We start from the raw sequence: 57,671 nt of genomic DNA, 5'->3' as shown, positions 1-57,671 counted from the left end.
CTCAAAATTCCGGTTATTGCGAACGGAGATATAGTAGATTTTGAGTCGGCGAAAAAAGCGTATGAAGTAACAAGAGCTGATAGTATCATGATAGGAAGAGCGGCGCTTGGGAACCCTTGGGTGTTTCTTCAGATCAAAGAAGGGTTTGAAAAGGGGTATGTTGAAACTAAGGTTTTACCTCATATGAAGATAAGGGTTGCGATTGAGTTTTTCACGCAGCTTTGCAGTGAAAAAGGCGATAAGATGGCAGTCTTGGAAGCAAGAAAGCACCTTAGTTTTTTTGTAAAAGGAATTGAGAATGCCGCTAAGATAAGAGATAAAATTAACAGAATAAATAATGCTACAGAGCTTTTAGAGTTTCTTAAAGAGCTTGCATCTTCTCTTGAGAAAAAAGAAAGCTTTGTCGATAATATCTTATAGGACAAAATTTTTGAGCGAAAATAAAGCGGGGGATTTTTAGCATGATAAAAAATAAGATGAAAATAATAACCTTATATAGATTAATAAGCTGGGTAGTTTTGATTTTGTTTTTTTTGATGTTAATTTCCGCAAATATCCAAGCTGCTCAGGAGTATGTAGCAAGCAGCAGCTACAGCAAGACGGCAAAAAATACTCAAATTGTGAACTTGCCTCAAAATGCCTTGTCGAGAGAAGCGTTTTTGTTTTTGTCAGCTTTTGGCTTTTTCAATACAGTTGAAAAAGCAAAGATAAATCCTTCTGATATTCTGTCAAAGGAAGAGGCGCTGTCTGTAATTTTAAACAGCGTTGGCAAACAGCAGGATGCTTTTGTGAGGGCTGAAAAGCTGGAACTAAAAAGACCATCAGGTCAGAAGCTTGTAAAGCCATACAACTATCTTTATCTTGGATATATTCAGCTTGCATATGATATGAAAATTTTGTCCAAAAAAGAGTATCAGGATGCGATATCTCAAGTGCAGCCAAGTGAAAAAGAACATGAGAAGATGACCCAGCAGCTGATAAAGAAAAATGATGATACCATTGCAAAAGCTGTGTATGAAGGAAGACCATATTCGTATGACGATTTGATATTTGTAAGGTCTGCTCCTGCTACCCGTCAGGAAGTTTGCTTATGGGTGGTAAAGGCATTCAAAATACCTTTTATTTATGAGAATTTGGCTAAAACTTACCCTGATTATGACAGGATTGACAGTAAGTTTTTAAGTTCAATTAATACTCTTTTGAAAAATGGTGCTCTTGTTGGAAGATCTGATGGATATCTTCATCCAGACGACTACATAACATATGAAGAGCTGGCATTTATCCTCGGGAGTCTCAAACCAAATATCCTGAGCGCAAATGGGTTAAAAGAGGTAAAGCTTGAGGTAAAAGATATCCAGAAGTTCAGCAGTGGCAAAACCATTTTGGTGTGTGAGGATGAAAGTGGCAATAGCATAAATATTACAGTCAACCCTGGCAAACAGGATTTTGGAGTAATAGCAAATGGTAATTTTTTGAGCTCTTCCTATCTTCAGAAAGGGGACTATGTAGCCTTTTATGTAAATGGCAAAAACGAGGTTGTGCTGGCCAGCATTTTGCAAAGGCCTGGTCAGGAAAATATAAAGGGTGTAATCTCCAGAATTGATGCTAAAAAGATGATATTTTCGGTAAAGCTTCCAGATGGCAAAGTTTACAATTTGAGTTTAAGTCCAAAAGCTACAATTTATGATTCAAACTCTGGAAAGAATTTAAACTTTTCAGAATTGAATGTAGGAAATCTTGTACAGGTTAAAGTCCAAAAAGACAGAGCAGATGCCATAACATTGCTTTCGCTTGACAGTCCTGAAATTGAAAGAGTACAGGGGATAATCTCAAGAATAACAAAGGACAGAATTGTACTCAGTCAAAATGGACAGCTAACAGAGTATCTTCTTTCACCAGATACAGTCTACATTGATAAAGGTGATTTTTCAAGAGTTCTTATAAAGAATGATTTTTATGAGGGTATGAAAGTTTTGGCAGGTACGGCTTGCGGGTATGTACAGTATCTCAGCACCACATATGATGAGAAATCTGAAGATATAGTTTCCGGTATTTTGCACGAGGTAGATTCAAACTTGGGGTATCTTGAGATTTACAACCAACAAGGTGAAAAAAAGAGTTACAGATTTTCAAAAAAGCTTGGGCTAAAAGTGAAAAAGGATGGTCAAAATGCTTCTTTAGACAGCCTTTTACCAGGCGATGTTGTTTTCCTCTATTTTAGCGGCGATTTTGTGCGCACAGTCACAGCAAGTTCAAACCTGCAGCAGAAGGTTGCAAAGATTGAAAATGTTGTAAGAAGCCTTGCAAGCGGTCTTCCACAAAAAATAATTGTCAATATCGATGGGAGAATATATGGACCATATGAAATAAATGACAACGTTGATATTGTAAAAAATGGCATTTCTGCAGCTTTAAAGGATATTATGCCAGGTCAGTATGTGAAGCTCACAGGGAGCTTCTTTGGAAACTCAGCGTACATCCGCAGAATAGAGATATCAGGGAATGAATATGTAAAAAATATCTACATCGCAAAAGGAACGGTCAATGGAAATGCTTTATATCTTTCTGACATCCAGATTTTAAGAAACAACGCATTTGAACCGCTGTATACATGGCTTTCTTTCCAGATTCCATCTGATTTGAAATTCATTTTAGATGGCAGCTCTCTTGCACCACTTTCTAAGTTGCAAAACTTACCTGTTGTAGTTGTAACAAAGGAAAGATTTTCACAGGAGGTTTTGGACACCATTGTGGCAATATCAAGAGGTTCTTTTACCAAGATACAGGGCGAGGTGAGCATGACATCTTCAAATTCGGTGGTGATATCTGGAAATAGGTATTCAATAGGAAACAAAACGTACACCGTTGCAAACGGGCTTTTGATCCCTGCAAGTTTCAAAGTTGGGGATGAAATAATTGGTATTGCAAGCCAAGGAAGCCTTGTTTTAGCAAAGCAACAGGAAGGTATTTCAAAACCCATATTTGTTCGAGGGCAGGTACAAGACATTTCAGAGCTTGAATACATCACTGTGAAAGACTATGTCTATTTAGATGGTCAGAGAGGATGGCAATATGTTCCGAGCAAGCTAACTCTTTTTTATGATACACAGACAGTTATGTGTGATGTATATGGACTTGGCAGTCCGAAAGAGATATTGAATCTGAAAAACAAGAGTGTGTATATCATTCATAATGGCAAATACGCAAATGTTATAATTGATACAAGCTTTGGTGGATACATTGTCACAGGCGTGGTTGGCAAGGACATGAAGATTCTAAATGCCCAGTACAACGATATGATGACTCAGACATGGAACAGAATTGATAAAAGTTTTGTCCTTGATACCACCCAAGCAGTTTTGATAGACGCAGGAGGGAACTTAACAGCTCAGATGCCACAATTTGGCGACAGGGTTTTGTTACTTGTTCCTCAGAGCAGTTTTGACATCTCAAAATCGGTATTAACGCCATCGATTGTGCTTGTAAATTACTGAGAGCTTTTATTGCAAAAAAGGGGGAAGTTTAAAAATTGAACAAAAGATATCCAATAGCAGTAATTATGTTTTTGTGTGTACTTTTTATTTTTGGCTGGCAGGTTGCTTTTTGTGAAGAAGGATATTTGGGATACGAAGGTGGAATTTCAGCATACAAAGACCCTGACCCAAAAAAGACAAAGATTGAATACTATGAATATACATTTATAACAGGAAAACCTATTTTTCTTTTTGGTACTGTGGATGCAAAGATAAAAAGGGCAGCAAATAATGAGACTCTTTCTTACAATTATGACCTTAGAGATTCTTCTGGGAAAATCTCAGTAAAAAGAACTGTAAGTTTAAAAGGTACCTTGACAAAGCTTCAAAATGGGAGTATAACAAAGGAGTATACTGTTGGCGGTTATAAAGAAACCATTACTGTAGACAGTGCTACTTACAATCTTCAGAGCTATTCATTTTCAAAGTCTACTGCAGTTGATGCAAACCCGGCTGTGAGCTTTTTTCAGGGTCAGTGGACGCTTGAAAAGATTTATGATAAAGGACTGAAGATTACTATAGAAGGTAAAAACTACGGGTATGATGGGTACTGGGGATCTGGCGAGTTTCAAAAAATAACCCAGAGGATAGAAACATCTTCATGGTTTGCAAACATCAACTATAATATAGCTCTTGTACAGAAGACCATTTTGGAATTTCAACAGAATAATTTTCCATCAAGTATTCCGGGTACATACGTTCTAAAGTCTAAAGTGGAAGGTAATTTCATAGCTATGTATGACCTTCCGACATTTACAAAGACAGGTGAAGTTTTGACAATAAGACAGAGGGGTAAAGTGGAAAAAAATGTTGAGAAAAACCCGGTTATCAAGATGGCAATTGCACCTACTCTTCCAAAGGTGAAAGGGTATGAGTACGAGGATGCGGTGAACACTTGCTTTGCTTTTGGAGGGTTTGACAGTGCTTTAGATTTTAATCCCACAGAGTATATAACCCGTGCTCAGTTTGCCAAGCTTTTGATGGATTCGCTTAACATATATTCAAACTATTACAATCCAAGGACAGTGCAAAAAAAGTCAATATACAAGGATGTGCCGCTCAATCACAAGTATTATGGCTACATATACGCAGTTACAAAGGCAGGGCTTATGAGAGGCAAAAGTGCTGAGTATTTCAAGCCGGAAGACTATATAACAAGGGCAGAGGCAGCTGTTGTCATTTCAAAGGTGCTTGGTTTTGACAAAAAGGTAACCCAGCCAATCACCCAGACAGACTACCTTGATGATGAAAGCATTCCTGTTTGGGCAAAGGATGCTGTTAAAGTACTAAAAGATGAAAAGATAATGATTGGAACTGTGGATAACAACTTTTTGCCGCAGCAAAGGCTTACAAAAGGCAGTGCTGCCAACCTTATATATAATCTCATAAATTTTTTGAGAGATACACTCGCAAAAAGGTATCTTGACATGAGCCTCTTTAGTTCGGATTAATGGTTGAATTGGAAAAGGTATAAAGTAATAGATTTTGAACATACAAAAAATCATGATGTGGAGGCAGGAGAGAGATGAGAAGTAATAAGAAAATCTTGATAAAGATTTTAGCTGTAATGGTTGCGCTTTCAATATTTGTTGCAGTTCCTGTGTATTCCCAGTTTTTTATAATCTCAAATGATTTTCCTACAGACAAGCAGATGGATTATATCAAAAAGGTGCTGCAGGTTGCAAAGGTGTATCATATAGGCAAGTACAGTTATGATGAGCTTATTGATATGATGTTTACAGGGCTTTTCAAGAGCCTTGACAAATATTCAGAGTACATGAAACCACAGCAGGCTCAGGACTTTACCCAGAGCGTAAATGGCGAGTTTTCGGGAATAGGTATCCAGATAGAAAAACAGGAGGACTACATAGTTATTGTAGGAGTTTTTGATGGAACACCTGCAAAAGAAGCGGGTCTGAAAGTTGGTGATAAAATTATAGCAGCAGATGGAAAGTCTCTGGTTGGGAAAACAACAGATGATGCTGTTAAGCTCATTCGCGGGCAGGAAGGCACAACTGTTGTGATTGACATCTTAAGAGATGGTAAGACTTACAGATTTTCTATCGTAAGAAAAAAAATAAAGATACCTGTTGTTGAGTATAAGGTACTTGATAATAATATAGGATATATAAAACTTACACAGTTTACACAGGGCTGTTCCAATGATATCAAAAAAGCTCTTGATGAGTTTGATAAAAAAGGTATCAAAAATATTATTTTTGATATTCGAAACAACCCCGGCGGACTTTTGGATGAGGTTGTAAAGATATGTGAATATTTTGTGCCAGAAGGACCAATTGTAACAATTGAATATAATACTTATAAAGATGAGTATAAATCAAAAAACAAAGAAACAAAGTATAGGCTTGCAGTTTTGACTAACGAGTCGAGTGCTTCTGCTTCGGAGATTTTTGCCCAAGCTATAAAAGATAGAAAAGTTGGGGTTGTTATTGGTACAAAGACATATGGCAAAGGAACTGTTCAGACTCTAATTGGCCTTCCTGAGACAGGTACCAAGAAAGGATATGTTGCCAAAGTTACAGTTGCAAAGTACAAGTCACCGTCTGGCTATTATGTTGAAGGAAAAGGTGTTGTGCCAGACATAGAGGTTCAGGACGACTCACTCTCCCAGTTTGGACCTGATAAGATTTTGAGCCTGAGCGCAACCAAGAAGTTCAAAAAAGGTGATATGGACTTGGAGGTTTTGGCAGCTCAGCAAAGGCTTTTCTACCTTGGATATTTAAGCAACTGGACAGCCAAGATGGATGATAGCACAGTGGCTGCGGTTAAAAAGTTCCAGAAAGACAATAAGCTTTATCCTTCTGGAGTGCTTGATATAACAACGCAGAAAAAGCTAAATGAGAAGTTTTTAGAGTTTGTAAAATCCAAATATGTAGACAAACAGCTACAGCGAGCAATCCAGTATTTCAAAACTGGGAAGTAAGAAGATTACAGGGCTTTTGCGGCAGTTTAAAAGTGAGTGCGGCGAGAGCCTTTTTTGTTTTCTAAAAAATTGTATATAAAATTCATTGAAAATATGCAAATTAAAAATTAAAATATATTTAAGGTATATTTACAAAAAAGAAAAATAGAAAGGATAGGGCGGCTTATGGCGTTTGGAACAGATATAGGAATAGATTTGGGTACAGCAACAGTTTTGGTGTATGTGAAAGGAAAGGGTATAGTTTTAAGAGAACCATCAGTTGTTGCGATAGAGCAAACAAGAAAACAGATTTTGGCAGTTGGAGAAGAAGCAAGACGAATGATTGGAAGAACACCGGGTAATATCGTGGCGGTAAGACCTCTTCGCGACGGTGTCATTTCAGACTATGAGGTCACAGAGGCAATGCTGAAATATTTTTTGGGTAAGGTACTTGGCAAAAGGGTATTTTTCAAGCCGAGGGTTGTTGTATGTGTGCCATCAGGCGTTACTGAGGTTGAAAAAAGAGCAGTCTTAGATGCAACATACGAAGCAGGCGCAAAACAGACATTTTTAATAGAAGAGCCAATTGCAGCTGCGATTGGTGCAGGGCTTGACATCTCAAAGCCGGTAGGATGCATGGTGATTGACATCGGTGGTGGAACAACAGACATTGCGGTGATTTCTCTTGGTGGGGCGGTTGTCAGCGAATCCATTAAAGTTGCGGGGGATAAATTTGATGAAGCAATTATCCGATATATAAGAAAGAAACACAGTGTTGCTATAGGCGAAAGAACTGCAGAAGAGCTCAAAATAAACATTGGATGTGCATACAAAAAACCAAGGGTAGAATCTATGGAAGTGCGCGGAAGAAGCCTTCTGACAGGACTTCCAAAGACGATAACTGTTACATCTGACGAGATGCTTCTGGCTTTAGAAGAGCCTGTTTCGGCTATAATTGAAGCTGTGCACAGAGTCTTGGAAAATACACCACCTGAACTTGCAGCAGACATTACCTCAACTGGAATAGTGATGACAGGCGGAGGAAGCCTTTTGTGGGGGCTTGACAAGCTAATTTCTGAAAAGACAGGGATTCCTACAAGGATTGCAGATGACCCTGTGTCGTGCGTTGCCCTTGGAACAGGGAAGGCGTTAGAATCCTTAGATGTTTTGGAAGCAAGTCTTATAAAAGACCCAAGAGTCAGATAAAAAAAGGGGATTGCAGAAAAGATGATTAGAGGAATTTACACATCGGCATCTGGAATGATTTTGAATCAAAAACTAATGGACATAACAGCAAACAACGTGGCAAATGTGAGCACAACCGGATTTAAAAGGGATGTTGCGCAGGTTGAAAGTTTCAGAAACATGCTTGTCTATAGGATATACGACAAAGTTTCTTCGCCTGACAATGCAATAGGATATATGTCACTTGGCGCAGATGTGTCAAGGATTGTAAGCGACTTTTCACAGGGACTTTACATAAAAACAGATGAACCTCTGAACTTGGCAATAAAAGGAGATGGATTTTTTACCATTGAGGTGCCAGAAAATCAGGGTGCTCAGCAAATCTTTTATACCAGAAATGGTGCGTTTACTTTAAATTCGCGGGGAGAGCTTGTAACACTTAATGGTTTTTACGTCCTTGGACAGAACGGAAGGATTGTTCTTCAAAATGGCGGGCAAGTAAGAATTGATGAGCAGGGGAATGTCTATCAGAATGGAAGAATAGTTGACAGACTTAGGGTTGTTGATTTTCAGGATAAAAGCCTTCTTCGCAAAGTTGGCAATAACCTGTTTGAAGCAGATGCTGCGGTTCAACAGATACCATTTTCAGGCAAGGTGCTTCAAGGATATTTGGAAGGTTCTAACGTAAATTCTGTTCAAGAGATGGTCAACATGATAAGTGTACTGCGGGCGTATGAAGCTAACCAGAAGGCGTTTGTTATTCAGGATGAGACGTTGCAAAAAGCAGTAAATGAGATTGCGAGAAAGTAATCGGGGTGTATCTTGGCGAGAAGATTTAGAAATGTAAAGGAGGAATGAGGAAAAAATGATGAGAGCACTTTATTCTGCCGCTCTTGGTATGAAAGCGCAGCAGACAAATGTTGATATCATATCCAACAACCTTGCCAATGTTAATACAACAGCTTTCAAAAAAGACAAGGCTGAGTTCAAAGATCTTTTGTATGAGACCCTCTCAAGAGCAGATGTTGTTGCAGGTGATGGAAAGCCTGTAAGTCTCCAAATAGGTCATGGTGTCACAATCTCTGCTATAACAAAAAGCTTTGCAGAAGGAAACTTGGAGAGGACTGAAAACCCGCTTGATCTGGCAATTCAGGGGGAAGGATTTTTTGTTGTATCAACTCCCAACGGCCCAAGATATACAAGGGATGGGAGTTTTAAAGTTTCCAATGTTGAGGGGCAAATAAAACTTGTGACTTCAGATGGATATCCTGTTTTAGCAGAGGGCGACACTGAGATTGTTCTTCCAGAGACTGCAATCTCAAGTATCACAATAGATGAAACAGGAAGGATTACCTATAAGGATCAAGATGGCCAAATTCAGGATTCAGGTTTTAAAATCAAGATAGTAAGATTTATAAACCCTCAAGGACTTTTAGCAGAGGGAAAAAACCTGTATAATGTTTCTGCTGCATCTGGTGACCCTATGTCTGAAGAGGAGATGGAAGGTCAAAAAAGCAGGATTTTGCAGGGATTTTTGGAGATGTCGAATGTTCAAGTTGTTGATGAGATGGTAAAGTTAATTATTGCTCAAAGAGCGTATGAGATAAATTCCAAAGCTATCCAAACAGCTGATGATATGCTTTCCATGGCAAACAACCTGAAAAGATAAGTTTTATAAGGCAGGTAATTGTGAATGAGTGAGGTATCAAACATTAAAATTCAGGCAGATTATCAACGGGGAATTGGTAACTCTGTCATAGACAAGCTTGAAAAAGCATATTCTGAGAAAGATAAACAGAAACTCAAAGAAGCGTGTGAAGAATTTGAATCGATAATGCTTTCCACCATTTTTAAACAGATGCAAAAGTCGATACCCAAAGGTGGACTTTTTAAGGAAGGCATTGCAGATGATATCTTTAACGACATGTTTGTTGATGAGGTTTCAAAAAATGCTACAAAACAAGGTGGAATAGGTCTTTCCAAGCTTTTGTATGATTCTATGATAAAGAGAATTGAAAATGAATATAAATTCAAAGAGAAATAAAAAATGGCTGGCATAATTTTGCCAGCTTATTTTTTTTGGTTTTATTGTTGAAAATGAAAATCAATAGGTGTAAAATATATTTAAAAACACATAAAAACAAAAAATCTTTCTTAATCACAATTTTTATAGTTTTTTAAAGTTAACTTTTTGTTATGGAATTATGTCGAATGGAATTTGAACAAGGGGGTTTGATGAGATAATGTATAAATTTATATTCTCAGCATTTGGAGATGAGATATCAAGCAGTTTGGATGAACAAATAGAGGTTTTGAAAAAACATGGTATAGAGTATTTAGAATTTCGGTCTGCAAATGGGAAAAACATTGCAGATTATACTGAAAATGAAGCAAAAGAAATTATAGAAAAGTTGAAAGATAGTGGTATAAAGGTTTCAGCAATAGGGTCTCCAATCGGCAAGGTTGATGTAAACTGCGACTTTGAAAAGTATCTTGAACTTTTCAAGTACATCCTCCATCTTGCGCACATCCTTGAGACAAAATACGTACGCATCTTTTCATTTTATGTTCCAGATGGTGAAGAAGAAAAGTATACAGATGTTGTCATAGAAAGGCTTTTGAAGTTTACTGAAATTGCCAGAAAAGAAAATCTTGTTCTTCTTCACGAAAATGAAAAAGAGATTTATGGAAGCAATGCTGAAAGGTGTTTTAAAATCCTCTCTGAGATCAACTCACCTAATTTGAGAGCAACATTTGACCCGGCCAATTTTGTTCAGTGCAAAGTAGAGGTCTATCCTCATGCATTTGAGCTTTTAAAGGATTATATTGAGTATGTACACATAAAAGACGCAAAATTTTCAGATGGAAGTGTTACCGTTGCGGGCGAGGGTGACGGAAGAATAAAAGATGTGATAGAAGCACTAAAGATGATAGACTTTTGTGGTTTTTTGTCGATTGAACCTCATCTTAACAATAACCTTCCTGGTGGTGGACCTGAAAACTTTGCGAGGGCTTATAGAGCAATTAAAAAGATCATCGATGAGGAAGGAGAGATTTAAAAAATGTCAAAGCTTAAGTTTGCTATTGCGGGCTGTGGGGTTATATCAAAGACACATGCGATTGCTATTTCAGCTCTTTCAAGTGATGCGGAGCTTGTTGCTGTGTGCGATGTTATAGAAGACAGAGCAAGAAAACTTGCCCAAGATTTTGGTGTGAAAAAGATATATACTGATTATGAAAAAATGCTTCTTGATTCTGATATAGATGTTATTTCAATCTGCACACCATCTGGTATGCATGCTGATATGGCAGCTTTAGCAGCCGATAGCAAAAAACATGTCATTGTTGAAAAGCCCATGGATATAACATTGTCTAAAGCTGACAGAATAATAGAAGCTCAAAACAGGAACAATGTGGTGATTTCTATAATTTCACAGCACAGATACAGCGATTGTATGCAACTTTTAAAAAGGCTCATGAATGAAGGAAAGTTTGGCAACATAGTTTTAGCAACAAGCTACACTAAATGGTACAGGTCGCAAGAGTATTATGACAGTGGTGACTGGCGTGGGACATGGAACTTGGACGGTGGCGGTGCGCTCATGAACCAATCAATACATTACATAGACATGATCCAGTGGATTGTTGGAAAGGTTGTGGAGGTTTTTGCCTATTGCACAACAAGAGCACATAAGCGGATAGAAGTTGAAGATGGTGCTGTGGCTTGTGTCAAGTTTGAAAATGGTGCGATAGGCGAGATAGTTGGAACAACAAGTGCATATCCCGGTTTTGAAACGCGGCTTGAGATTTTTGGTGAACATGGTTCTGCAATAGCTGTTAACACCCAGCTTGAAAGTCTTTACTTCAAAGATGGGTCTGAGAAGGAGTATTTGGAGAGTTATAAAAAGGATGACAGAGGTCCTGTTGGTGCATCTTCTGCCGCCATCAAAGAAGAAGGACATGTAAGACAGTACAGAGATGTAATAAATGCTATAAAAACCGGAACAAAACCACTTATCCCCGCTGAGGAAGGTAGACATCCTGTTGAAATTATACTTGCCATTTACCTCTCAAGCTTGACAGGAAGACCTGTAAAACTTCCTCTTGAAAGTGATGAGGAGGTTTTAAAAGAGATTGAAAAGATAAAAGGCAAAGGATTTTGAGGTTAGAAATAAAATTGAAAAAATAGATTGTAAAAAGGGCTCCTTTAAAGCTTTATACCCCATTTAAAAACAAATGGCTTGAGAAGTTGTCATTCTCAAGCCATTATTTTATTTTTAAATAATTTCTCAGTCTGAATAATTTTTCACAAGGAAATCAAAGCTCATTTTAAGGCTTTCAAAAGGCAGACGCTGACACACATCCTGTTCAATTATATACCATTCAACTCCTGCCTCATTGCAAGAAGCTATTATTCCATCCCAGTCCAAATTTCCAAATCCTACTTCAAACATGCCTTGTCTGAAATCTTCAATCATTCCCATATCTTTAAGATGTATAAGAGGAATTCGACCTTCTAAACTTCTTATCCACTTTTCAGGGTTTGCTCCCGCAAACTGGATCCAATAAGTATCAATTTCTATCATGAGATATTCTGGATTTGAGCTTTCAATAAAAAGTTCAAACCATGTCTTGCCATCATATTTTTTAAATTCAAAACTGTGGTTGTGATAAGAAAGTGTAATTCCTTCATCTTTCAATTTTTTACCAATTTCATTGCACTCAGCAGCAAATGCTATAGCACCCTCTTGCGACCTGTATTCAGAAGGGGCAGAGGGTATTGCAATGTGCAGGCATTCGTAAATCTTATGTTCACTAATAACACTCTCAATCTCTTCTTTGAGTCTTTCAAAAGGTATATGTGTTGCACATATTTTCAAACCAAATTCATCGCATATCTCTTTTAATCTTTTTGGGTGAATTTTACCAATTCCTGATATCTGAATAGCTTTAAAGCCAATTTCGCTTATTTTCTTAAGGCTGTGGTATATTTCTTCTTCTGTTTTAAAAAATTCACGGACTGTATAAAGTTGTGCAGCTATTTTGTCTTTGTTCATATTGTATTTTCCCCGCTTTTCTTTTGTTTAAGTTTATTTTATTATACCACAAAATATTACTCTTTAATAGCCCCAATCATGACCCCTTTTACAAAATACTTTTGCAAAAATGGATATATACACAGGATTGGTACTGTCGATACGACAATCGCTGCATACTTTATAAGCTCTGTCACAGCAAACCTGTCAGATGCATCTGAAATTCCTGTTGTCATATTCTCTGTGCTGTTCATAATAAGTATCTCTCTTAAAACAAGCTGAAGTGGATAAAGTTCTCTTGAACGCAGGTATATAATCGCACTGAAAAACGCGTTCCAGTGACCTACAGCATAAAAGAGTATCATTACCGCTATCATTGGCATTGCAAGGGGTATCATGATTCTAAAAAGTATTGTCCAGTCCCCTGCTCCATCTATCCTTGCAGACTCTTCCAAGCTGTCCGGCACTGCGTGGAAACCAGTTCTCATTATAATCAGGTTTGTTGTTGAAATTGCACCTGGAATTATCATTGCCCAGATTGTGTCTATCATCCCAAGTGATTGGACAAGAAGGTAAGTTGGAATCATACCGCCACTAAAGTACATGGTAAATGCTATGAAAAACATTATTGGGTTTTTGAGCTTTAAGTTTTTTCTTGAAAGAACATACCCGCCCATTGTGGTAAGAAGAATGTTTATAGCTGTTCCTACAACAACGTAAACAAGTGTATTTCTGTAACCTATCCAAATCATGGGGTAGCTAAGTAAAAGCTTGTATGCCTCAACAGAAAAGTCAAGTGGTCGCAATAAAGGACCTCTATATGCCATAAGCTTAATAGGATTGCTAAATGAAGCAAATATAACATATAGCATTGGATACAGCATTGTAAAGCACAGCAGTCCTAAGAATATATAGTTGAAAGTATCAAATATTATTTCGCCTGCACTTTTTCTTATTTTCATCTTCAAAGTTCACCCCTTTTCTTACCAAAGCGATGTTTCTGTAAGTTTTTTAGCAATCTTATTTGAGAATATGACCAGTAAGAAGTTGATTACAGAGTTGAAAAGCCCAACCGCAGCACCATAGCTATAATCCATCTCCAAAAGACCTTTTCTGTATACATAGGTTGAAATAACATCTGCTGTTTCATATGTCAAAGGATTGTACATCAAAAATACCTTTTCAAACCCGACGTTCATCATGTGTCCAACTCTGAGAAGAAACATTATAACAATTGTTGGCAGTATTCCTGGTATTGTGACATAAAGTGTCTGTCTGAACCTTCCAGCACCATCAATCAGTGCTGCTTCGTAAAGTTGTGGGTCTATGTTTGAGATTGCAGCAAGGTACACAATCGAGCCCCAGCCAAGGTTTTGCCAAATACCCGAGCCAACGTAAAGTGGTCTGAACCAGCCAGGTTCTGTCATGAAGGAGATTGGTTCTGATAAAATACCGAGAGATTTTAAAATCTGATTTATAAGACCATCTCTTGCAAAAAAGTCCATAATCATACCAACAATAACGACTGTTGATATAAAGTGTGGCATGTAGCTTACTGTCTGAAGAGTCCTTTTGTATATGCTGTTTTTGATTTCATTTAAAAGCAGTGCAAATATTATCGGTGCAGGAAAGCCAAATATGAGGTCATAAACGTTTATGAGTATTGTATTTCTGATTATTCTCCAGACATAAAAGCTATCGTAAACAAAGAACTCTTTAAACTTTTCCAAACCAACCCATGGACTGCCCCAAATACCTTTTGCTGGTGTAAAGTCTTTAAAAGCTATTTGAAGACCGTACATAGGGATGTAATGGAATATAAAATAATAAGCCACAACGGGGATAATCATTAAATAGAGGCTTTTGTTGCGTATAAGGTCTTTTTTGAGTTCTTGCCATCTACTTGGCTGATAAGACTTAATTGTTGCTTTTTCCATAATCCTTTGAACCTCCTCAAAGAAGATTTATAAAAAGAGCCTTGCAATAAGGTTTTTTAAGAAAAGCGATAATTTTTGCCTTGTTGCAAGGCTCTTTTTTCTTATGCATATTTTATCTTATTTTCTCTTTTTCCATCTGTCATATGCAGCTTGATAAATCTTAATAGCCTCATCAATCTTCATTTGTTTAAGAGTTTTTACAAATGCATCAACATTTGTTGCTTTTCCAGTCATAAGTCTTAAGAACATTTCATCATAGTACGTGTTGACTGTATTCATAATATTTGCAAGTCTCTTGGATTCTTCGTCTGTAAACGAAAGTGGTGGCAAAATTCTGTCATTTTTGACATCAGACCATTTTTGCATGACAGCTTCTTTTTGTTGTGGATACATCATTTGAATCTGTAGATAATACTCATCAGCTTGAGCAAAAGGACCGCTGATTGATGCACGAGCATATTTTGCTAAAGCTTCTGCTGCAGAAAGTCCCTGTGGGTTTTTCAAGATTTCATCTGTATAGTAAACCTTGCCATCTTTCTTAATATAAGACTTTCCAAGTACACCATAGTTGAACGCTTCATATCCTTCTTTGCTGTAACCCCAGTCAAGCACCTTCATAGCAGTTGGTATGTCTTTACATGCAGTAGTTATAGCCGCGCTTGTTCGAGCGAACAAGAACTCAGCCTGTCCTAAAAGTGGCTGTTCACCTTTCTTGAGCACAGGGAACTTGGTAGCTATTATATCTTTCTTCAGGTTCAAGAAGAAGCCCATATCGCCAGAAAGAAGTCCTATCCACGCACCAATTACATCGTTTTGAACATTTGCTCTTATAACCTTCTGGTTCATTGTTAGGATATCCGGGTCTATGAGGCCCTCTTTCCACCACTTCTGAAGTGTTGCTATAAACTGTTTGTATTGTGGTTCTAACGGACCATATTTGACCTTTCCATTTATCTGGAAGAAATCTGTTTTTATTCCCCATGCACCAACTAAGAAGGAAGAATAATCAAATGCATATCTCGGGTTTGAAGCATTTCGCAGAATTGTAAATCCTCTTTCATCCTTTTTGCCATTGCCGTTTGGGTCTTTTGTTACAAATGCTTTCAAAACCTTGTACCAGTCATCAACTGTTTCTGGTTCTTTTAATCCGAGCTTTTTCAACCAATCATTTCGTATTTGAGGTCCATAGTATACGCATGCAATTTTTGGGTTTGTTCCACGAAGAGCTGGGAATCCGTAAATGTCACCATCGTCTGTAACAATAAGTTTTTTGATGTCAGGATGTTGCTGTAAGTATTTTGATAAATTTGGAGCATATTTTGGCATATAGTCATTGAGCCTTATGATTACCTTATCAAGCATTGCTTTTACAGGTCCACCAGGATAGTTATCAACCCAGTTCCACTCAATGATGTCTGTCAGCTGTCTTGATGCAACCATTAAGTTGAACTGGTCTGTCTCTCCGCCAACCGGTGGGTGCTTGAACACAATCTTTACCCCAAGTTTTTTCTGCAAAAGCTGGTAAGCAGCAATTGAAGAGTAGCTGTTGTAAGATGTTGCAACCTTGGGGTCAAGACGAACAAAATAGGTAAGTGTTGGTATTGTTTTTGCATAAGCTATTGAGGTTGATGAAATAAATGCTGGAATTACAAGCGATAAGGCAAATGCAATAACTACGATAATACTTAAAACCTTTTTAGAAGATTTGAACCAATCCATCTTTAAACCTCCTCGTTTTGAAAGTTTTTATTGATTTTTTCCAAATTACCCGCGACAAAAGTTTATTGTTTTTAGCAACTTGTCAGCGGGCTTTACAGCTTTTATTATAAAGGGGAGGTGAGGCTTTTTGAAAGAGGAAAATGTTAAGGTTTAAAGGACAATATTAAGCTTCTTAAAAATGTACTCATCATTTATATTTTCTTTGCAATTTGTTTCATTGCTTTTCAATATTGCTTGTATTATAATTGAAATTGCCCAAAAATGAGGGTTTAAATATATGATATTTGAGGAGGATTTTTTTAAGTATGTTCAAGAAAATATTGTGGCGATTTATCTTTTCATATCTTGTTATTTTTATCATTCCGCTTTTGATAGGTATTGGGTCTTATTTTAGTATAAAAGACATCATGATGAGTAGCCTATATAGATATAACAAAACTGCACTTACTCAGCTTGAGGACAAGGTTGAGAATGAGATTGTAAAGTCTGTTGAATCTCTTGCAGATTGGATAAATTTAAATCCATATTATTTTATTTTTCTACCTGAAGCCAAAGAAGCGCTTGACAGCAGTGACAGACTCCTTAATATCAGAAATCTTTGCAGAGAAATATATTCACAGACATATAAAAATTCATATATAATTGATGCTTTCATATACATTCCTTCTGAGAACCTCATTGTAGGTCCGTCATATACTACAACACCTTATAACTACTATACATATATAAACAGACCGCTTGATATGAGCTATGAAAAATGGCTTGAGTTTTTGAGCGGCGAATACAAAATGAAATATATACCTTCTTTTAAAATAAAAGCAGACTATAAAAATCTTTCTACAATTGTATTCGCAAATACTTTATCACGATGGATAATAGATGGTAAAAATGCAAATGTGTTTGTAATAATAGACCAAAGCAAGATTGTCAGTACAATGAAAGAAATTGTAAGCTACCCTAAAGGGATACTTTGGATTCTGGATAGAGACAACAATCAAGTTCTTAAAGTTTCTGCAGAAAAGCAGAATATATTATTGCCAAAACTTAACTTTTCAATATACAATGACTTTACAATCAAAGAGCTTACATTAAACGGTGAAAAATGGATAATATATTATGTTATATCACCTATTTATGGTTGGAAATATATATCCATGGTACCTGTTGACAGTTTTTTTGAAGAGATACGAAAAATACGTAATCTGAGCCTTTTTCTTCTTGGATTTATGAGTATTATTGGCAGTATACTTATATTTTTCTTCAGTATGCAAAACTACAGACCGCTGAGTGAGATAAAGAGATTGTTGCAAGCAGGTAGTGAAGTAAAGAGTTCTGAGCCTGAAAAGAACGAATTTGATTTTATAAGAGACCTCGTTGTTCAAACACTTTCTAAAGAAGAGGAACTGAAAAAGCAAATAATGAGATTTTCTCCAATTATAAAAAATAATTTATTGTATCAGTTGCTTCTTGGCAGTGCATTGCCTGAGAACATAGGTGAATTAGAACTAAAAACCCTTGAAATGCAAAAACAAGATGCAAAATTTTTGGTATGTTTGATAGAGATAGATGACTGCTCAGGGTTTATAAAAGAAGAAAGTGATAGTGAATATTCTCTTGTAACTCTTGTTGTTACAAACGTTATGGATGAGCTTTTAGAGACATATGGTTTCAAACACTGGGATGTTTTGTTTTCAAGGACAAGGTTGAGTGTTATTGTTGAAATTAATGATAATGTTAAGGATAGTATTAAAGAGCTTTCAGAAATATTTGAAAATATGATAGAGTTTTTAGAGAAAAACTTTTCAATTTATATGTCTGTAGGTATAAGCGGGATGGTTATGGGCATAATAAATTTAAAGTTTGCATATGAGCAGGCCGAAAAAGTTCTTTCATTGAAATTTGTAAAGCCTAATATGAAGATTTTCAAGTTTTCTGAGCTCTCTCAAGATATAACGTCCGAAAAGGAGTTTTTACCCAAAGACATTGAAAACAAAATTATAAATGTTGTTAAAGAAGGTAAGGTTGAAGGGGTTTATGAGGTATTTGAAAATATCAAAAATCATATAACAGCGGCAAACTCACCTCATATGGCCAAGATGATACTTATATATCTTTATGGGCTTTACTATCAACTTTTAAACAGTATTCCAAACAAAGTCGGGGAAAAACAAAAACCTGAACCAGAAAAGGTTATGAGGTTAATAATTGAAGAGAAGAATCCAAAAAAGGTCCTTCAAACAATACAGGAAGACTATAAAATACTTGCAGAGAATGTGATAGTTAACAAGCAGAAAATAGGCAATGACCTGATTTCAAATATTTTGGACTATATTCATCAGCAGTATTCAAGCTCAGAGATATCACTTTCTACAATCGCAGATAAGTTCAATATAACTCCGCAGTATCTTTCAGCAATCTTCAAAGAAAAGACAGGGCAGAATATAAGCGATTATATCCAGAACTTGAGAATGCACAGAGCAAAAGAACTTCTTCTATCAACCGACTATTCGGTGTCTCAGATTGCTAAGATGATAGGATACACAGAGGTAAGTGGGTTTACCAAGGCTTTCAAGAAGTTTGAGGGTGTATCTCCCAACAAATTCAGAGAGCTTAACAAATCACAGTAAAAAAAGAGCGGGAGGGAGAAGATTGAGATTTCTTCTCATCCCGCTAAAATTATCTTTAAATAGATTTGCTGGGGGATGCTATAAGATATTTTTCAACATTGCAATTCTTTTTTCTCTGTCCTTTACAAACCTTTCAATGCCGCTGTATATGCTGTCGCAATCAAGGTGCGCTTCTTTTAAAACCTCATCAACTGTTCCACCTGTTCGCCAACTATCATCCCAGTCGCTTGAAAGTGAGTATTCTTCAGACACTTTTGAAAATATCCAGTCATGCATGAGCTTTTTGCTCTCGTTTGTGATTACCATGGAGTCTATCCAGTCTTCAAGCGGCAGAACCTTATTTCTGTACTCATCTTCCTGCATCATGAAAAGTTCAAAGCTTGGTGCAGCAATTATCTTAAGGTTAAAATCTTTTCTAAGCTGAGGCAGAAGTTTTATTAAATTGTAGGTTGTGCTTGTGCCCCTGACAATTATCGTTCCGTCCTTTCTTCTATTTGGGTCAAAATCATTTATGATATACGCTCCTTTCGCGGCTTCAAAATGTGACGGAATACCAAGTGCGTTTCTGTCTGGTATTTCAATTGGTGGTCTTGTAAGATGCAGAGCTATGTTGTTTATGTCAGTTGCAAGTGCAGCGCCAAGTAAAACGGGTACTTCGTTGTGTTCCCAAGGGTAAAGATTTATAATCTTTCCTTTCGGTAAAAGCTGCAAAACTCCAGGTTCAAATATCCCAAAGTGTGTTCTTGAATCTTCAGCAGTCTCCGGGCCAGAATGACCTGCTACCCAAATGACCTTGCCAAACTTTATTGGTGAGTCTTGAGCCATTTGTGAAAATAGCCTTATTGCGCCATATTTGAGATACATAAATGACCCATATGTTGATGTTATAGCCCAAAAACCATTGAAATCTTCATATGGATTTTCACTCAAATTTACTGTTGCCAATCCTGCACACACACCAGCATTTAAAAACTCTGTTATTGCAGATGGTAAAACTGCTCCGTTTATATTTTTTTCTCTATCATACACTCCAAATCCACCAAAATCATCTTTCCCAAGACCAAAACCGTGAAGGTTTGTTGACTCTGTAAGGTCAGCAGATGTTGCAATCACAAGAGGTCTTCCGTACTTTCTGCCGACCACACCGTTTATATACATTCCCCATTTTGCTAAGGCTGCTCTGTTTGGAACGTTCTCACCTGGCTTTGCAAAAAGCCACTCAGGATAGTTTTTGTAATCATATATAGCCGGGTCTTTATATGGGTTCTGGTTTAAAACAAATGTTGAAGGTGCTTCTTTTGGCAAAGCTTCTGCAATCTCAATAAGTGTGTCTGTGATATACTTTAAAAGCTCTTCATCTTTTGTAAGTACCTTATTTATAATCTTGAGGTTTTCTTCCCATTGTTTTTTCTCTTCATCCGGATCAGATGGCGCAGGTTTTCCAAAACCCACAAATTCAACACTGTACTTTTCCATGAAAGGTTTTCTTGTCTCCCAGAAAATCTCTGAGTTTTTCTTGTGGGGCACACCGTGAGATTTGTTGTCATACACACCATACTCATATCCTTTTTTGGTCTTAAACCACATGAGATTAGGAATATTCTCATCTGCCTCTTCTACTCCTCTTTTGATTGTAAAGTAAACATCCTGCCAACTATGACCGTTCATTGTTCCATGAACCTTCCAACCATGAGCAGAAAACCACTCTTCAGGTGTGCCATATACAACAGATGAAAATGGTCTGTCATCTATTCCAAAATCGTTCCAGTCCAAAAGCCAGAAAAGATTACCAAGTCCATATGCCCATGCACCATTTTGAGATTCATGTGTGGCACCTGCTGTCAGTGCACCTTCACCTTCAACTAAAAAGACTTTTACGTTTTGAAGACCTGCTTTTTTGAGCGCCAAAGCTTGTCCAACAGATGCTGGAAGACCATGAGCAGAGGGTCCTGTGTTGAATTTCAATAGCAGTGTCTTTCTGCTTGACTCAGCATGCCCGGGAAGTCCGCCTCTGTGCCTGAAAGTGAGAAGGTCGTAGTATCGTACAAGTCTATCTTCAGCAATCAAATATTTTTCATCTTTGGTTTGTCTGTACATCTCATCAAAAGCATCACCAATAACTGCAAAAATAGAATAAATAATTGGTATTGTGTGTCCGGCTGAGAGAATTAGCCTGTCGTTGAATCTATATTCAGGCTTTCTAATGTCATATAACATCTTCTTTCCAAATAAAAGAGAGATAAGCATGTGAGCTTTTGAATGAGACCCACCAGGATGACCACTTTGCCTGTAGTTCAATGTAAAATCAAGATACTGATATGTTATGTCTTTGATCTTTTCCCAGAGCTGAAATTCTCTCTCCATTTTAAGCCTCCCACAAAATTATTCATGATTTCTAACACTTTGACCTTAATTATAACAGCAATCAATAGCATTTTAAAGTGGATTATTTTAAATCTGAAACGAAAATTTTAAGATAAATGTTTAACAAAACACATATTTATTGAATTTTCAAAAGCCAAAAGCCATAAAACATTTTATAAATTCCAAAATAAAAATATTGGAATTGTATTTAATTATGTTGACTTTTTGAATTAAAGAATTTACAATTTAATATTATCTACTTTTTAAAGGTTTAGTGTTATAATATTTTGAAAGCCATGCAAAAAATTTGACAAGAAAATTGTCAGGGGGGCTTTATATTGTTACATACATTTGTCAATGCTATACAGGGTGTACTGGTTATTTTATTTGTCCTGATGCTCGGATATTTTCTTGCAAAGTATAGGTGGTTTGACTCAAAAGTATCAGACCTTTTTGCAAAGGTTGTTGTAAATGTGTCGCTGCCACTTTATATGATAGTAAACCTTACTTCGACCTTTACAAAAAATGAGCTTGAACATTCGGCAAGAGGACTTTTGATTCCATTTTTATCAATCCTGCTTTCTTACAGTATGGCTGTGATAATTGCAAGAGTTGCAAATGTAAAAGTTCACAGAAGAGGTCTTTTTGCTGCAATATTTTCTCTTTCAAATTCGATATTTGTAGGACTTCCTATGTCTCTTGCGCTTTTTGGAGATGTCGCAACACCTTATACTTTGCTTTATTACATGGCTAACACAACAATCTGGTGGACACTTGGTGTATATGGAATTATTAAGGACAACAGAGAAGAAAAACAAAATGTTTTGAGCATAGATACCCTGAAACGTATATTTAACCCGCCTCTGATAGGATTTTTGATAGGAGTTGGTCTTGTACTTTTGCAGATAAAGCTTCCAAAATTTATATTTGATAGCTTTAAAATGGTAGGAGGGCTTACAACCCCCCTTTCCATCTTCTGTGTTGGAATAACAATGTACGAGATGGGATTTAAAAATTTCAGATTAGACAAAGATAGCATTTTAGTATTTGCAGGCAGATTCCTTATTACACCTTTTATCACTTGGCTTCTTTCACATTTTATTCCCGTTCCCAAACTCATGCGAGATGTGTTTATCATAATGTCTGCTATGCCTGTGATGGTAAATTCAGCTATAATCTCAAGAGTATATAATGGTGATTATGAATTCGCTACTGCTATGATTACATATTCTACTGTGTTTTCGGTTGTAATAATGCCATTTTTGATGGTATTAATTAAGATTATTTAGTTTTTTCAAGGTTCTTTTTCTTAAATGTGGTGATAAGAACCATTGTGGTCAAAGCTATTGTAGCAAGGCCAGGTATGTAAAATCCAGCCCATGGAGAGATTTTTTGTGAAATTGTTCCTGTAAATAGATTTCCAATTGGTGTTGTTCCAGCATTGCAAAGAAAGTAGATACTCAGAACCCTTGCTCTGAAGTCATCACTTGATGAAAGCTGCAAAAGTGCGTTTGCGCTTGTGTTAAAGCTTATTGCAAGAAGCCCTACAAACACAAATAGTACGCAAGCAACTGCATAGCTTTTGTTAAGACCAAGAAAAATGTAAACTATTGACACAGAGAGGATGAACTTAAAAAGGAGATTTAAATTAATCTTTTCCTTTCTTCTTGTAGCTGTCAAAAATGCGCCCATCAGTGAGCCAATGCCCATCGATGACATCAAAAAACCAAAACCTGTTTCATTTCTGCCCAGAGCAAGTTTTGCATACACAGGAATAAGAACATTAAAATTGAGAATAAATATGCCCATGATTAAAACAAGCGATATTGCTCTCAGAAGCACTTTGTTCATATATACATACTTGAGCCCTTCAACCACCTCTGAAAAAACGCTTTTACCATTTTCCTCTTTTTGAGGCTCTTTGGCGTCAATCAGAAATACACCTATAATAACTGGCACAAAACTTATAGCATTTGCCAAAAAACACATTTCAATTCCTGCTGTTGATATAACCAAGCTTGCGACAGCAGGGCCTATGATTCTTGCAAGATTAAAAATCATAGAGTTAAGACCAACAGCGTTCGGCAGGTCTTCTTTTCCAACGAGAGTTATCATATAAGACTGTCTTGCAGGGTTATCAAATGTTGTTACAAGACCTCTTAAAATAGCTAAAACTACTAAGTGCCAGTAGCGAACTGTGTGAGTATATGTAATCAAAAATAGAATGAAAGCAAAGAATAGAAGAAGGCTTTGAGTTAACAAAATAATCCTTCTTTTTTGCCTTTTATCAAGTATTGCCCCTGCAAAAAGCGAAATAAACATTACAGGTACTTGTTCACATGCAGTGACAATACTAAGAAGCAGTGCTGAATTTGTAATGCTTAAAGCCAGCCACTGCATTGCCATGTTCTGCATCCATGAGCCAATCACCGATATTGCCTGCCCAAACCAGTAGTATCTGTAATTTTTGTGCCGTAATGCTCTAAAAGGTCCTGAAAATAATACATATTGCATTAGTCAACACCTTCTTATGATATATTGAGGAATATGTTTGAATATTGTGGATATATTTATCATCACCTCTCAATATTAATTTTGAATATAATTAGCTTTAAAATTATTATAACATCTGAACTATTAACAATCAAATAACACCTATCAAAAATGGGCAGAAATCACAAATTTAATTATTCATTCTGCACAAATAATAAATTATTTGTAATTTTAAGAGGAGTTTAATAAGATTTAGTGTTGAAATAATGTGTATTTTTGTTGATTTATTTTGATGGAAAATGTAAAATATATATGAAATAAAGGTCAGACAAGGAGGGATTTATATGGAATTCAAATTCAATTTTGAACCCGTGATGAAAAGTGATTTTATAAATGTAAACAGAAGTAGTATTTACAAAAGTGACAAGAAATATGGTTTTGAGTCTTTCAGATTCAGAGTGGACTTGCCAAATAAGAATTATGATGTAAAGATTGTGTTTAAAAATCTCGAGGTTGATGTTGCAAAAGCTAATGTTATGGTTTTCCCAAGAAGAATAATGTTAAAGGATTTAAAAATAAAATATGGAGAAGTATTGCAAGAAGAATTTACTGTCAACGTAAAAGATGAAAGAATAGTATTTGAAATTGAAACTGATGGGGCTGAGGTTTGTAGTATAGAAGTTAAAGAGGCCCAAAAACCTATTGTTATTTATCTTGCTGGAGACTCTACTGTTTGCGACCAGGAAAATTTGCCTTATGCCGGCTGGGGTCAGGCGTTTGGCTGCTTTTTCAAAAAAGGAGTTTCTATTTCCAATCATGCTTACTCTGGGAGATCATCTAAAAGTTTTATCGAAGAGGGAAGGTTAGAACAAATTCTTCAGACCATAAAAGAGGGTGATTATCTTTTCATCCAGTTTGGTCACAACGACCAGAAGGATGATAAAAGATATACTGTGGCAAATACTACATATAAGATAATGTTAAAGGTTTATATAGATGAAGCACGAAAAAGAGGAGCTGTACCGGTTTTAGTGACACCTGTTGCACGAAGACATTTTGATGAAAATGGGAAAATTGCTGGTAGCGGACTTCATTTTGATTACCCTAAGGCTATGAGGGAGTTGGCAGAGGAAGAAAATGTTTTTCTGATTGATTTGCTTCAAATGAGTTCCCAGCTTTATGAAAAACTTGGGGTTGAAGAGTCAAAAAAGCTCTTTGTCTATGCAAAGCCGGGTGAATATCCTCAGTTTCCTGAAGGTGTAGAAGACAATACGCACTTTAATATGTATGGTGCTTATGAGATTGCAAGGCTTGTGGTTGAGGGGATAAAGAAAGTAGATTTAAAACTCAGAGAATACCTGAGGTAAAAAATTTTGTTCATGCTGCCTGAAAAAATTTCTCTGGCAGCTTTTTTTGTCTTTAAAATAAATGTTCACATTGTTATTTTTCAAACATAGGTATATAATAGATAAAGTAATAAATCACTTTCATATGAAAGGGGGACGAGAATGGGAAAACTTTTTGGGACAGATGGTGTGAGAGGCGTTGCAAATAAAGAACTTACATGCGAACTTGCGTTCGACTTAGGAAGAGCTGGGGCGTATGTACTCACTGAAATGCACAAAAAACCTAAAATCTTGATTGGCAAGGACACAAGAATCTCATGTGATATGCTGGAGGCAGCCCTCTGTGCAGGACTTACCTCGGTAGGAGCAGATGTGTACTTGGCAGGAGTTGTTACAACACCTGCAATAGCTTACTTGGTAAAATCACATGGGTTTGATGCAGGGATTATGATATCTGCATCACACAATCCTTATGAATTCAACGGTATTAAGTTTTTTAATTCTCAGGGCTTTAAGCTTTCTGACCAGATTGAAGAAAAAATTGAGGACATTATTTTAAACAAAAAATGGGATGAGGTTCCACACGCTCAATTTGATGCAATAGGAAGGGTAAATAGGGTTGATCTTAAAAAGGATTATCAAGAATACTTGAAATCGACATTAAATGGAGCAAGCTTCAAAGGGCTTAAAATTGTCATTGACTGTGCAAATGGTGCAGCATATAAGATAGCTCCAGAAGTTTTTGAAGAACTTGGTGCAGAGGTTGTGGTAATAAATAACCAGCCAGATGGTACAAATATCAACAAAGAGTGTGGCTCTACACATCTCAAAATGCTCCAGCAAGAAGTTGTTAAAAACAGAGCTGACTTTGGCATTGCATATGATGGTGATGCAGACAGGACGCTTTTTGTTGATGAAGAGGGCAATATTGTTGATGGCGATAAAATAATGCTTCTTTTGGCACAAAATTTAAAACAGCAGGGAAGACTAAGTCGCAACACCTTGATTGTGACAGTCATGAGCAACATGGGGCTTTTTGTCGCGGCAAAAGAGCTTGGAATAGAGCTTGAAGTTACAAAAGTTGGAGACAGGTATGTTTTAGAAAAGATGCTTGAAGGCGGATATTCGATTGGCGGTGAGCAGTCAGGTCACATAATACTTTTAGACTTTGCAACAACAGGCGATGGAATTTTAACCAGTCTTCAACTGACAAAGCTTATAAGAGAGAGTGGTAAGAAGCTTTCTGACCTTGCAAAGATCATGAAGGTATATCCTCAGGTGCTTGTAAACGCTAAGGTTGAAAATGGCAAGAAAGACCTTTATTCAAAAGATCCTGTAATTTTAGAGGCAATCAAGAAGGTTGAAGAAAAGCTAAACGGTAAAGGAAGGGTTTTGATAAGACCATCTGGCACAGAGCCTTTAATCAGGGTAATGATTGAAGGTGAAGACTATGAAGAGATTAAAAAAGATGCGGAAGCTCTTGCAAGCTTGATTGAATCAAGGCTTTCATAAAATAAAAGTTTCTGAGCCAAGTTAAAAAGGCCTTTTTAAAAAAGGCTTTTTAAAAGCGCCAGGACCTCTGGAAATTATAGCGCTATTGCCTTTGCGCATTTTTTCCAGAGGTTGACGAGGACTGGGGAGAATCGAGGTTTTCGGCGGGTGCCCCAGCGGGGTTTTGCCTTTTTCCCTCGTAACTTTCTGCTACAAACCCCGGAAGGCAACTTCTGGGACAAAGGCAGAAAGAAAAAAAGGCTTATATCCTTGTATTTGCTGGGACAAATTAGCAGCTTGGAAATTAAATATAAAGCTCAAGAGGAGGACAAAAACAATGTGCGGAATTGTTGGCTATGTTGGCACAAAAAACTGTGTTCCTATTTTGCTCTCTGGGCTTAAAAGACTTGAGTACAGAGGATACGACTCTGCCGGTGTGGCAGTTATCAATATAGATAAATCAAAGATTGACATAGTAAAGACAAAAGGAAGGCTTACCGTTTTGGAAGAGAAGCTAAATCAAAATCCCATTGAAGGTTTTGTTGGGATTGGTCATACAAGGTGGGCAACACACGGTGAGCCGTCTGATGAAAATTCTCACCCGCATGTGAGTCAAAACGGCAAGATTGCAATTGTTCACAACGGAATCATTGAGAACTATTTGAAGCTGAAAGAATTTCTAATAAAGAAAGGTTACACCTTTGCATCAGATACAGACACAGAGGTTGTTGCTCATCTTATAGAATATTACTATGACGGTGACATTTTAGATGCATTTATAAAGACCCTTGAAAAGATACAGGGGTCATATGCGCTTGGTGTTCTTTGTCTTGACAGACCGGATATGATACTTGCAGCAAGAAAAGACAGTCCATTAATTGTGGGACTGGGCCAGGATGAAAACTTCATAGCATCAGATATCCCAGCTATTCTGGAGTACACAAGAGATACCTATATTCTTGAGGAAAATGAAATTGCCATTGTGACAAGGGATAAGGTAGAGATTGTAAACACTGAAAAAGAGCCAGTTAAAAAAGAGGTATTTCATGTTACATGGGATGTATCAAGCGCAGAGAAGGGCGGCTATGAACATTTTATGATAAAAGAGATAATGGAGCAGCCCAAGGCTATCAGAGATACCTTGACAGGAAGGCTTCCAGACAGTGGTTTTGAAGTGAACCTTGATGGAATTAAGATTACCAAAGAGGATTTACAAAAGCTTAATAAAATATTTATTGTTGCATGTGGCACAGCATACCATGCGGGGATTGTCGGAAAACATGTCATTGAAAAGCTTACAAGAATTCCTGTCGAGGTTGACATTGCAAGCGAGTTCAGATACAGAGACCCAATCGTAGATGACAATACATTAACAATTGTGATTTCCCAGTCTGGTGAGACAATAGACACACTTGTTGCAATGAGAGAGGCAAAGGCAAGAGGTTCAAGAACGCTTGGTATTGTCAATGTTGTTGGATCGTCAATTGCAAGAGAGGTAGATGATTGTCTTTATACATGGGCAGGACCAGAGATTGCGGTTGCATCAACCAAGGCTTATACAACACAGCTAATATGCCTGTATCTTATTGCGCTTGACTTTGCGACAAAGCTTGGAACAATTTCCTATGAAGAGTTTGCAAATATCAGAGATGAAATAAAGAGACTTCCTGAAAAGGTTGAGTATGTTCTGACACACAAAGAGAACATTCAAAAATATGCATCAGAGCATTTCAATGCAAAAGACATCTTTTATTTGGGAAGAGGCTTGGACTTTGCGGTTGCAATGGAAGGATCTTTAAAACTCAAAGAGATTTCGTACATTCACTCAGAAGCATATGCAGCAGGTGAGCTAAAGCATGGAACAATAGCACTGATTGAAGACGGAACATTTGTAATTGCGCTTGCAACACAAGAGAAGCTTTTTGAAAAGATGGTGAGCAACATAAAAGAGGTAAAATCCCGTGGTGCTGTTGTGTTATCTGTTGCACAGGAAGGAAATACCGAGATAGAAAATGTGTCAGACCATGTTTTATATATTCCAAGAACGCTTGACATTTTAGCACCAGTTTTGACAGTTGTGCCTTTGCAGCTTTTTGCATACTACACAGCAGTCCAGAGAGGCTGCGATGTTGACAAGCCAAGGAATTTGGCAAAGAGTGTGACTGTAGAGTGATTTAAAAGGGGACTTTTATTTAACAGACTTTTCGCAAGAAGTCTTCATCTTCTATAAGACGGAGATGAATTGCAGTTGATAAATATTCAGTTTCGGTATATAATAAAACTGGTGATGATTATGAAATTTGACTCAAATAAACATTCAGTGTTTCTTCTCTACTACCATTTGATTTTAGTGACAAAATACAGAAGAGATGTGATAGATGAGAAAATTTCAAAAAGATTAAAAGAAATTTTTGAGTACATTCAACCCAATTACAACATAACCATAGTTGAGTGGAATCATGATAAAGACCACATTCATGTTTTGTTCAAGGCAACTTTTACAACACCACTTTCTAAGTTTATAAATGCTTATAAAAGTGCCTCTTCAAGACTCATAAAAAAAGAATTTCCTGAAATTAAGCAAAAACTATGGAAGGAATATTTTTGGCAAGAAGTTATTGTTTGCTGACAAGTGGTGGTGCTCCAGTTGAGTTAATTAGAAGATATATTGAGAGTCAAGGTGAAAAAAGAAAATGCTAAAAGCATATAGGTATCGGATATACCCTGATAAAGCACAGGAAGAATTTTTTGAAAAGACTTTTGGCTGTTGTAGATTTGTGTGGAACAAGATGTTAGAAGAAAAGTTAGAAGCACTGAGACAGGGTAGAAAGGTTCCAAGAATAACCCCAGCAAGATATAAAAAAGAATACCCTTTCCTGAGAGAAGTAGACAGTCTTGCTCTGGCAAATGTTCAACTTGAGCAGGAAAAGGCGTTCAGAGACCATTTCAAAAACCCGAAACATTTTAGAATGCCGAAGTTTAAGAAAAAGAAAGATAAGCAGTCATACACAACAAACAACCAGCAACCCAAAAATGGTAATGAGACAATTAGAGTAGATTTTGAAAAAGGGTTTACTTACTTGCCAAAGATAAAAGGTGGAATAAAAACAGTATTTCACAGAAAGTTTGAAGGGAAAATAAAATCTGCAACAGTTGCGAAAACAAAAGCAGGCAAGTACTATGTAAGTATACTTGTAGATGTACAGGACCCAAGAAATGATGTAAAAGAGCCAAAGAATATTGTTTGTGGGATAGATTTAGGTTTGAAAAGTTTTGTGACAATTATAGGTGATACAGGGATTTTGAAAATTGAATATCCGAAGTATCTAATTAAAGGCGAGGAGAGATTAAAGAGGTTACAGAGGCAGCTGCTGAGGAAGAAAGAGGGTTCTAAGAATTGGGAGAAGGCAAGAGAGAGACTTGCAAAAGAGCATGAGTATGTAAAAAATGCAAGGGAAGATTTTTTGCACAAGCTTTCTAAGGCCATCATAGACGAGAACCAAGTCGTGGTGGTCGAAAGTCTGAACGTAAAGGGACTATCAAAAACAAGATTATCGAAACACATTCTTGATAGTTCATGGTCAAAGTTTTTAGAATATCTTAGATACAAGGCAGATTGGTATGGCAGGAGAGTTATAGAGGTAGATAGGACATTTCCATCTTCGAAAATGTGTAGTAGATGTGGATATATCAACAATGAGTTAAAATTGAAGGATAGGGTATGGAAATGTCCTGAATGTAGAACAATCCATGATAGAGATGAAAATGCAGCGAAAAACTTGAGAAACTATGGGATTGTATATATAAGCGACAAGTAGGGAGGGAACCCCCCGAATTTACGCCTGTGGAGATTGGACCTCTACTACCGGGGATTTATCTTCCGGTAGCAAGTCTGGTCGATGAGACAGGAAGCCTCCACCTCTTCAGGTGGATGGTAGTTCACAGATGCATTGGGAATGGATATAAAGGCAATAATCGGGGCTAACAATCTTAATCCCATTGGTGCAGTGAATGAAAGAAAGGATGTACTTGAGAGGGCTTTTGAGGTGGGAAAAGAGATTGTGAAAGGGTAATAAAATTTAAAATTTGAAGATAGAAGTTAATAATTGCAGTAAATAATTACAGTAGGGATAAGTGCAATTGCTGAAAATTGAGAGCTCAAATTTGCACTTATCCCTAAATTTTTTCTTGTTGAAAATAGTTGATAAAAGAGTTATATTTATGATTTGAAAGAGGATTTTCCAAAAAGAAAGTTAAAAGAATTTAAATGAGATTGGGGTGGGGAGACAAAGTCTTGAAAATGCAAAAAGTTCAAGAATGTTGTTGACAATATAACTTATAAGTTATATAATTGAGGTGTTTAATTCAATGTTACATAAGCTTAATAAAATAGTTTATGTAGAGAATTACGAGAGCGATTATGTATATGCTCATCCTTCTTTAATTGATGATTTAGATGAAATTTTGAGTGAAAGTGGGAAAGAAACTGATTTTGGAAAACAATTTAGAAAGAAAATTATTTTTTTAGAGAACCTAAAGAAAAATTGTATTCAACAAAAAAGCTTTGAGAGATTAAGCAAGCACGGTTATTTATATTCATTAAGAGTGATGGGTGTTCATAATATTCGAATATTGTTTGCTTTTTTTGCTTTGCAAGGAAAAGAAATAGTAATATTACTTAATGCTTTTCCTGAAAAAAGTAAGAGCACAAAAAATAATCCAAAAAGTTATTCATATGCGATTGAAAAAGCAGAAGAGCGAATAGAAGAACTAAAATCTGTATATGAGGACTTACAACTAATTACAAGTTGAAAGATAGAGGTTATTGATTATAAATCACGTGCAAATGGATATAATATAATAAAAGTAGTTTGCCAAAAATAGTTTGCAGGGAGATGAGAAAAATGTTAGATAATAAGAGATTAATTTCAGCCTACAAAATAGTTGAAAAATATACAAATGAAGAAGATAAAAAGTATTTTGAACTGGACGACATTTTAGTAGACATTGCTGTAAAGATTATCCAATATAGAATCAAAAATAATCTTTCCCAAAAAGAATTAGCTCAAAAGCTTGGAATTAGTCAGGCTATGGTGTCAAAACTTGAAAGTGGGGATTATAATCCTACTGTAAAAATGTTATATGAAATTGCTAAAAAACTGGGGTTTGAACTTGAGATAGAGTTTAGAGAAAAGACTGAATATGAAGAAAATTGGGTGGAAAGTAGTGAAGAGTTATTGGATGAAGTTATAAACAATGAAGTAGGTGAGGCTGCTTGATAGAAATAGGAAATTTAAAGGCAGATTTTCAACTTGTAAGTACGCGTGTTGTAAAATTTGAACTTGAGACAAAAAAAGAAGAAAGTGACGAGATTGAAGTGGAACTTAAGTGTGATTACGATATTGAGGAAATTAAGGAAAATAATGAGATATATATAGGGGCTGTTCAATTTAAAGCGGCATTTGAAGGAAAAAAGAAGAATAAAAAGTTATTTAAAATTCATATAGTGTATGAGGGGTGTTTTGCTGGGAAAAAAGAAAAACTTGGATTGGAAGATTTTAAGAACATGCTGGAATTAAACGGTATAATTACCTTGACTCATCTTACACGTTCATATATTATGTCATGCACAGCTTTAGCAGGGTTTAACCCGCCTCTGAGACTACCGTTGATAAATGTACATAAGCTTAGAGAGATGAAACATAAAACTATGTAAATTCCACAAACCACCTATTCTCATCACAAAAAAGATACAGCATTTTTGAGCGGACAAGGATTTTATATCTTATGCCTTGTCCGCCTGCTTTTAAAGAGGCAGCAGGTCTTTTTTCTATGATTTTATCAATTTCGTATGTTTTTCCATCAAGCCAGACAAACGAAATGGGGGTTATTTCTCCTTCCTTTGAAAAATGAGCATAAACTTCTACAAATATTTTTCTCATTTTAAAAACCCTCACCCTCTCATGTTTATTTTGAAAAACAAAATTTTATTTGAAAAATGCAACAGGATGGATTTTGTTGTGCAGAGGAATCTCGCAAGGCAAGTCAGATTTAGTCAAAAGTATAGCTGGCAAAACTGCGCTCTGCCCAAACCTTCTTCGAATTTGGTCAACCGTCTTTTCAAGCTGTTCTAATTTGAATTTTTTCAAACTGTCAAACTCAAGCTGATAAAATGAGTTTGCACAGACGAGATCTAAAGCTCTTACGCCAAGCGACCTTATGCTATTTTTAAAGTTCCAGTGTTTTTTGAATATTTCAAAAGCTTTTTGAGAGATTTCTCTTGCCAAAAAAGTAGGATTTTTGAGTTTTTCCTGCCTTGTTATTGAAAAAAGGAAGCTATCTCTTATCCAAACTTGGACTGTATAACATTTTAAATACTGCTGACGAAGCCTCTGCGCAACAGACTCAGAAAGCATTCTAATAACATATTCTGCATCTTCATAACAAGTCAAATCTCTCGGCAGTGTTATGCTATTGCCAATTCCTTTGATGTTGTCTTCAAAAAGTGGGGGAGTAACTGGGGTGGTGTCAAGCCCATTTGCAAATATCCAGAGCACTTCACCCCATTTGCCAAGGATTCTTTTAAGATATTCAGGTGAGCTTTTGGCTATATCACCTATTGTGTAAATTGCCCTTGAACTGAGCTTCTTTTCTGTTGCGCTACCGACATACAAGAGGTCTTTTGCAGGCAGTGGCCAAACAATTTGTTTAAAGTTTTCTTTTGTGATAACTGTTACAGCATCGGGCTTTTTATAGTCGCTTCCAAGCTTTGCAAACACCTTGTTAAAGGATACTCCAACCGATACTGTCAGACCAAGTTCACTTTTTATTCTTTCTTTGATTTCATAAGCAATCTTTCTGCCACTTCTTAAAATACCTGTAGATTGACTTACATCAAGCCAACACTCATCAATCCCAAACGGTTCTATCAAATCGGTATACTCAGAATATATTCTTTGTACAAGTTTTGAAAAACGTATATAAAGAGGGAAATTGGGTTTCAAGATAACAAGGTTTGGGCATTTTTTAAGTGCTTGCCATATAACATCACCTGTTTGAATACCATATGACTTTGCGATCTGGTTTTTTGCAAGAACTATCCCATGCCGAAGTTCGCTTTCACCGCAAACAGCAACAGGCTTGTTTCTCAGCTCAGGCTGATAAAGACATTCAACAGATGCATAGAAGTTGTTAAGATCACAGTGTAAAATCACCCTGCCCACTTTTTCTCACCCATCGAACATGAGTTTGTATATATATTATATCACCGAAAATTTGTTTGGTAAATGGAAGTTTTAAACAACTAAAATGGAGAAAGATTTGAGTATTGGCTATAAGAATGGACATATTTTTATCAATAGACGATGAAAGGATTTTTATAATAAAATTGTAAATTTAAAGATTGTAATTCAGGATAATAATTTAAGAAATCATTAAGTCACATTCGCTTATTTTTGTGCTAAGCGTGTTTGTTATTTTCCATTTTACTCCAGAAGGAGCTATTCAATTTTATGTAAGTTTTGAGAGAGGTCCTTGGGTAGCAGAGAATATGACAATCAAGCGGGGAGACTTTTTGACAAAAGTTATGGTACACAGTACATTGTGGAAGGTTATAAAGATCTTCAAACGGGGATGAAAGTGCGCTTTTTCTATCTTCGCAAAAATAGTATTGGTCTGTGGGAAATAACCACTGTTGGCACGGGTCCATAAATAAGAAGAGTCAATGTTATTTTAAAGAGAAGATGGGTAAATAAAGTATAAAATAAAAATGTTTGATTCTGGCAGGTGATTTGATGGAGAAAAACTTTGTAAGCCAATATAATTTCTGGAGTGTAGGGCAGGGCTTATTTGTTACTATGAAGTTTAATGATATAAACGTTGTTTATGATTGCGGTTCAGTTCAGAAAAAATTAGTTGATAGGCAAGTTGAAAAATATGTAGAGACTTTGCCAGCAGATAAAAAAGTTAATATTATCTTCATCTCTCACTTTCATGAGGACCATATCAATGGAATTTTTAAACTTTTAGAATGCATAAATAAAGTAGATTATGTGTTTATCCCCTATATTCCTTTACCAAACAGAATATACATTCTTATGAATTTATTAAAGAATCTTAATTATTTGAGAGACAATCACGTAATAAGACTTGTCGAATTTATATTTGATCCACTAAGTTACATAGAAGAAAACTTTTCAAATAAAGTCGGAGAAAGAGTGGTAGTTGTTATAGAAGGAAAGGAAAAAAGAGATGATGAAGGAGGAGATAATATTTCTGAAAAGCGAGGGTTAAATATTAACAGAAGAGCATTTTTTGATGAAGGAAGTTTTGAAGCTGGATTGGCCAATAGAATTGAGGTTTTTGATACCGGTAAGAAATTATACAACTCTAATTATCCAATCTCTATTTCTGAAATTGAAAAAGGGAGACCGACAAAATTTATCGATATTCGGTGTTTTAACTACATAGGAATTGAAGACTTAAGAAAGATGGAAGAAGGGCTGGAAGAGTTTAAAAAGGAAATAATTAAAATTACACAAGGTAAGAAAGGAAAAGAACTTGTTAGACGGTTGTTAGAGGAAAGAAAGATGATAAAGAATCTATACGAACATTTAAATAAAAAAATTAAATGTGGAAATTTCAATCATACTTCTCTATGTGTGCTTATTAACGACAATATAAAAGAGTTGGCAAAAAAAGTCCAAATACATTCATTGGAAAAATGGAATTGGTGTTCGGGATGCTGTATCGAAAAGATAGAGAGTATCAATTTTTACAATAAAGAATTGTTTACTACTTTATTAACTGGTGATATTAATCTAAAAAATAAAAAAATTAGAAATAAACTTCTATCTCATTTTAAACTTCGTCAACTAAGTGCAATGAATTCAATTTCAGAGAAGGAAATAGACTTATTTGTCGTACCGCATCATGGCTCAAAAAGTAGCTGGTCTAATGAAATGCTGAAATATTGCGATGAGCTTTGTATTCTCTTGTTTCCAATTACTTGTAGATGTTTTGCAAGATTTGGTGAATTTCCATCGTCAGATGTAAGAAGCGAATTGAAAAAGAAATATTTTAGATTCAGTCTAATATAAGAAAAAACAAGGAGTGAAAAAGTATGAGCGATTTCTTCTATGTAATTATAAATGGTATACCTATTAAAAGTGAGTGTAATTCATATCTTCAAATAATTGACACTACATACAAAAAATTTTGAGAGGTCGACTTAGTAAAGAAGGAGATTTGGGAAGTTATTGGGAAATTGAGTGGTTGAAAGATCAGATGAATTCTGCAAATACGAAAAATAGAAATTTTTTATTTAATCTTGAAATATGTTTTGAAAATAAATTATATAAACCAACCAAAATTAGGTATCTGGTAAATAGCGCCAATTTTTTAATAGAAGCAAATCCTGTAAAGGATATAGTCAAAGTAAAACTGAATAACACAAAGAAAATCTACAATTATGAAAAATATGACTTAAGGAAGTTTGTTAATGTTTTAAAAAATGATTTCGATTTAAAAAAAGAGTTAAGTGAAAAGATAGAAAGAGACAAAACAGTAATTTTTACCAAAATCCTCAAAAGCAGAATTGAATCGCACGAAAGAGTTTTGGAAAGGGATTTATCACTTTAATGTAGAAAATATTATAAAAAATACATCAAGAGGTGATAAAGGTGTCGTTATCTTTGGCAGAGAGTGCTGCTATTGAAAAGATTTCAAAGTTGCTTTATAGTTTTTTACCCTGGAAGCCCCATCCGTACGCTAACCCGTACATTTCATATAAGGCAATTGCTTTGGAATTAGGATTGAAAGATTTTTATTATGCAGAAGGTAGTAAACACCAGGGAATAAAATTTTTATTAGAGAACACATATGAAAAGAAGAGAGATTTATTTTGCAAATTAATAACAGAAATAGTACGTAGAGGCATAACCTATAGAAACACTAAAAATGATCCCGTAAAAAGAGAAGAAATATTAGAATTAAATAATCTTATTCTTCAACTACAATTTAAAATACCCGAGTTATGGGATAAAAAATTTATTGATTCATTACCTACTAATAGTCCCGTCCATGTTAAACCTTCTTTGATCTCAGATGAAACTAAAGAAAAGAAAGATTTACAAATATTAGAGAATTTGAGTAGAAGATTAATTGATATATCAAAGTTAACACCTCAAGAACGAGGATATGAGTTTGAGAAATTTTTGAATGATATGTTCGATTTTTACAATTTAAATCCTAAATCGCCTTTTAGAGTAACAGGCGAACAAATTGATGGGAGTTTTGAATTCGACGGGGATATATATTTAGTAGAAGCTAAGTGGCAATCAAAACAAATTGGTTTTGAAGATTTGGCAGCATTTCAAAAAAAAGTAGAAGGTAAAGCTACATGGAATAGGGGAGTTTTTGTAAGTTTTAATGGTTTTTCACAAGATGGTATAAAAGCTTTTGAAAGAGCTGGTCCAACAAGTATAATTTGTATAGATGGACGTGATTTATACTGCGTATTAGAAGGTAAAGTGACATTGCCTCAATTAATTAAATTAAAAATTAGAAGAGCTGGTGAGACAGGAGAAGTATATGTGTCAGCTTATGAGTTGATATTGTAAGTTCTTGTTTTATGAACAGATTGATTCCTAAAACTCATAAAGAAAAAAAGAGCCATTTTTGTGGGGCTCTTTTTTGTTGTCTTTGTTCAACAAAATTTCGCACATTTTATACAAAATATGTATTGATTTCGTCAAAGTTAACTGCTATATTTTTATTTAAAGCCAAAATCGATTACGTACCAATATAAATCAAAGAAGAAAAGGATGAGGAAGATGAAGTACACAATAAAAGACATAGCAAAGATAACTGGCTATTCTGTTGCGACAATTTCAAGGGCGCTGAGCGGTAAAGAAGGAGTAAGCGAGGAAAAAAGAAAAGAAATCTTAAGAATTATAGACCAACTTGGATATATTCCAAACCAGAGTGCAAGGAGGCTAAGGAGCAAACAAACAAAAAATATTCTTGTGATGATACCAGACATAGAAAATTACTTTTTTAATAAGCTAATAAAAGGTATTGAAGCAGAGGCGCGTGAAAAAGGTTATAATATCATCCTTGGCGATTTTTCAGACTCTCAGGAAATTGAAGAAGAGTACTACAAGATGATGAAAGGGCAGATAGCAGATGGGATATTGATTGTTGGAAGTTTGAGTGGGCCTCAAAAGGTTATTGAAATGTCCAGACAGTTTCCAATGGTTGTAATTTCTGACTATTTTTCAGACGAGCTTGTGACGGTGTGTATTGACAATTTCAAAGCTGCATATGATGCTACCATGTTTTTGTACAAATGTGGATATCGAAGAATTGCTAAAATAACAGGGAAAATTGGATCGATACTATCTCAAGACAGATTGAAAGGATATAGGATGGCACTTGAGAACTTAGGGTTAGATAGAGATGAAAAATATATAAAATATGGTGATTTCAAGTACGAAAGTGGCTACAGGCTTGCAATAGAACTCTTAAATGCAAAACCTTGTCCGGATGCAATATTTTGCTCAAACGATGAAATGGCAATTGGTGCATGTGATGCAGCAAAAGATCTGGGTTTTTCCATTCCCGATGAACTTGGGATTATGGGATTTGATAATATTGAACTTTCATCAATAGTAACACCGAAAATCACCACAGTTCATCAGCCCCGATACGAAATGGGGAGGCTGGCTGCACAACTTTTGATAAAAAAATTAACAGGAGAAAAAGTTTCAAAAGGCAAATATATCCTTGACACTTCAATAATTCCAAGAGATTCGACCAAAAATGCAAATATCACAAAATGAATAGTTTTTTTTTAAAAACCTATTGACAAATTGAACAAGATATAATATATTTTATTTAGCGTAAACGATTACGGTGGAAGACAAAAATAATTGCCTGGCCTACACAAAACTATTTAGAATCAGACCAGGCATAAAAGAGGTATTATCCCATCATATGGGATAATATACAACTCCCAATTTATATTATATCATAAAACTCATTAAAAGGAGGTATTTTTGTAATGAAAAGATTTATAGCTGTGATGGTTTTAATTGCTTTTAGTGTAGGTTTGTTTTTAGCCTTTGGTCCTGCCAATTCTAATGCCGCTTCTAAAAAACAGGTCACAATTACTTATGTTCGAGGCAAGGACGAAACACACGCAACAGAAAAGATTATCAAAGAGTTCATGAAGAAAAACCCAGACATCAATGTAATCTACAAAGAAAATCCATCTGACACAGGCCAAAATCACGATCAGCTTGTAACAGTTCTGAGTGCTGGTGGTTCTGACATTGATGTGTTTGACATGGACGTTATCTGGCCAGCTGAGTTTGCTCAAGCAGGTTACACACTTCCTCTTGACAGATTCATAAAGCGCGACAAGACTAATCTCAATGACTACATTAAAGGAACAATTGATGCTGCAAGATTTAAAGGACAGATGTGGGCATTTCCAAGATTTATTGATGCAGGACTTCTTTATTACAGAAAAGACATTGTTCCTCAAAATGAACTTCCAAAGACATGGGATGATTTGATTAAAGTTGCTAAGAAATATAAAGGTAAAAACGGAACAAAGTACGGATTTTTAATGCAGGCAAAGCAATATGAAGGCCTTGTTTGTGATGCAATTGAATATATAGCATCTTATGGTGGCAAGGTTGTTGATGAGAGTGGAAACATTGTTGTCAACAATCAAGGAACAATTGATGGACTAAACATGATGAGAAAAGTTATAACATCCGGGATTGTTCCGCCAAACATCAATACATTCACAGAGGTTGAAACGCATACAGCTTTCATAAATGGTCTTTCAGTCTTTGCAAGAAACTGGCCTTACATGTGGGCAATGATAAATAGTCCACAGTCAAAAGTGAGAGGAAAAGTTGGAATTTTACCTCTTCCAAAAGGTTCAAAAGGGTCTGCAGCTTGTCTTGGTGGATGGATGGTAGGTATAAACAAATTCTCGAAAAATCCGGAAGCTTCCTGGAGACTTTTAAAGTTCCTTGTACAAAAAGAAGGACAGAAACTTATGGCTATTTACAATGGAAATGTTCCTGTTTACAAACCACTTTTCAATGATAAAGATGTTATAAAAGCTAACCCACTAATAGGTGATAAGAAATTTATTGAAGCTATATTAGCTGCTGTTCCAAGACCTGTGTCGCCAATTTACCCAAAGATTTCAGATGTTATGCAAATTGAACTTTCAAATATTGTAAACGGTAAGAAGGATGTAAAAACAGCTGTTGCTGATATGGACAAGAAATTAAAAGAAGTTGTAAAAACTTCAAAGTAATTCTAATAGTTATTTCATTGGCAGGTTCAAGATTTTCTTGAGCCTGCCAATCAAGTTTAAAGGGGAGGGAAAAGATGGACAGAAAGGAAAAAGTGTTTGGATATTTGTTTTTACTACCTGCAGTTTTAATATTCATCTTTGTTGCGGTGATTCCACTTGTGCAGGTTTTCGTCTTCAGCTTATTTGACATTCAGCTAAATAACCCAACAAAAAGCGAGGTTTCACTTTCATACAAGATAGATGTAGAAAACTATGCTAATACTCTTTTTACAGCTACTTCAATAATTGATAGTATAAAAATGGAAGCTTTGAATGATAGTCAAAAAAAGACAATTTCAAGAATAAAACATCTCTTGGCTATGATGGAGAAAAGCATTTTTAATACAAAGACCAGAATAGACAGGCTCAACAAGGTAAATGAACTTTTAAATAACTTTCACCCAGTAGATAACAAACTAAAATATCTACCAGTGGCTGCTAAAGAGATAAATCAATATAATACATATTTTAAGAAAATCATGGACCTTACAAACTCTTTGCCAAACACGCAAGAGATGAATGATTTAAAACAGGCACTTTTAGCGTTTGACCAGGTGATAGTTAAACCAAACTTTGTTGGTCTTCAGAACTATAGCTACTATCTAAAAGATTCAAGGTTTTTGTCAGCTATAAAAAATACACTTTTGTTTACAGTTGTAACAGTGTTTTTTGAACTTGTATTTGGTCTGATGCTTGCAGTTGTTATGCACAAAGTAGCAAGCCTGAAAAATGTTTTCAAAAGTATTATTCTTTTGCCATGGGCTATTCCAACAGTGATATCAGCTTTGATGTGGAAGTTTATGTATGACGGTCAGGTTGGCATCTTGGCAAAGTTTTTTGCAGACATTGGACTTATTAAAAGCTCGGCAGATCTTTTATCGAGCACTACAAACGCGATGATTGCGGCAATGACAGCAGATATCTGGAAAACAACACCCTATATTGCAATATTGCTTGTTGCAGGACTTCAAACAATTCCGGAGTCACTGTATGAGGCTGCAAAAGTGGATGGAGCAAATGCAGTTTATCAATTTTTCAGGATTACACTACCGATGTTAAAACCAACCATACTTGTTGCCCTGCTTTTTAGAACCTTGGATGCATTTAGAGTATTTGACCTGATTTATGTTTTGACTGGTGGCGGTCCTGCAAACTCAACAGAGACAGTCTCTATCTACACTTACAAAACTCTATTTAACCAGCTTGACTTTGGAAGAGGTTCGACTTTGGCAGTTTTGATTTTTATAATGGTGACAATTATAAGCTTTATCTATATAAAGATTCTTGGCGCAGAGGTATTTTCACATCAAAAGAGGTGATAAAGTAAAATGAAGAAAAAAAAGAAGCTGACAGGCGAGAAAATAGCAAAGATTGTAATGAATTTGATAATTATATTCGCTTTGATTGTAATTTTGTTTCCGTTTTATTGGTTGTTTCTTACCTCTATAAGACCAAAAAGCGAAATATTCAATATTTCATCTCTTATAACACTAAAGCCTCATATTGGTAATTACAAGATGGTATTTACTGAACGGCCATTTGCAAGATATATTTTAAACAGCTTTGTAATAGGACTTGAAACTACAGTTATATCAATTGTGATTGCCAGCTTTGCAGCATATGCAATTGCAAAGACAAATATCTCACCTAAGATAAAAAACATTGTTTTAAGTCTTTCATTGGCTGTCTCAATGTTTCCACAAATTACAATTGTATCTCCTATTTACGTTATGGTAAAAAACTTAGGGCTTAGAAACAGCTTTTTTGGGCTTTTAATTCCATACACCACATTTTCACTGCCACTTGCAATCTGGTATCTGACAACATTTTACCAAGGTGTATCTCATGAAATTGATGAGGCAGCAAAGATTGATGGCTGCAATACATTCCAGATATTTTATAAAATAATAACTCCGCTTATAGCACCGGGGATTTTTACTGCAGCGATATTGATATTTATATCTGCGTGGAATGAGTTCTTGTTTGCCCTGGTCATCAACACAGATGATATCTGGAGAACAGTATCTGTTGGGATTGTTATGTTCCAGGGGAGATATACAATTCCATGGGATGAGATTTCAGCAGCTGCAATTGTGGTAATGATTCCGCTTGTGCTTATGGTATTTGTATTCCAGCAAAGAATTGTGTCGGGTCTGACAGCTGGAGCTGTGAAAGAATAAGAATTTGTAGGGGCTATTCTGAAAGGAGTTTTTGAAAACCTCAACAGAGGTTTTTGACCTTTTAGCCCATTTTGATATCAATTTTAGGATGATGGGAGGCTTAAACAAACGAGTATTAATAGTGAGATGCTGCTTGTATGCTCTTTGTCTTTATGGTATAATTTTAAACAGAAGAAAAAACTATAGCTGGATAAAAATTAATTATAAGGATGAAGTAGATGCAGCAGAAAGTACCGCATAACCAGTATGATTTGACGTTCAAAAGATTATTTCAATTCAAGGAAGTATTTTTAAACTTTTTAAGGAGCAATATAAATAGAGAATGGGTAAATAGAATAGATGCTGAGAGTTTAGAGTTTGTTGACAGGAGTTTTATTAAGGACGAGTTTGTAGAAAAAGAAGCAGATGTCATATATAGAGCAAGATTAGAAGATACGGACATATACTTTTATGTGTTAATAGAACCACAATCCACTGCAGACAAAAGTATGCCGAAAAGATTGTTTGAGTATATGAGCTTGGTATGGAAAAGACACATGGAAGAGAAGGCAGATGAGTTATTACCGCCAATTGTTCCGATAGTGTTGTACAATGGTAGAAGCAGCTGGAACATACCGACCCAGATATTTAAAGGTTTTGATATATTCAAGGATGATATGTTTAACTATATCCTGGTTGATGTAAATAGGCTTGATGATGAAAAGCTAAGAAGTAGGTTAGACCTTTTAAGTATTATTCTTTATTTAGAAAAGTCAAGAAGAAATGCAGAGGAGTTTGTAGAAAAGCTCAGTGAAGTGTCAGAATATGTTTGTAAGTTACCACAGCCGCAGCTAAAAGTGTTTTGTTCATGGCTGCTCAGGATAGTAAAACCGCAGGTGAGAGAGGAGATGAAAAGCAGAATAGATGAATTATTGGAGAAGATAGAAGCTGAGGGGGTGGAAGATGTGGGTGAGTTTATATTCAATGTTCAGCAGCTGATACAGGAGTATTACAAAGAGGCAGAAGAAAAAGGCAAAGAAAAAGGTTATGAAGAAGGCATACAGGAAGGTATACAGCGAAAAGAAGAAGAAATTGTTAGAAGGCTTATTCAAAAAGGGTTTGATAATAATTTCATAGCTGAAGCAACAGGGGTTGAGATTGATAGGATAAAGAAGATAAGAGAAGAATATACGAAATATTCTTAATTCCCCTTTGCTATTCTCAAATGTCTGTGTTATAATAAAAATAAAAATTTATACTTCTACCAAAACAAAGGCGTTTTGGGGCGATGAGCTTCAAAGCGCCTTTAATTTTTTTGTAAAACTTTTTTCATGGGGGTTTTGCAAGATGCAGGTTGTATTGACTATCTTGGGTGCGCTTGTACTATCAGTCGTATTTTCAATTCTGATTTTAAAAATCTTTGTTGACAAGACACTTTCAATTTTGCAGGGCAAGAACAACCTCAGCGCAATTGAAAAGCTCTTTTTGAAACCTGTGAAAGACTGGGCAGTATCTTTTCAAAGTTTTCTAAGTGACATATTCAAAGAAATTGACCTTGCATACAACAAGATCTTGTCTGTTGCTTATGACATCGAAGCAAGCGCAGAAAAGAACCAGCAGCAATCTAATCTTGTGCTTTCAAACAGCAGGGACATTCAAAATTCCATCTCAGGGCTTTTGGTAGGCTTGAAACTTGTCCTTCAACACATTGAAAGTGCATACACAAATGTTTCTGACCTTGAAGAATTCATGGCTCATTTCAGAGAAAAAAACCAGAATATTCAAGAAGACATTCAAAAGCTGCTTGCAGAGGTGTCAAGCGATTTGGAAAATATGGTTTTGGAAAATACAGCGTATACCCAGAAAATAGCAGACAAAATAACCAAACTCAAGGCTGTTTTCAAAAAGGTAGAAGATTTTCTTGGCACAATTGTAAAAATTTCAGAGCAGATAAACATCCTTGCACTGAACGCTTCTATTGAATCTGCAAAGCTTGAAAGTGTGCTTGGCGAGAATTTCAAAACAGGCTTTCATGTAATTGCTGACCAAATCCGAAGACTTTCAAATGATACAAAAACGACTGCAGACGAGATTGGAGACTTTATCATAGAGATTTCTGGCATAGTTGATGGAATTTCAAGCCTAAGCGAGAAAAGTAAGGATATTATATCAATGCAGGTAGAATATGGCAAGACTACTTTCCAGAGATTAAATCAAGTATCTCAGCTTGTTGACTACACAAACAAGAAGATTTCACAAGCCTCAGAGAAACTTTCTGTCCAGTACTCTATTGTGAATGATCTTAAGCACTATGTAACAAGACTGGAAAATAGCTACATCGCTGTCGATTTGAGCACCAGCAGAATTTTGAGTTCTGTAGAGGTAAGTAAAAAAACTGCAGAAAGGCTTATGCGGCTTATGAACAGGCTTGTTGACATGTGCAGGGAGTTTGAGTCTGTCAGAAATGACATCTCAGTAAAAATTACAAAGAGAGTAGAGATAGAAGTAAACCAGCAACGCATTACAGAAGCTATTGAAATAATTGAAAATGAAGTTATTCCGCAGCTTGTTTTAAGCTGGCAGAAAGAGCTCAATCACAAAGAGGTTATAGACCAGAGTCTTCAAAAGTTTTCTAATATACTTGAGGCTCTGTGGACAAACAACCCTGATGGAACGTTCATTTACTCAAATCCGCCGGAGGGCATAGAAAACGCAAAAGTCAGGGAATGGTTCACAAAAGCAGTGGCAGGTCACACATATGTATCTTCAGCTTACATCTCAGCTATAACAAGAAACTACTGCATTACAGTTTCTATGCCTGTATATGACTGTATTGGTAAGCTTTTGGGAGTGATAGGCGCAGATATAAAGCTGTAAATAGTGAAATGTTCACAAACAGGTTTGTAGAGTTTAATGTAGAAAAATTTAAGCAAAGGTGCTACAATTAATACCATGCGCCTTTTGTTAAAAAATTGACCAACAATAAAGTTGGCAGCAAAATTCAATTCAGGTGGTAAAAGGGGTTGAACAAAAATGAAAAGGATTTATATCACAGAGACAGTTTTGCGGGATGCCCAGCAATCTTTAATTGCCACGCGAATGCCTTATGAAGATTTTGATGGAATTTTAGAGAAAATAGATAAGGCGGGGTATTATTCTATTGAGTGCTGGGGCGGTGCAACATTTGACTCATGTCTTAGGTACTTAAATGAAGATCCTTGGGAACGCTTGCGAAAGATAAGATCAAAAGTGAAAAACACAAAGCTCCAGATGCTTCTTCGCGGGCAAAACCTTTTAGGTTACAGACACTATCCAGACGATGTTGTGAGGATGTTTGTCCGAAAATCTATCGAAAATGGAATGGATATAGTAAGGATATTTGATGCTTTAAACGCTCTTCGAAACATTGAAGTTGCAGTTGATGAGACAATCAAAGCAGGCAGCCATACACAGGGCGGAGTTGTGTTTGGCAAAATTATGTACAAGCTCTCTGGCGGCAAGATAAATCCTTTGATTGGTTCTGCAGGAGTTTCAGCTGTTCCAATGGCAGCACGTGTTTCGCAGGTTGTAGGACAAAAGGAGAATCCGTCAAACTTTCTTTTGATGCACGCAATGGGACCAAACGTTGCCGGGGTAATTGGCTCGGCGGTTGCAGCAGGGGTTCTTTTGACGCTGTTTAAATAAATTTTGATGGCCCTGCAAAAGAGGATGTCTTTTGCAGGATTTTGTTTTAAATTACCATCCAATTAGTATATTTAATTTAAATTATTTGAGTTATTTTGTTTATTCAAAGTTAAATAATTATGAGAAAATATTTTGTCGAATTATTAATAAAGAATGACTTATTTATTGTATTGGCAGGTAAAATAAGATATAATCAAAATTAACATACAAAATTTATAAGGGTGGGAGTACTTGTGAAAAAGAAAGGTATTGCCAAATCAAGAAATAACGTTAATCTACAAAGCCTGATTATCTCATTTTTAAAGAGTGGAAAACTTGCAAAACGCTTTGCATTGTTGATTGCGTGTATAGTAATTGTTCCAATTGTAATAATTGATATTTTGTCAATATCAATGTCCGTAAAATCGGTTATCAATGAAAGTAAGAAATCATATCTTGCTGCAACAGACTCAACTGCAAAATACTTTCAGCTTGCAATTAAAACTGCTCAGAACAATGCAACTCAACTTATGTCTAATGAGCTTATTCAAAGGTACTACTCTGAAAGTAAACAGGTAGCATTAGAAGACTACGAAAAAATAACACTGCAGACGAATGCAAACAAAGCTATCCAAAATGTATTAATTTCTAATAACATGATTGCAGGGATTTACATATTGGTAAACAAAGAAAAATCATTGTTTAATCCATCAATAGTGTTTGAACTTGATTATGAAAAAATAAAAAATACAGGATGGTACAAAAAAATACTTGATGCTGGAGGACCTACAATAATTGAAGCGCATGATAAGGAGTTTGATGAGGTTGCCCAAAAAAACAATGCAAATATTCCTGAGTATGCTTTTTGTATAGGACTTCCGTTTAAAGACATTGCAACAAATGAAACTCTTGGTGTGATGCTCTTTGATGTAAGCAAGAGCTGGCTTAGAGACCAGCTTCAGGAATCTCAGATTTCTCAACAGGGTGGATTTATGCTTGCAGTTTCTTCTCAGGGGCAGGTTGTACTACCAATTGAATGGGAGAACAAATTCAAAAATATACCAAACAAAGATACCAATTTTATAAAAAAGGTTTTAGAAAATATGAAGGCTGATAAGCAATCAGGAGCTTTTGATACAGTATATTCAAATCAACCATTTCTTATAACCTATTCATTGATTCCAGATACACCGTGGGCTGTTATAGGTATGATTCCTATTTCACAGCTCATGACAAGTGCAAGGAAATTAGAAGTCATTTCAATTGTTCTTACAATAACATTTACTTTGCTTGCACTTGTTCTTGGAATATATTTTGCGTTGAGAATTGTTAGAGACATAGAAAAGATAACAAAGGCATTTGAAGTTGCAGAAAAAGGCGATTTGACAGTAAAATTAGATATTCAGCGTTATGACGAGATAGGTCTTATGGCACACAGTTTCAATAATATGACAAAAAATATTAAACAGCTTATAGAAAAAGGTGTAACCCTAAGCGGTGAGGTAACATCTGCAATTTCTACATTATCAACAGTAGCTGGTGAAACAGCTGCAGCCTCAAATGAAGTTGCAAAAGCAATTTCGGAAATTGCAGAAGGTGCATCAAATCAGGCAAAAGAAGCAACAGGTGTTGTTGAGGTAGTTTCACGCTTTGGTGAGAAAATAGAAACTATTGTTGAATCATCCAGTAAAATGGAAAGACTGACACAAGAGGTATCTAATCTTTCTGAAAAAGGTGAAAATGCTGTTGAGGTACTTAGCAATGTTTCGCTTGATACAGAAAACATTACAAACACAATGATCTCAACTATTAACCAGCTTGCAGAATATTCAAGATCAATTGGCAAAATTATTCAAGTTTTAAGCAGCATCTCAGAACAAACAAAACTTTTGGCTCTGAACGCTTCAATTGAAGCTGCAAAAGCAGGTGAGGCAGGAAGAGGTTTTGCAGTTGTTGCAAGTGAGATTAGAAAGCTTGCCGACCAGTCAAAAGAGTCAACAAGAGAAGTTGAGGATATGATAAAAAGGATTGTAAGTCAAACAAAAGCTGCTCAGGACGTTGCTGATAAAGTAGAAGATGTTATTGAAAAGCAAAATGAAGCTGTTAAAAATGTTTCAGAAGCATTTTCAAGCATAAAATCTGCTATGGATGATTTAATTGATGGTATAGAAAATATTAATCAATCTATTATGTCAATAGATAAAGAAAAAGATACTATTGTGAGAAGCATCGAAAATATCTCGGCAATATCACAGGAGACTGCTGCATCCTCAGAAGAGGTTTCTGCATCAACTCAGGAGCAGCTTGCTGCAATTGAAGAGCTTCGTGCTATGGCAGAAAGCCTCAATAAGCTTGCACAGGATTTAAAAGAGGCTATGCAGGTTTTCAAAGTGTAATAAAATTGTTTCACTAATTTTACAGTTTGATTACAGTTTAGTCAGAGCTATTGACTATTAAAAAACCGCTTGATAAAATTTTAGCTGTAAGTGATGAGGCTATAAAAAATAGTATAACCTCATCACTAAAAAATCATACAAGGAGGTTTGGTGAGTAGTTATGAAAAAATTCAAAAGACTCATCGCTATCGTAACAGTTCTCTTATTTGCTCTTTCAATAATTGCGCCTGTGTTTGCACAGGACGAAGCTACTACAGAAGAGACAGCTGGTTCTGTGTATGACCAGGCAGCAAAGATTCTCCAAGACAAAGGTATCTTGAAAGGTAATGAGCAAGGCGACCTGATGCTCGACAAGCAACTTACAAGAGCAGAAATCTTGGCAATGATTATCAGAGCAACAGGTCAAGAAGATGTGGTAAAAGACTATGTTTATGCTGAGCAGTCATTCACAGATGTTCCACAGGATCATTGGGCATTTGCATATGTTGAGGCAGGTAAAGACCTCGGCATTGTAAATGGTTACCCAGATGGAACATTCAAGCCAGACAAACCTGTCAAGTTTGAAGAGCTCTGCAAGATGCTTGTTGCTGCAAAAGGTGAAAGCCCAGCAGCAGGAAAATGGCCTCTCAACTATGTAAGAAAAGCTCTTGAACTTGGGTTCTTCAATGGTATTGAAGATGAAGTTGGAATTGGTGATGTTGTAATCAGAGGTCAAGCAGCTGTAGCATTCGCAAATGCATTCTTCCCACCAGAAAAGACTATAGTTGTTAAAGATGTTAAAGCAGTTGCAAATGACACAATTGAAGTTTATGTTGATGCATATCTTGGAAATGAGCCTGCAACACTTGAAGATGGCGATGTAATTCCTCTTGACTTTGAGATCAAGGATGCATCTGATGCATCAAAGACAATTGCGGTAACATTAATTGATTCTCAGGCATCTGACTTTGGAGCAGGAAAGCTTGTGCTCAAGACAGCAGCGCAAACAGAAGGTGCTACTTATAAACTGTATTACAAGGGTAATGATACAGGCAAAACTTTTGTAGCAGTACCAGTACAGCTTCAAGTTGCAAAAGTTGAAGTACCAAACTTGAAGCAAGTTGTTGTAACGTTCAATAGAGATGTAAAGGACGTTTATGCTGTTGATAAAAATAACTATGAAATTAAAGTAGGAGATGCAACAAAGTCAATTGGTGCAGTGCGACTGAGCGAAGATAAGAAGAAGGTTACACTAATTTTGAAAGACGATTTAGCAAACCAGGACAAAGTTAAAGTTACACTCAAAACAGGTTTGGGTCTTAAGGAGGCATATACAACTGAAATTGGCCCTGTACAAGATGGAACAGCTCCGGCTATAGTAAAGGTTACAGCTGAGAACCCGCAGAAGCTTAGAGTTGAGTTCAGTGAACCAGTTAAAAACTATGCAAATCCTGCAAACTATACATTGAACGGAATGTACCTCGTAAAAGAGGTTAAGGGATTCAATGAAGACAGTTCTATAGACCCAAATGTAATTGTTCTGAATCTTTACATTCCTCTGAATGTTGGTAATAACACATTGAGTGTTACAGGTGTTACAGATATAGCTGGATTGCTTGTAGTAAATCCATCAATGAGCTTTAGTGTTGCAGAAGACAAGTCACCTATTGAGTTGAAGAATGTCACAGCAACACTTAGCCAGGTTAAGCTTGAATTTAGCAAAGCAATACAGAGCATTGTAAGTGTATCGTTGTCAAATGGTATTATAGCAGGTACATCAGTAGATGGTAACGTAGTAACAATATCTTCTGGTGATGAGTTGGCAACTTGTATACCAGTATCTGGTGCTAAGGTTACAATAGAAGTTAAGGATTATACTGGGCAGACAGCAAAATTTGAAAAATACGTTGTTCCAACAATTGACACAGAAAGACCTACTGTTAAATCAGTTACAATAGCTGATTCTACTACAGTAAAGGTAACATTTAGTGAAGATGTACGTGTTCCTAATCCTTCTGACAACAAGATTATTGTGAAAGATAAAGATGGTAACCAAAAAGTTATCAGTGTAATTACCTGGGATACAGACAGTAGTGGTAATCAGATTAAGAATACATTGAAAGTTGTATTGTCTTCACAACTGCCAGCAGGTGTTGTAACAGTTCAAGTAAGTGGCATTGAAGACCTCACACCACTTAAGAATGCAAGCTTGCCGCAGACAGTTACAGCTACACTTTCTGATACAAGTGCACCGGATGTAGTTGCTCCAATAGTATACAATGATGTTTCTGGCGACACAACAGAACTCTATATAACATTTAATAAGACATTGAATGCAGCAAGCGCTAATATAGCTACAAATTATAAGTATCTGGATAGCAGTTATGTACTTAAGGATTTCAGTGGTGCAACTGCAAGCGTGTTGGCAAATGGTAAAACTGTGAAACTTGTAATTAAAGATTCTGAATTTGCTAATATGACATACTTGCAGATAATTGGTGTTGCAGATACAAATGGTAATAAGGCAACATTGGCAATTCAGAAAGATGCTACTAAATTTGTATCTTCATCCACTGCAATTGTTACTATTGACTCAACTAACGGTGTTCAAGCTGTTTCAACAACACAGTTAAAAGTATTCTTAACAGGCAATATTAATGAATATACACTTTATGCTGGGGATTTTGAGGTCAAAGCAGGGTCAAATACAATAGGAGTTCTTTATGCGACATGGGATGCAGGTAGCAAAGCTGTTGTTTTGAACCTTGCAACAGCAATTGGTGCTGATGCTAAGAAAGATGGAAATGGTGTGACTGTAACTATCAAGGCTAACTCAATTACAAAAGACCTGCTTGGAAGATCAATTAATAGTGGCAGTGCAGTAGGACCAGTGACTGCAAGTGATAAGATTGCACCAACAATTACTGCAGTTGAAGCTGTATACAATGCAACATATAATGTTACAGAGGTTACAGTTAAATTCAGTGAAGCAATTGTTGTAGATTCAACATATGTTCTTGACCAATTCAAGGTGTATATCGGAGGAGCAATAACAAATCCTGATGCAGGCGTTGATGTTAAGACCGACAATATAGTCTTCAAGTTCAGTGGTGACAAGAGATACAGCACAATTAAGGTAGACTATGTACCAGCATATGACACAAGTAAAAGAGTAAAAGATTCATTAACAAATAATAATGAACTTGCACAAACAAGTGTGAGTGGAACATGGAAATAATAATAAAGCTGAAATAAAAGAGGGTGAGATTGATTCTCACCCTCTTTTATTTTGTTTAATCATACCTCTTAGATTTAAGGAACCAAAAGCGGGTCGCCAACACAAATATAAGTATCACCTAAATCAGCCGCAAAGGTTCTTTCAAATTGTAATGTCAAAGTATTGATTCCTTCTACGTTTATTTCTGCTAACGTTGGTTTTCTGTTCAATTCAAGCTTATACTCGCCTAAAAGCTTGTCGTCACCCAAAATTCTGACTACACCTTTTGAACTGTTGGTAGAACAATCTGCTATGCCAAGCCAGCAGCTGAATTTCTTGTATTTTCCCTCAATCTTGTACGTAAGGCTAAACTGGGCACCGTTTGTCCAGTGTTTCCACCAGATATTTTTGAAGAACTTTTGATAATTGACAGTTATATTTTCATCGTTAAAGCCAAAGGAGGAGAACATTCCTAAATATGTTGGTTTAAGATCAGTTAGCCACGTTCCTTCTTTTTTCTTAAAAGAGGACAAAATTTTAACCTTTTTTTCTTGAACATCAAATGCATAATCTTTATTTGTAATGCATAAAAAAGTAGTAATAATTGAATCAAAGAGCACATATCTTCGTCCTTTGTAGCTGATGAATGGAAGTTTTTCTGAAATAGTCACATCATCTTTGACAAGATCATATTCATATTCCTTAGGCAAGCTTGAAATTTTTTGGTTTAACAATTTTACCTGATTTTGAAGTGTATTAATTTGCTTTTTAAGATTTGCGTTTTCAGACTTTAAACTATTGTACTGTTTCAACAGATTTTCATAAAGCTGCTTATAGTCTGGCTTGGCTGCTGAAAAACCAGTAGCTGTCCAAAGTAGAATAACCATCACAAAAAAAAGATACCACCTGTTCATCTGAAATCATCACCTCTCCTACTGGTATTTGTAAAGAATCGCTATAATAAAAATATACTTGAATTAGGCTAAAATCTCAATAGAAATAAAATTTTTGATAGTATAGCTAAGAAGAAATAGTTATAGTAAATAAAATTAAATTACTTTTACTGAATTTAAATGAATTTACCAATTAGAGTGTCTAAATAATAGACGAGAAAAACAAAGAAGTAATGTTAGCTTTAGATTCACTATTATGGTCCGTACAAATAGCCAGTTAGAATGTGGTATAAACAGATTAGAAATTAATAAAGAAGTATCAGATGATGAAAAATATTTGAGCCATCATGAGATAGAGATGATAGACACAAAAGTGATTAAGGATATAATAAAAAACTTGTTGAGCTTTAACGTCTCAGAATTGGAGTTAATTTTTCAACAGTGGATTACGTGATAAATCAACTAAAAATTCGAGGGACTGATGTGCTTAATAAAAAAGAAATTATAGAAAAAGTGAAAAGGTTAAAAGGCAATAAATACACCGAGAAAAAAATAGAGGAAGCCATTAAGTTTTTAGAAGAAAACGGTTTTGTAAAAATAGAGGGTTAGACTGATGAAAAAGATAATGTTATTATCTTCGCTAAATTTTTCTGGTTATGACTAAAAGCGAGATGGGTATTTAGCCCACCTTTTTTATTTTTCCGCATTTCACAATTTTCACATTTCATTAAAATTTGTTTATAAAAATTTAAAAATTTATTTACAAATTACTGCTAATATATTTAAAGAGGAAAAATCTTCATAGAAGGAAACGCAAAAAAAATGAGAATAACGAAAAGCCTAAAAGCTTATATGTCCCTTATGTTAACATTTACTTTTATAGCTGCAGTGTTGATCTTACCATGGAATATATCATATGCCCAATCGAACAGTGCTCAAAATTCCCAGCCAGATTTAATTGGCGTTGTAAAGAGTTTATCTGGCAGTAAAATCACAATCTACATCGCAAAGCTCTCTTCTCAAAGCGATGGTAGAGGATTTGGAAGAGGTAGAATTGAGCTGACAAACAAGACGCAAACAATTACAGTTTCAAGCAAAACATCAATTGTAACAAGAGTATTTCAAAATGGTCAGATAACAGAGAAGAAGCTGTCAACAAAGGACTTAAAGACAAACAACATCTTGTACATCTGGTATGCAGATAGCAAAAAGAAAACCATCTCAAAAATTCTTGTCCAGGGCACATACGACCCATATCAGACGCCGGAGTTAATTGGTGTGATTAAAAAAGTTGAGTCAAACAAAATAACCATCACAGTTGCGACAATCGAAAGACCACAGCCAAGGCAAAACACATCAAACAATCAACCTCAGCAAAGAATGGCTTCTCAGCTACCTCAAGGTGGATTTGGCAGAGGCATGATGAATCTAAAGCTATCAAGCCAGACAAAGACAATAGCAATTTCAAAATCAACAGTGATTGTTACAAGAACATTTCAAAATGGTCAGATGACAGAAAAGAATCTGACTGTTAAGGATTTGAAAGCAAACAACATAGTGTACATCTGGTATTCTGACAGCAAAAAGACAACTGCAAAAAGGATTATGGTTATGGGGACATATAGCCAGAGCTCAAAATAAAGCAGTAAAAAAAGCGAAAGGAAGGGTGTGCATATGGCAGAGAAAGTAAAACCGCTAAAAACTTCAAAGTTTAAGTTCAGTTTAAAAAGCAAGGTTTTAAAGAGAGTTATAATATCCATAGTAATTGTTGCAATTTTGGCAGGGGCAGGGTTTGGAATATACAGGTTTGTTCAGGGAAGAAAAAATCGAAATCAAACAGTTCAGCAGAGGACTGCAAGAGTGACGCGTGGCGATATAACCGTTAGTGTCACCGGTTCAGGTCCGATTGAGTCTGCCCAGAGCGTTGATCTCACATCAACTGTGAGCTCAACCATCACAAATGTATTTTTCAAAGACGGGGATTCTGTCAAAAAAGGGGATGTAATATTTGAGCTTGAAAGCCAGGATGCAAAGAACAAGATTGACTCAATAAAGAGTCAGATTGACGATGTAAACTCTTCAATTGCAGATGTTCAGGAAAGCATCAAAAACCTTGTTATCACCGCACCCATTTCAGGGTATGTTAAAAATCTGAATGCTCAAGAAGGAGACAGAATTTCAAAAGGCTTAAGCGTTTTGACAATAATTGATACATCAAAGCTGAAAGTTACATTACCATTTTCAGCAGCGCTTTTCGACAAGGTCAAGATAGGTGCGCCAGCAGTTGTTTACATTCCTGACATTTCACAGTCAATCCAGGGCACAGTAAGCTATCTTGGGAACACAACTTACACAAATGACTACGGTGGCAAAGTTTTTGATGTTGAAATCACAATCTCAAACCCCGGCGCTCTGAAGGAAGGTATGAAGGCAAGTGCTGAGATAAAGGTAGGAGCTGAAGTATATCTTAGCACGCAGGATGCAACCTTGGAGTATGTAGACAAAGAAAATGTCAAGGCAAAGGTTGACGGCGAGGTTTCTGAGATTTTTGCAAGAAACAACCAGTTTGTTGAAAAAGGTGCTGTGCTTTTAAAACTTTCAAACGATGACCTGTCAAAACAGCTCAAGAACTACCAGACACAGCTTAAAAACTTGCAGGACCAGTTAAAGGATGCAGAGGATAACTTGGAAAACTACTACATTAAAGCTCCGTTTGACGGTGTTGTGACCAATATAAACTTCAAGAAAGGCGATAACATAAAAGCGGGAGAGGTACTTGCAACTGTATTTGATAACAAAAATTTAGTATTCAGGGTTGACATAGATGAGCTTGATATTGCTAAAATAAAAGTAGGGCAAAAAGTAAATATAACAGTTGATGCTCTACCAGAGACCCAGACAAACCCGCTGACAGGCAAAGTAGCCAAAATCCCGCTTGAGGGAACAACCCAGAACGGTGTTACAACATACTCTGTTACGATCTCAATTGACAATCCCAAGAACCTCAAGATTGGCATGAACGCAAACGCAGAGATAATTGTAGACCAGAAACAAGATGTTTTGATGGTGCCGCTTGAAGCTGTCCAGAAATTCGGCAACAGGTACTTTGTGTTTGTAAAAAGCTCAAGTCAAAATAGCACTCAAGAAGGGCAAACTGGCGGATTTTTCCCACAGGGAGGTTTTGGAAACAATCAGCAAAGCTCTGCTCAAGGCTCACAAAACTGGCGACAAAGATGGCAGCAAGAAGGTAGCAGCACAGAAAATACGCAGCAGTCGACAAGCAGCCAGTCAAGAGGTTCATGGTCACAAAATAGTCAAGGCACAGGTAGCTCTTCGCAGCTGCGAACAAGAAGGATGGCAAGTTTGCTGGGTAGCAGCTACTATAAAGGCGCAGTTTTGCGACCTGTTGAGGTTGGTATAAACAATGACTCATACATCGAGATTGTAAGCGGACTTAGCGAAGGCGATATCGTTGTCCTGCCACCGCTTTCTACAGGCTCAACAAGCACCCAGACGCAAACTCAGCAGGGATTTAACATAATGGGCGGGTTTGGCGGACCAGGTGGTGGAATGCCAGGCGAGTTCAGACAGTTCAGACAAAACCAAAGCGGTACTGGCAGAACAAATCAGTCGTCTGGTTCTCAGGGAAGTAACACAAACAGGTAATAAAAAAAGAAGGTGAAAGCTTGCTATGATCGAACTTTATGATATCTACAAAATCTACAAGATGGGCGAAAATGAGGTGTATGCTTTAAACGGTATTAACCTGAAAATCAATGTTCACGAGTTTGTTGCAATAGTGGGTCCATCCGGCTCAGGAAAATCAACTCTTATGAACATCATAGGCTGTCTTGACACACCAACATCTGGCACATACATACTGGATAGTCATGAAGTCAGCAGGCTAAATGACAACCAGCTTGCAGAGATTCGAAACAGCAAGATAGGCTTTGTGTTTCAAAACTTTAACTTAATACCACAGCTCACAGCTCTTGAAAACGTTGAGCTTCCTTTAATCTACAAAGGTGTTCCAGCCTCTGTGCGTCACAAGCTTGCCAAAGAAGCTCTTGCCAGGGTTGGCTTGGAACATAGAATGCACCACAGGCCAAGAGAGCTTTCAGGCGGTCAGCAGCAGAGAGTTGCAATTGCAAGGGCGCTTGTCACAAGCCCGCCAATAATCCTGGCTGACGAGCCCACTGGGAACTTGGACTCAAAATCAGGTGCTGAGATTATGCAGATTTTCAAGGAGCTTCACGCTCAAGGAAACACCATTGTCCTAATCACGCACGATAACAACATTGCCATGCAGGCAAGAAGGATTGTAAGAATTCAGGACGGTCAAATAATAGAGGACAAGGAGGTGAGCTGACAGGTGGCTCAGTTTGCTTTGGCTTTCAAGATGGCAATAAAGAGCATCCTTTCAAATAAGCTAAGGTCTTTTCTTACTATGCTTGGCGTCATCATTGGTATCTGGGCAGTAATTGCGGTTGTTGGGCTTGCCCAGGGAAGCACCAAAAGCATAACAGACAGGCTGCAAAGGCTTGGAACAAATCTCATTCAAATAAACATCACAGGAAGAAACAGTAACAGAAACGTCACATATGAAGAGCTTCAGCAGTTTGCCGAGCAGCACGCAGAGGATATTGAGGCAATCGCACCAACTGTATCGAGCTCTGTCACGCTCAAGTATGGGACAAACACCCACGATACGACCCTCATTGGAACAACAGCAGACTACAGCCTTGTGAGAGACGTCAACGTCAGCAGCGGAAGGTTTATTTTGCCAATTGATGTAGACTATCGTCAAAAGGTTGCGCTTGTTGGGACGTACATCGTAAAGGATTTATTTAACGGGCAAAACCCGATAGGGAAAAAGATAAAGATAAACGGGCAGATATTCACAGTTGTTGGTGTTTTAGAAGAGCGGGCAAATTCGCAGGAGCAGTCAGACGATGACCAGGTGATAGTCCCTGTAACAGTTGCACAAAGGCTCACACGAAACGCAATAATCCGAAACTTTGCGATAAAAATCACGGATGGTAACAGAAGTGAAGTTGTAATGAACTATCTCAACGATTTTCTCATGAAGATTTACAACGACTCTACAGCTTTTAGAGTTTTCAACACAGCCCAGCTACTTGACACATTAAACAGTGTAACCCAGACACTCACGCTTATGCTTGCCGGAATTGCTGCAATTTCGCTCATTGTCGGTGGAATTGGCATCATGAACATCATGCTTGTGTCTGTGACAGAGAGGACAAGAGAGATTGGAATCAGAAAAGCAATCGGCGCAAAGAGGAGAAACATACTTGTTCAGTTTTTGATAGAA

The 57,671-nt window shown here is 36.3% G+C and carries 47 protein-coding genes and 2 pseudogenes (2 of these 49 cut by a window edge); 40 read left to right on the top strand and 9 right to left on the bottom strand.

Features of this window, described 5'->3' with window-relative positions; genetic code table 11:
• From dusB to ATHE_RS11755, 10 genes are all read left to right on the top strand, one after another.
• Positions 1-420, top strand: the 3' portion of a protein-coding gene (gene dusB, locus ATHE_RS11800) for a tRNA dihydrouridine synthase DusB (protein ID WP_015908667.1). It extends 567 nt beyond the left edge of the window; only the last 420 of its 987 coding nucleotides appear in the window; its start codon lies beyond the left edge, outside the window; it ends in the stop codon at positions 418-420.
• 41 nt (positions 421-461) lie between these two features.
• Positions 462-3,494 carry an S-layer homology domain-containing protein gene (locus ATHE_RS11795; protein WP_015908666.1) on the top strand — a complete coding sequence of 1,011 codons (3,033 nt, stop codon included), beginning with the start codon at positions 462-464 and terminating at the stop codon, positions 3,492-3,494.
• 35 nt (positions 3,495-3,529) lie between these two features.
• The gene (locus tag ATHE_RS11790) at positions 3,530-4,984 is read left to right on the top strand and encodes an S-layer homology domain-containing protein (RefSeq protein WP_015908665.1); all 1,455 of its coding nucleotides are present in this window, start codon (positions 3,530-3,532) and stop codon (positions 4,982-4,984) included.
• A 74-nt stretch (positions 4,985-5,058) separates the two neighbouring features.
• On the top strand, positions 5,059-6,477 hold the full coding sequence (locus tag ATHE_RS11785) for a S41 family peptidase (RefSeq protein ID WP_015908664.1): 1,419 nt from the start codon (positions 5,059-5,061) through the stop codon (positions 6,475-6,477).
• Between the two features lie 165 nt (positions 6,478-6,642).
• On the top strand, positions 6,643-7,662 hold the full coding sequence (mreB, locus tag ATHE_RS11780) for a rod shape-determining protein (protein ID WP_015908663.1): 1,020 nt from the start codon (positions 6,643-6,645) through the stop codon (positions 7,660-7,662).
• Positions 7,663-7,683: 21 nt separating this feature from the next.
• Complete coding sequence (flgF, locus tag ATHE_RS11775; RefSeq protein WP_015908662.1) at positions 7,684-8,451, top strand: flagellar basal-body rod protein FlgF; 768 nt, start codon at positions 7,684-7,686, stop codon at positions 8,449-8,451.
• A gap of 55 nt (positions 8,452-8,506) precedes the next feature.
• Positions 8,507-9,310, top strand: a complete 804-nt coding sequence (flgG, locus tag ATHE_RS11770; protein ID WP_015908661.1) for a flagellar basal-body rod protein FlgG — start codon at positions 8,507-8,509, stop codon at positions 9,308-9,310.
• Between the two features lie 24 nt (positions 9,311-9,334).
• Entirely contained in the window at positions 9,335-9,685 is a 351-nt protein-coding gene (locus ATHE_RS11765) for a rod-binding protein (RefSeq protein ID WP_015908660.1), read from the top strand.
• A gap of 199 nt (positions 9,686-9,884) precedes the next feature.
• The gene (locus tag ATHE_RS11760; RefSeq protein WP_015908659.1) at positions 9,885-10,700 is read left to right on the top strand and encodes a sugar phosphate isomerase/epimerase family protein; all 816 of its coding nucleotides are present in this window, start codon (positions 9,885-9,887) and stop codon (positions 10,698-10,700) included.
• A gap of 3 nt (positions 10,701-10,703) precedes the next feature.
• The gene (locus ATHE_RS11755) at positions 10,704-11,804 is read left to right on the top strand and encodes a Gfo/Idh/MocA family protein (protein ID WP_015908658.1); all 1,101 of its coding nucleotides are present in this window, start codon (positions 10,704-10,706) and stop codon (positions 11,802-11,804) included.
• 126 nt (positions 11,805-11,930) lie between these two features.
• Here ATHE_RS11755 and ATHE_RS11750 read toward each other — a convergent pair whose 3' ends face one another.
• From ATHE_RS11750 to ATHE_RS11735, 4 genes are all read right to left on the bottom strand, one after another.
• A complete protein-coding gene (locus tag ATHE_RS11750) occupies positions 11,931-12,698 on the bottom strand; it encodes a sugar phosphate isomerase/epimerase family protein (protein WP_015908657.1) in 768 nt (255 codons plus the stop codon).
• Between the two features lie 56 nt (positions 12,699-12,754).
• Entirely contained in the window at positions 12,755-13,639 is an 885-nt protein-coding gene (locus ATHE_RS11745) for a carbohydrate ABC transporter permease (protein WP_013429291.1), read from the bottom strand.
• Between the two features lie 21 nt (positions 13,640-13,660).
• Positions 13,661-14,614, bottom strand: a complete 954-nt coding sequence (locus tag ATHE_RS11740; protein WP_015908656.1) for an ABC transporter permease — start codon at positions 14,612-14,614, stop codon at positions 13,661-13,663.
• Positions 14,615-14,731: 117 nt separating this feature from the next.
• Entirely contained in the window at positions 14,732-16,333 is a 1,602-nt protein-coding gene (locus ATHE_RS11735; RefSeq protein ID WP_015908655.1) for a type 2 periplasmic-binding domain-containing protein, read from the bottom strand.
• 305 nt (positions 16,334-16,638) lie between these two features.
• Between ATHE_RS11735 and ATHE_RS11730 the strand changes: the two genes are divergently transcribed.
• Positions 16,639-18,960: a helix-turn-helix domain-containing protein gene (locus tag ATHE_RS11730; protein WP_015908654.1), complete on the top strand. Its 2,322-nt coding sequence runs from the start codon at positions 16,639-16,641 to the stop codon at positions 18,958-18,960.
• A gap of 78 nt (positions 18,961-19,038) precedes the next feature.
• Here ATHE_RS11730 and ATHE_RS11725 read toward each other — a convergent pair whose 3' ends face one another.
• Positions 19,039-21,324 carry a transketolase family protein gene (locus tag ATHE_RS11725; RefSeq protein WP_015908653.1) on the bottom strand — a complete coding sequence of 762 codons (2,286 nt, stop codon included), beginning with the start codon at positions 21,322-21,324 and terminating at the stop codon, positions 19,039-19,041.
• Between the two features lie 338 nt (positions 21,325-21,662).
• Here ATHE_RS11725 and ATHE_RS11720 point away from each other — a divergent pair, with 338 nt between their 5' ends.
• Entirely contained in the window at positions 21,663-22,613 is a 951-nt protein-coding gene (locus ATHE_RS11720) for an AEC family transporter (RefSeq protein ID WP_015908652.1), read from the top strand.
• Here ATHE_RS11720 and ATHE_RS11715 read toward each other — a convergent pair.
• Positions 22,606-23,838, bottom strand: coding sequence for an MFS transporter (locus ATHE_RS11715; protein ID WP_015908651.1), 1,233 nt, complete (start codon positions 23,836-23,838; stop codon positions 22,606-22,608). The two genes, ATHE_RS11720 and ATHE_RS11715, sit on opposite strands and share 8 nt — an antisense overlap.
• A 323-nt stretch (positions 23,839-24,161) precedes the next feature.
• On the opposite strand from ATHE_RS11715, the gene ATHE_RS11710 reads away from it, so the two are divergent.
• From ATHE_RS11710 to ATHE_RS11675, 8 genes and pseudogenes are all read left to right on the top strand, one after another.
• Positions 24,162-25,184 (top strand): rhamnogalacturonan acetylesterase, encoded by a 1,023-nt coding sequence (locus ATHE_RS11710; RefSeq protein WP_015908650.1) that lies wholly within the window; start codon positions 24,162-24,164, stop codon positions 25,182-25,184.
• A 141-nt stretch (positions 25,185-25,325) separates the two neighbouring features.
• Positions 25,326-26,675: a phosphoglucosamine mutase gene (gene glmM / locus ATHE_RS11705; protein WP_015908649.1), complete on the top strand. Its 1,350-nt coding sequence runs from the start codon at positions 25,326-25,328 to the stop codon at positions 26,673-26,675.
• A 316-nt stretch (positions 26,676-26,991) separates the two neighbouring features.
• Complete coding sequence (glmS, locus tag ATHE_RS11700) at positions 26,992-28,827, top strand: glutamine--fructose-6-phosphate transaminase (isomerizing) (RefSeq protein ID WP_015908648.1); 1,836 nt, start codon at positions 26,992-26,994, stop codon at positions 28,825-28,827.
• A 120-nt stretch (positions 28,828-28,947) separates the two neighbouring features.
• A pseudogene (gene tnpA, locus ATHE_RS11695) lies at positions 28,948-29,354 on the top strand (IS200/IS605 family transposase).
• Entirely contained in the window at positions 29,348-30,472 is a 1,125-nt protein-coding gene (locus ATHE_RS11690; protein WP_015908646.1) for an RNA-guided endonuclease TnpB family protein, read from the top strand. The pseudogene tnpA and the gene ATHE_RS11690 overlap by 7 nt, the downstream one beginning before the upstream one ends.
• A 550-nt stretch (positions 30,473-31,022) precedes the next feature.
• Positions 31,023-31,466 carry a type II toxin-antitoxin system RelE/ParE family toxin gene (locus ATHE_RS11685; RefSeq protein ID WP_013402175.1) on the top strand — a complete coding sequence of 148 codons (444 nt, stop codon included), beginning with the start codon at positions 31,023-31,025 and terminating at the stop codon, positions 31,464-31,466.
• A 92-nt stretch (positions 31,467-31,558) separates the two neighbouring features.
• A complete protein-coding gene (locus ATHE_RS11680; protein ID WP_013429304.1) occupies positions 31,559-31,933 on the top strand; it encodes a helix-turn-helix domain-containing protein in 375 nt (124 codons plus the stop codon).
• Positions 31,930-32,370 (top strand): protein-export chaperone SecB, encoded by a 441-nt coding sequence (locus ATHE_RS11675; protein WP_015908645.1) that lies wholly within the window; start codon positions 31,930-31,932, stop codon positions 32,368-32,370. The genes ATHE_RS11680 and ATHE_RS11675 overlap by 4 nt, the downstream gene beginning before the upstream one ends.
• On the opposite strand, the gene ATHE_RS11670 is transcribed toward ATHE_RS11675, so the two are convergent.
• Both ATHE_RS11670 and dinB read right to left on the bottom strand, forming a co-directional pair.
• Positions 32,363-32,596: a hypothetical protein gene (locus ATHE_RS11670; RefSeq protein ID WP_015908644.1), complete on the bottom strand. Its 234-nt coding sequence runs from the start codon at positions 32,594-32,596 to the stop codon at positions 32,363-32,365. The two genes, ATHE_RS11675 and ATHE_RS11670, sit on opposite strands and share 8 nt — an antisense overlap.
• A 45-nt stretch (positions 32,597-32,641) precedes the next feature.
• Positions 32,642-33,877, bottom strand: a complete 1,236-nt coding sequence (gene dinB, locus ATHE_RS11665; RefSeq protein ID WP_015908643.1) for a DNA polymerase IV — start codon at positions 33,875-33,877, stop codon at positions 32,642-32,644.
• Between the two features lie 310 nt (positions 33,878-34,187).
• Here dinB and ATHE_RS15075 point away from each other — a divergent pair, with 310 nt between their 5' ends.
• The 14 genes and pseudogenes from ATHE_RS15075 (at position 34,188) to ATHE_RS11595 (ending at position 51,467) form a co-directional block, all read left to right on the top strand.
• Positions 34,188-34,364: a hypothetical protein gene (locus tag ATHE_RS15075; RefSeq protein WP_232421987.1), complete on the top strand. Its 177-nt coding sequence runs from the start codon at positions 34,188-34,190 to the stop codon at positions 34,362-34,364.
• Positions 34,365-34,447: 83 nt separating this feature from the next.
• Positions 34,448-35,752, top strand: a complete 1,305-nt coding sequence (locus ATHE_RS11655) for an MBL fold metallo-hydrolase (RefSeq protein ID WP_015908642.1) — start codon at positions 34,448-34,450, stop codon at positions 35,750-35,752.
• Between the two features lie 148 nt (positions 35,753-35,900).
• The gene (locus ATHE_RS11650) at positions 35,901-36,293 is read left to right on the top strand and encodes a hypothetical protein (RefSeq protein WP_041727212.1); all 393 of its coding nucleotides are present in this window, start codon (positions 35,901-35,903) and stop codon (positions 36,291-36,293) included.
• 41 nt (positions 36,294-36,334) lie between these two features.
• A complete protein-coding gene (locus tag ATHE_RS11645; RefSeq protein WP_015908639.1) occupies positions 36,335-37,273 on the top strand; it encodes a restriction endonuclease in 939 nt (312 codons plus the stop codon).
• A gap of 213 nt (positions 37,274-37,486) precedes the next feature.
• Positions 37,487-38,494: a LacI family DNA-binding transcriptional regulator gene (locus ATHE_RS11640; protein WP_015908638.1), complete on the top strand. Its 1,008-nt coding sequence runs from the start codon at positions 37,487-37,489 to the stop codon at positions 38,492-38,494.
• A 221-nt stretch (positions 38,495-38,715) separates the two neighbouring features.
• On the top strand, positions 38,716-39,993 hold the full coding sequence (locus ATHE_RS11635) for an ABC transporter substrate-binding protein (protein WP_015908637.1): 1,278 nt from the start codon (positions 38,716-38,718) through the stop codon (positions 39,991-39,993).
• A 74-nt stretch (positions 39,994-40,067) separates the two neighbouring features.
• Entirely contained in the window at positions 40,068-41,351 is a 1,284-nt protein-coding gene (locus ATHE_RS11630) for a carbohydrate ABC transporter permease (RefSeq protein ID WP_015908636.1), read from the top strand.
• A 9-nt stretch (positions 41,352-41,360) separates the two neighbouring features.
• Positions 41,361-42,212, top strand: coding sequence for a carbohydrate ABC transporter permease (locus ATHE_RS11625; protein WP_015908635.1), 852 nt, complete (start codon positions 41,361-41,363; stop codon positions 42,210-42,212).
• 218 nt (positions 42,213-42,430) lie between these two features.
• Positions 42,431-43,396: an Rpn family recombination-promoting nuclease/putative transposase gene (locus tag ATHE_RS11615; protein WP_015908634.1), complete on the top strand. Its 966-nt coding sequence runs from the start codon at positions 42,431-42,433 to the stop codon at positions 43,394-43,396.
• Positions 43,397-43,538: 142 nt separating this feature from the next.
• Positions 43,539-45,068, top strand: a complete 1,530-nt coding sequence (locus ATHE_RS11610; RefSeq protein WP_015908633.1) for a methyl-accepting chemotaxis protein — start codon at positions 43,539-43,541, stop codon at positions 45,066-45,068.
• A gap of 156 nt (positions 45,069-45,224) precedes the next feature.
• Positions 45,225-45,659: pseudogene (locus ATHE_RS11605) on the top strand (oxaloacetate decarboxylase subunit alpha); the annotation flags it as partial.
• A gap of 9 nt (positions 45,660-45,668) precedes the next feature.
• The gene (locus ATHE_RS15390) at positions 45,669-45,875 is read left to right on the top strand and encodes a sodium ion-translocating decarboxylase subunit beta (RefSeq protein WP_322141301.1); all 207 of its coding nucleotides are present in this window, start codon (positions 45,669-45,671) and stop codon (positions 45,873-45,875) included.
• A 233-nt stretch (positions 45,876-46,108) separates the two neighbouring features.
• The gene (locus ATHE_RS11600) at positions 46,109-48,250 is read left to right on the top strand and encodes a methyl-accepting chemotaxis protein (RefSeq protein ID WP_015908631.1); all 2,142 of its coding nucleotides are present in this window, start codon (positions 46,109-46,111) and stop codon (positions 48,248-48,250) included.
• 160 nt (positions 48,251-48,410) lie between these two features.
• Positions 48,411-51,467 carry an S-layer homology domain-containing protein gene (locus tag ATHE_RS11595; RefSeq protein WP_015908630.1) on the top strand — a complete coding sequence of 1,019 codons (3,057 nt, stop codon included), beginning with the start codon at positions 48,411-48,413 and terminating at the stop codon, positions 51,465-51,467.
• A gap of 74 nt (positions 51,468-51,541) precedes the next feature.
• Here ATHE_RS11595 and ATHE_RS11590 read toward each other — a convergent pair whose 3' ends face one another.
• Complete coding sequence (locus ATHE_RS11590) at positions 51,542-52,360, bottom strand: NPCBM/NEW2 domain-containing protein (RefSeq protein WP_015908629.1); 819 nt, start codon at positions 52,358-52,360, stop codon at positions 51,542-51,544.
• 235 nt (positions 52,361-52,595) lie between these two features.
• Here ATHE_RS11590 and ATHE_RS15070 point away from each other — a divergent pair, with 235 nt between their 5' ends.
• The 6 genes from ATHE_RS15070 to ATHE_RS11565 form a co-directional block, all read left to right on the top strand.
• Positions 52,596-52,793: a hypothetical protein gene (locus ATHE_RS15070; RefSeq protein ID WP_015908628.1), complete on the top strand. Its 198-nt coding sequence runs from the start codon at positions 52,596-52,598 to the stop codon at positions 52,791-52,793.
• Positions 52,781-52,948: a POTRA domain-containing protein gene (locus tag ATHE_RS15065; protein WP_015908627.1), complete on the top strand. Its 168-nt coding sequence runs from the start codon at positions 52,781-52,783 to the stop codon at positions 52,946-52,948. The genes ATHE_RS15070 and ATHE_RS15065 overlap by 13 nt, the downstream gene beginning before the upstream one ends.
• A gap of 213 nt (positions 52,949-53,161) precedes the next feature.
• The gene (locus ATHE_RS11580) at positions 53,162-53,980 is read left to right on the top strand and encodes a hypothetical protein (protein ID WP_015908626.1); all 819 of its coding nucleotides are present in this window, start codon (positions 53,162-53,164) and stop codon (positions 53,978-53,980) included.
• A 33-nt stretch (positions 53,981-54,013) separates the two neighbouring features.
• Positions 54,014-56,005, top strand: a complete 1,992-nt coding sequence (locus tag ATHE_RS11575) for an efflux RND transporter periplasmic adaptor subunit (protein WP_015908625.1) — start codon at positions 54,014-54,016, stop codon at positions 56,003-56,005.
• 25 nt (positions 56,006-56,030) lie between these two features.
• A complete protein-coding gene (locus tag ATHE_RS11570) occupies positions 56,031-56,708 on the top strand; it encodes an ABC transporter ATP-binding protein (RefSeq protein WP_015908624.1) in 678 nt (225 codons plus the stop codon).
• 3 nt (positions 56,709-56,711) lie between these two features.
• A protein-coding gene (locus ATHE_RS11565; protein ID WP_015908623.1) for an ABC transporter permease crosses the window boundary here: on the top strand, positions 56,712-57,671 show its 5' portion. Its footprint extends 219 nt past the window's final position; only the first 960 of its 1,179 coding nucleotides appear in the window; it begins with the start codon at positions 56,712-56,714; its stop codon lies beyond the right edge, outside the window.

Source organism: Caldicellulosiruptor bescii DSM 6725, from assembly GCF_000022325.1.
Classification (GTDB): domain Bacteria; phylum Bacillota; class Thermoanaerobacteria; order Caldicellulosiruptorales; family Caldicellulosiruptoraceae; genus Caldicellulosiruptor; species Caldicellulosiruptor bescii.
Note: the sequence above shows the minus strand (reverse complement) of the source record. Positions and strands in the feature narration are given on the sequence as shown.

What these genes read in the sequence shown, in the direction of transcription:
- ATHE_RS11575 (WP_015908625.1), top strand. Translation starts at nt 54,014, where the DNA reads ATGGCAGAGAAAGTAAAACCGCTAAAAACTTCAAAGTTTAAGTTCAGT.
- ATHE_RS11655 (WP_015908642.1), top strand. Translation starts at nt 34,448, where the DNA reads ATGGAGAAAAACTTTGTAAGCCAATATAATTTCTGGAGTGTAGGGCAG.
- ATHE_RS11795 (WP_015908666.1), top strand. Translation starts at nt 462, where the DNA reads ATGATAAAAAATAAGATGAAAATAATAACCTTATATAGATTAATAAGC.
- ATHE_RS11570 (WP_015908624.1), top strand. Translation starts at nt 56,031, where the DNA reads ATGATCGAACTTTATGATATCTACAAAATCTACAAGATGGGCGAAAAT.
- ATHE_RS11740 (WP_015908656.1), bottom strand. Translation starts at nt 14,614, where the DNA reads ATGGAAAAAGCAACAATTAAGTCTTATCAGCCAAGTAGATGGCAAGAA.
- ATHE_RS11735 (WP_015908655.1), bottom strand. Translation starts at nt 16,333, where the DNA reads ATGGATTGGTTCAAATCTTCTAAAAAGGTTTTAAGTATTATCGTAGTT.
- ATHE_RS11755 (WP_015908658.1), top strand. Translation starts at nt 10,704, where the DNA reads ATGTCAAAGCTTAAGTTTGCTATTGCGGGCTGTGGGGTTATATCAAAG.
- ATHE_RS11715 (WP_015908651.1), bottom strand. Translation starts at nt 23,838, where the DNA reads ATGCAATATGTATTATTTTCAGGACCTTTTAGAGCATTACGGCACAAA.
- ATHE_RS11765 (WP_015908660.1), top strand. Translation starts at nt 9,335, where the DNA reads ATGAGTGAGGTATCAAACATTAAAATTCAGGCAGATTATCAACGGGGA.
- ATHE_RS11685 (WP_013402175.1), top strand. Translation starts at nt 31,023, where the DNA reads ATGTTACATAAGCTTAATAAAATAGTTTATGTAGAGAATTACGAGAGC.
- ATHE_RS11580 (WP_015908626.1), top strand. Translation starts at nt 53,162, where the DNA reads ATGAGAATAACGAAAAGCCTAAAAGCTTATATGTCCCTTATGTTAACA.
- ATHE_RS15390 (WP_322141301.1), top strand. Translation starts at nt 45,669, where the DNA reads ATGTACAAGCTCTCTGGCGGCAAGATAAATCCTTTGATTGGTTCTGCA.
- ATHE_RS11625 (WP_015908635.1), top strand. Translation starts at nt 41,361, where the DNA reads ATGAAGAAAAAAAAGAAGCTGACAGGCGAGAAAATAGCAAAGATTGTA.
- ATHE_RS11690 (WP_015908646.1), top strand. Translation starts at nt 29,348, where the DNA reads ATGCTAAAAGCATATAGGTATCGGATATACCCTGATAAAGCACAGGAA.
- ATHE_RS11630 (WP_015908636.1), top strand. Translation starts at nt 40,068, where the DNA reads ATGGACAGAAAGGAAAAAGTGTTTGGATATTTGTTTTTACTACCTGCA.
- ATHE_RS11730 (WP_015908654.1), top strand. Translation starts at nt 16,639, where the DNA reads ATGTTCAAGAAAATATTGTGGCGATTTATCTTTTCATATCTTGTTATT.
- ATHE_RS11615 (WP_015908634.1), top strand. Translation starts at nt 42,431, where the DNA reads ATGCAGCAGAAAGTACCGCATAACCAGTATGATTTGACGTTCAAAAGA.
- ATHE_RS15070 (WP_015908628.1), top strand. Translation starts at nt 52,596, where the DNA reads ATGGTCCGTACAAATAGCCAGTTAGAATGTGGTATAAACAGATTAGAA.
- ATHE_RS11670 (WP_015908644.1), bottom strand. Translation starts at nt 32,596, where the DNA reads ATGAGAAAAATATTTGTAGAAGTTTATGCTCATTTTTCAAAGGAAGGA.
- ATHE_RS11760 (WP_015908659.1), top strand. Translation starts at nt 9,885, where the DNA reads ATGTATAAATTTATATTCTCAGCATTTGGAGATGAGATATCAAGCAGT.
- ATHE_RS11680 (WP_013429304.1), top strand. Translation starts at nt 31,559, where the DNA reads ATGTTAGATAATAAGAGATTAATTTCAGCCTACAAAATAGTTGAAAAA.
- ATHE_RS11635 (WP_015908637.1), top strand. Translation starts at nt 38,716, where the DNA reads ATGAAAAGATTTATAGCTGTGATGGTTTTAATTGCTTTTAGTGTAGGT.
- ATHE_RS11640 (WP_015908638.1), top strand. Translation starts at nt 37,487, where the DNA reads ATGAAGTACACAATAAAAGACATAGCAAAGATAACTGGCTATTCTGTT.
- ATHE_RS11725 (WP_015908653.1), bottom strand. Translation starts at nt 21,324, where the DNA reads ATGGAGAGAGAATTTCAGCTCTGGGAAAAGATCAAAGACATAACATAT.
- glmM (WP_015908649.1), top strand. Translation starts at nt 25,326, where the DNA reads ATGGGAAAACTTTTTGGGACAGATGGTGTGAGAGGCGTTGCAAATAAA.
- ATHE_RS11595 (WP_015908630.1), top strand. Translation starts at nt 48,411, where the DNA reads ATGAAAAAATTCAAAAGACTCATCGCTATCGTAACAGTTCTCTTATTT.
- flgG (WP_015908661.1), top strand. Translation starts at nt 8,507, where the DNA reads ATGATGAGAGCACTTTATTCTGCCGCTCTTGGTATGAAAGCGCAGCAG.
- flgF (WP_015908662.1), top strand. Translation starts at nt 7,684, where the DNA reads ATGATTAGAGGAATTTACACATCGGCATCTGGAATGATTTTGAATCAA.
- ATHE_RS11710 (WP_015908650.1), top strand. Translation starts at nt 24,162, where the DNA reads ATGGAATTCAAATTCAATTTTGAACCCGTGATGAAAAGTGATTTTATA.
- mreB (WP_015908663.1), top strand. Translation starts at nt 6,643, where the DNA reads ATGGCGTTTGGAACAGATATAGGAATAGATTTGGGTACAGCAACAGTT.
- glmS (WP_015908648.1), top strand. Translation starts at nt 26,992, where the DNA reads ATGTGCGGAATTGTTGGCTATGTTGGCACAAAAAACTGTGTTCCTATT.
- ATHE_RS11785 (WP_015908664.1), top strand. Translation starts at nt 5,059, where the DNA reads ATGAGAAGTAATAAGAAAATCTTGATAAAGATTTTAGCTGTAATGGTT.
- ATHE_RS11610 (WP_015908633.1), top strand. Translation starts at nt 43,539, where the DNA reads ATGCAGGTTGTATTGACTATCTTGGGTGCGCTTGTACTATCAGTCGTA.
- ATHE_RS11745 (WP_013429291.1), bottom strand. Translation starts at nt 13,639, where the DNA reads ATGAAAATAAGAAAAAGTGCAGGCGAAATAATATTTGATACTTTCAAC.
- ATHE_RS11590 (WP_015908629.1), bottom strand. Translation starts at nt 52,360, where the DNA reads ATGAACAGGTGGTATCTTTTTTTTGTGATGGTTATTCTACTTTGGACA.
- ATHE_RS11750 (WP_015908657.1), bottom strand. Translation starts at nt 12,698, where the DNA reads ATGAACAAAGACAAAATAGCTGCACAACTTTATACAGTCCGTGAATTT.